Source organism: Microbacterium hydrothermale (assembly GCF_004854025.1).
GTDB lineage: Bacteria > Actinomycetota > Actinomycetes > Actinomycetales > Microbacteriaceae > Microbacterium > Microbacterium hydrothermale.
In genome coordinates this window covers 54,111-111,781 of sequence record NZ_STGM01000007.1, presented here as the reverse complement: position 1 = coordinate 111,781, position 57,671 = coordinate 54,111, and the positions used below count along the sequence as shown (strand labels likewise).

The following is a 57,671-nucleotide window of genomic DNA, read 5'->3' as shown; positions in this document are numbered from 1 at the left end:
CGGTCTTGGTCACCTCGATGGTGTGGTCGTCGGCGAAGTATCCGCGGCCCTCGTACTCGGTGACCTTGTTCTTCTTCATCAGGTAGTGGATGCCCTTGACGTGCCCGGCCGCCACCGACCGCGAGCGGTCGAAGGCCTTGCCGAAGTCGAAGGAGACCTCACCGGAGATGCCGAACAGGTCGGCCTTGGCGTGGAAGGTGTGCGCGAGGTCGGCGTTGCGCAGGAGGGCCTTGGAGGGGATGCAGCCGACGTTGAGGCAGACACCGCCCCAGTACTTCTCTTCGACGATCGCGACCGACAGTCCGAGCTGTGCGCCGCGGACGGCGGCGACGTACCCGCCGGGACCCGCACCAAGAATGACCAGATCGTAATGAGGCATGGTTCCAGCCTATCGCCCGGTGGTGCCGCCACCGGCGGTGTTCCGGCGTCCGCGCGCGGCGAACACGTAGACGAGCACCCCGGCCACGATCACGAGGGCGACCGCCAGCAGGATCCACGGCAGCGGGGACGCGTTCGACGCCTCCTCGACGGGGGTGGGGGAGGGCGCAGCCGTCTCGACGGGTGCCGCCGGCGCGGAGGCGGACGCGGAGGGGGATGCCGCTGCCGATGACGTCGTCGATGGCGCGGAGGTCGGCGTCGGGGCCGCCTCGGGAACGGTGAAGGCGAAGGAGCCGTCGATGGGGTGCCCGTCGCTGGAGACCACGCGCCACTTCACGGTGACGGCACCGGATGCCGGCCCCGCCAGCGCCTGGATGACCTCGGTGCCGGACGGCTCGGGGGCGCCGTTCGTCAGCGACGCCCCGGTCGCGTCGGTGACCTCGACGACGGTGGCGCCCGGGTCGGTGAGCACGTCGGCGCTGAAGGTGAGGGTGATCTGCGAGGGGAGCGCCTCCAGGACCGCGTCGGCGGTCGGGTCGGTCGCGACCAGTTCGTCGTGGGCCGAGGCCGGGGCCGCGGGCACGAGGAGCACGACGGCGGCCAGGAGCGCGGCGGCCAGGGCGGCGGGGAGGGTGCGCCGGCGCGGCGCCAGGAGGGACGTCATGCTCCGACCCTAATCAGCGGCGCTGACAGGGAGCCTCGGGTGGGCGTCCGAGACGGTCCGCGCCCGTCGGATCGTGTTCCGCGGCTCGTGAGCGCGCTTCACCCGCGCCTTCCGGCGTCACCGGACTCGACACGACGGACCCCGGGTCGATAGGTTCGAGTGTCTCGTCGGCCGCCCCGCGCCCCGAACCGCGGTGTCCGGTGTCGACGAAATCAGACACATCACGCATCACCATGGCCCGCGCGCGGTCGGCCTCCGTTCGTTCTGGACCGATCGGTTATGGTGAATATGAAGGAGAAGCCGTGGACGAGACCAGCCGATTCGATCGAGACGAGATCAGACGCGCGGCCGACGCCGCCGCCCGCGACCGCTCGCACGACACGACCCAGACCCACGACGCCGACCTGTCGTTCGTCCCCTTCGGAGCCGACCTCACCGAGGCGGAGCTCGAGGCGATCGACGCCCTCCCCTCGGGAGCCGCTCTGCTCATCGTGCGCTCCGGCCCCACGACGGGTGCCCGCTACCTGCTCGATACCGACGTCACCACCGTCGGTCGTCACCCCGAGGCCGACCTCTTCTTCGACGACGTGACGGTGTCGCGTCGTCACGCCGAGATCATCCGCACCGGAACGGCGTTCGAGATCGTCGACCAGCGCTCGCTCAACGGCAGCTACGTCAACGGCGAGCGGGTCGACCGCTCCGCCCTCGTCAACGGCTCCGAGGTGCGCATCGGAAAGTTCCGCCTCAACTTCTTCGGTTCGCCGGTCGACCTGCCCGCGGCAGAGCACTGATGGCGGCAGCCCCCTCCCGTGGTCGTCAGACGGCTGCGGGGCTGCTCAGCATCGGACAGGTGCTCGCGCGTCTGACCCCCGACTTCCCGGCGCTGACCTCGAGCAAGCTGCGGTTCCTCGAGGTGCAGGGGATCGTTTCCCCCACCCGCACGGAGTCGGGCTATCGCAAGTTCTCGCCCGCGGACCTCGAGCGCCTCCGCCTCGCCCTGACCCTCCAGCGCGACCACTACCTCCCCCTCGTCGTCATCCGGGACTACCTCGAAGACCTCGACGCCGGGCGCAACCCCGCTCCGCCCACGTCGATCCCGTCGATGACGACCGCTCCGCGCCGTTACCGCCGCGACGAGCTGCTCGCGGCGGCCGGCGCCGGCCCGCAGCTGCTCAACGACGCGGTGAGCACCGGGGTGATCGCGGGCGCGGAGACCTACTCCGAGCAGACGGTCGCCCTGCTCCGCACCCTCGTCGCCCTTGATCGGCACGGCATCGAACCGCGCCACGTGCGAGGCCTCCGCCAGAGCGCGGAGCGCGAGGTCGCGCTCGTCGAGTCCGCCCTCTCGGCGCTCCTGCGCCGTCCCGATGCGGCCTCGCGCGCGCGGGCGAGCGAGCTGGCGCCCGAGCTGGCGAGCCGTCTCGAAGAGGTGCGTTCGCTGTTCGTGCGCGACGCGATCGAGCGAATGCTGTCCTGACCGCGACACGCCGCGGCCCTCGGAGCGGATGTCATTGCCGGGGGACCCTCGCTGATCTAGCGTGGAGGAAACGAGCAGAAAAGGAGGGCGCGAGCATGAACGCTGGCGACGCAGTCGGCGAACCCCGGTTCGCCACCGACCTCCTCTTCACCGACGGTCTGCCCGAGATGGACGACGACACGGGCTACCGCGGCGCCGTCGCGGCGCGCGCCGCCGGCATCACGTACCGTCAGCTCGACTACTGGGCTCGTACCGAGCTCGTCGTCCCGACGGTCCGCGGGGCGAGCGGCTCGGGGTCGCAGCGTCTCTACGGCTTCCGCGACATCCTCGTGCTCAAGCTCGTGAAGCGCCTCCTCGACACCGGCATCTCGCTCCAGCAGATCCGCACGGCCGTCGACCAGCTCCGGGCCGCGGGCATCCGCGACCTCGCGGGCACCACGCTCATGAGCGATGGAGCCTCCGTCTACCTCTGCACCTCGAACGACGAGGTCATCGACCTCGTCAGCCGCGGCCAGGGCGTCTTCGGCATCGCGGTGGGCAAGGTCCTGCGCGAGGTCGAGTCCACGCTGGTCGACTTCGAGAAAGCGACCCCCGACGCGGTCGACGAGCTCGCCGCGCGTCGCGCCGCCCGCACCGCGTAAAGGGCCTCACTCTCCTCTGATCCCGGATGCCATGGCATCCGGAATTCTGCTTCCCCCCGCGCGAGTCGCCAGGTTTCGTCGCTCCGTGGCCGCTGGAAGCGACAGATCTTGGCGAGTCAGGCGCGAGGCGCGGCCCGACGACAGACGCCGCCCCGGCTGCGAGGCAGCGGGACGGCGTCGTCGCGAGCGCGGGGTCAGGCCTGCGGGGCCTCGTTCTCGACGGGGATGCGGCCGGTGCGGACGATCCGGTCGAGCAGGGCGTCGAAGTCGGCCGCCAGCTCCTGCGCCGAGTCTCCGGGCCACACGTGCAGCGGCTTCGCGGCGCCCTGCGCCTGCTGGAGCGAGGTGCGCTCGGGCAGTTGCGGGTTGAGCACGAGGGGGCCGAACATGTCGCGCAGCTCCTTGATGCGGAACTGGTGCTCGATCGACTGCGGGCGCACGCGGTTGACCACGACGCCGAGCGGCTGCAGACGGGGGGAGAGACCGCGGCGGATCTCCTCGATCGCGCGGAGAGCGCGGTCGGCGGCGGCGACGGAGAACAGTCCCGGCTCGGTCACGACGACCACGCGGTCGCTCGCGGCCCACGCGGTGCGCGTGAGGGCGTTGAGCGAGGGGGCGCAGTCGATGAGCACGAGGTCGTACTCGCTCTCGATGGTCGCGAGGGCCTCTTCGAGCTTCCAGACGTCGCGCACGCTCGGGTGCGGACCGTCGAAGTTGATGGCCGACGGGCTGCCGATGAGCACGTCGATGGTGCCCGGATGCACCTTCGCCCACCCGCTCGAGGTGATCGCCTGGCGGACGACCTTCTCTTTCGGGTTCGCCAGGACATCGGCGATGTTGAGCCGACCGGCGACCTGGATGTCCATCCCGGTCGACACGTCGGACTGGGGGTCGAGGTCGACGACGAGAGTGCGAACGCCACGTGCGAAGGCGGCCGAAGCCAGCCCGAGTGTCACGGTCGTCTTGCCGACCCCGCCTTTGAGAGAGCTGACGGAGAGTACGTGCACGAGAGTCCACGTTACCGTCCCCTAGGCTGTGAGCACATTCAGCCCCGCCAGCTTGACGTGAGGTGCGCATGTTCTCGAAAATCCTGGTCGCCAATCGTGGCGAGATCGCCATCCGTGCGTTCCGCGCCGCCTACGAGGTCGGAGCGCGCACCGTCGCGGTCTATCCGTACGAGGATCGCGCGTCCCTGCATCGGCTGAAGGCCGACGAGGCCTATCAGATCGGCGAACGCGGCCACCCCGTACGCGCCTACCTCGACGTCGACGAGATCATCCGCGTCGCCCGCGAGTGCGGAGCGGATGCCATCTACCCCGGCTACGGCTTCCTCTCCGAGAACCCGGAGCTCGCCGAGAAGGCCGCGGCCCACGGCATCACCTTCATCGGTCCGCCCGCCGAGGTGCTGTCGATGGCGGGCAACAAGGTCACCGCGAAGGAGCACGCGATCTCGGCCGGTGTGCCGGTCCTGCGCTCCACGCCGGCATCCGACGACATCGACGAACTGCTCGCGCAGGCCGACGAGATCGGGTTCCCCGTGTTCGCCAAGGCCGTCGCCGGCGGTGGCGGGCGGGGAATGCGCCGCGTCGAGTCGAAGGGCGAGCTCGCCCCCGCCCTGGCCGAGGCGATGCGCGAAGCGCAGAGCGCCTTCGGCGACCCGCGCATGTTCCTCGAGCAGGCCGTGCAGCGTCCGCGTCACGTCGAGGTGCAGATCCTCGCGGATGCCACGGGCGAGACCGTCCACCTCTTCGAGCGCGACTGCTCGGTGCAGCGTCGGCACCAGAAGGTCATCGAGATCGCGCCCGCGCCGAACCTCGACGACGCGGTGCGACAGGACCTGCACCGCTACGCGGTCGCCTTCGCCCGCTCCATCGGCTACCAGAACGCCGGCACCGTGGAGTTCCTCCTCGAGACGGCGGGCCCGCGCGCGGGCGAGGTCGTCTTCATCGAGATGAACCCCCGCATCCAGGTCGAGCACACCGTGACCGAGGAGGTCACCGACGTCGACCTCGTGCAGTCGCAGATGCGCATCGCCGCGGGACAGACCCTCGCCGACCTGCACCTGCAGCAGGGCGACATCCACCTGCGCGGCGCGGCCCTGCAGTGCCGCATCACGACGGAGGACCCCACGCAGGGCTTCCGCCCCGACACCGGCAAGATCACCACGTACCGCTCGCCGGGCGGCGCGGGCATCCGCCTCGACGGCGGCACGACCGCCGCGGGTTCGCAGGTGAGCCCGCACTTCGACTCGATGCTGTCGAAGCTGTCGTGCCGGGGCCGTGATTTCCCGGCCGCCGTGGCGCGCGCCCGCCGCGCCCTCGCGGAGTTCCGCATCCGCGGCGTCTCGACGAACATCCCCTTCCTGCAGGCGGTGCTCGACGACCCCGCGTTCCTCGCCGGCGACCTCAGCACGTCGTTCATCGACGAGCGCCCCGAGCTGCTGAAGGGCCGCGAGTCGAAGGACCGCGGCACGAAGATCCTCTCGTGGCTCGTCGACACCACGGTCAACCGCCCCCACGGCGAGAACCCGCTCTCGATCGACCCGGGCGCGAAGCTGCCGAAGCTCGACCTGGCCGAGGCGGCCCCCGATGGTTCGCGCCAGCGCCTGCAGCAGCTCGGCCCGGCCGGCTTCGCCGCGGCCCTGCGCGCGCAGACCGCCCTCGCCGTCACCGAGACGACGTTCCGCGACGCGCATCAGTCGCTCCTCGCCACCCGCGTGCGCACGCGCGATCTCGTTCGCGTCGCCCCCTCCGTCGCGCGGCTGACGCCCGGTCTGCTCTCGGTCGAGGCCTGGGGAGGCGCGACGTACGACGTCGCGCTGCGCTTCCTCGGCGAAGACCCCTGGGAGCGCCTCGACGCCCTCCGCCAGGCCCTGCCGAACATCGCGATCCAGATGCTGCTGCGCGGCCGCAACACGGTGGGCTACACCCCCTACCCGACGGAGGTCACCGATGCCTTCGTCGCCGAGGCGGCGGCATCCGGGGTCGACATCTTCCGGATCTTCGACGCGCTCAACGACGTCTCGCAGATGCGGCCCGCGATCGACGCGGTGCTCGCGACCGGGACCTCGATCGCCGAGGTGGCCGTCTGCTACACCGGAGACCTGCTCGATCCGTCCGAGCGGCTGTACACGCTCGACTACTACCTGCGCCTCGCGGAGCAGATCGTCGACGCCGGCGCGCACATCCTCGCCATCAAGGACATGGCGGGCCTGCTGCGTCCGGCCGCCGCGGCGAAGCTCGTCACGGCGCTGCGCGAGCGCTTCGACCTCCCGGTCCACGTGCACACCCACGACACCGCGGGCGGGCAGCTCGCCACGCTGCTCGCCGCCTCGGCGGCGGGGGCGGATGCCGTCGACGCGGCCGCCGCACCCATGGCGGGCACGACGAGCCAGCCGTCGCTGTCGGCGCTGGTCGCCGCCCTCGCCCACACCGAGCGCGACACGGGACTCGACCTCGCGGCCGTGAGCGACCTCGAGCCGTACTGGGAGGCGGTGCGACACCTGTACCGGCCGTTCGAGTCGGGTCTCGCCGGACCCACCGGTCGCGTCTACCGTCACGAGATCCCGGGCGGGCAGCTGTCCAACCTGCGCCAGCAGGCGATCGCCCTGGGGCTGGCCGACGACTTCGAGCTCATCGAGGACATGTACGCCGCCGCGGATCGCATCCTCGGACGCGTGCCGAAGGTGACCCCCTCGTCGAAGGTCGTGGGCGATCTGGCCCTGCACCTCGCCGCGGTCAAGGCCGATCCGGCGGACTTCGAGCGCAACCCCGAGAAGTACGACGTGCCCGACTCGGTCGTGTCGTTCATGGCCGGGGAGCTGGGCGATCTGCCGGGCGGCTGGCCCGAGCCGTTCCGGTCGAAGGTACTCGCGGGGCGCGATGCCAAGGCCGGAGTCACCCCGCTGACCGCGGAGGACGCCGCGGCGCTGGCGGGCGAGTCCGCCGAGCGTCGCGCCCGCCTGAACCACCTGCTGTTCCCCGCTCCGACGCGCACGTTCCTCGAGACGCGCGAGCGGTTCGGCGACCTCAGCGTGCTCGACACGGCCGACTACCTCTACGGTCTGCGCCCGGGAGGAGAGCACACCGTCGAGATCGAGCGCGGCGTGCAGTTATTCGTCGGTCTCGAGGCGGTGGGCGACGCCGACGACAAGGGCATGCGCACGGTGATGACGACGCTGAACGGTCAGCTGCGTCCGGTGTTCGTCCGCGACCGCTCGATCGACGTCGAGGCGCGCCAGGCCGAGAAGGCCGATACCTCCAAGCCGGGTCAGGTCGCCGCCCCCTTCTCGGGCGTGGTGACCATGAAGGCCGCTCCGGGCGACCGGGTGAAGGCGGGACAGGCGGTGGCCTCGATCGAAGCGATGAAGATGGAGGCCGCCATCACCACGCCGGTCGAGGGAGTGATCGAGCGGGTCGCGATCGGGGCCACGCAGCAGGTCGAGGCCGGAGATCTTTTGCTCGTGATCCGCCCCGCGCAGTAGCCTGGGAGGGGGCGCTTTCGCGCCCTCTTCCCGTTTGGAGACTGCAGTGACCCCCGACCGCACCGACGCGAACCCCGACGAGAACGCCGAGCACGGCGTGCTCGACGAGAGCGGGAACCTCGACACGGCCAGCATCACCATCCTCGGCGGACACATCGCGCAGGTCAGTGTCGACCTGCCGGTGGCCGACGACGACGACCTCGACGACGACGTGATCGAGGACGAGATCCCCTTCGACGACGCCGACATCGCCGCCCTCGACGCTCCGTACCCGCACCGGGACCCGGCCGAGGTCAAGGCGGCCGAGATCGAGGCCGGCGAGGTCGACGTGCTCGACACCGACGAGATCATCCTCGAACCCCACCCCGAGGCGCCGTCCGCCGACGTCCGCGACGACCACGAGGTGCACGACGCCGACGTTCTCGACGACACCGAGACCGGCGACCCCGATACCGGCGACGCCGAGACCGACGGCGCCGGCGCGGGTGTCGCGGAGGCCGGTGTCGCGGACGCCCATACCGACGCGGACCTCGAGACGGATGCGGACGCCGAGACGCCCGTGCCGGAGCACGACGACGCCGAGAGCGACGGGGTCGACTCCGCACGCAGTGAAGACGCGGACGTGCACGACGCTCCGGCGCCCGCAGCGGACGACGAGCCGCAGTCCGTCGGCGACACGCACGCCGATGACGAGCCTCACGCGCCCGTCGAAGACGCTCCGACGGAAGGTGCCTCGGTGGAGGAGGCTTCCTCGGAGGGTGCTCCCGCTGAGGAGGGCGCGGCGACGGGCCACGTGTCCGCGGGCGGTTATTCCGAGGGGGACGGTTCGGCCGAGCACGACGCTTCCGAGTGGGACGGGGCGGCGGATGATCACGCCGCCGCCGACGACGCCCCCGAGGTCACCGCCTCCGCGGTCGACGCTCCGGAGGCGGGGGATGACGTCGCAGACAGCGACGTTTCCGACGACGGCAGGGCCGACGACCATGTCGCCGAGGATCTGCACGACGCCGAGATCGTGGACGACGTCGAGCTGTTCGAGGCGGACGCCGCCGCTCCGCTCGACGACGAGGGGTCTTCTGCCTCCGCCGAGCCGCTCACGCACGCCCCGTGGGTGCCCGCGGAGACGGCTGGAGCCGTTCCGCCCGCGACCTCGGACCAGCACGCCGATGACCAGCACGCGGACGACGAGCCCGCTGACGACGCGCCCGCCGGCGACGCCCCCGCTGACGACGCACCCGCTGACGACGCCCCCGCTGACGACGCACCCGCTGACGACGCACCCGCTGACGACGCACCCGCTGACGACGAGGTCGTCGTGGCGGCCATCGACGCCGACGACGCGCACGCCGCGCATCGTGCCACCGCCCCCGCGCCCGCCCCCGAGCCGGCCGGAGCGGACGCGGCCGACGCGCCCACGCCCGTCGACGAGATGGTGCTCACCGCGCGGGTGGCCGAGCCCGCGGCATCCTCCGCCGACGACGCCCGCCCCGCGACGGACACCGAGGGGGACGCTCCCGTCGTGTCGCCCCCGGCGCAGCCCGCCGCGACGGCGACCGGAAGCGTGCCCACCACACGGGCCGAGCGCGCCGCGACCGGCGTGATCGGCACCGTCCCCCTGACCCGCCGCCGCGCGCACCAGGCCGAGGACGCCGCTCGTGCGACCGAGGAGGCCGCGCGCGTCGACCGCGCCCACGCCATGGAGCGCGTGCGCACGCCCGCGCCCGAGGTCACTCTCACCTCGAAGCGCATCGGGCAGATCGACGACACCCGGGAGAGCTCCGACCTGCTCACCGCGGATCGCCTGCTCGATCCGCGTCAGATCGCCCGCCCCGAGCCGGAGGGGCTGTTCCAGCAGCTCGTCTACTCGGTGTCGCGTCACCGCATCAACCTCGGCGACGGCCGCCGCGCCCGCGAGCGCAAAGACCTCGATCGCCGCATCGCCGCCCCTCTGAGCGGCGGCGCGCGCTTCGTCCCCGTGCTCTCGCGCAAGGGCGGCGTCGGCAAGACCACCGTCACGTCGCTGCTGGGCATGGCCCTCGCCGACGCGCGCGACGATCGCATCATCGCCGTCGATGCGAACCCCGACCGCGGCACGCTCGCCGACCGCGTCGGACGGCCCAACGGGCGCACGGTGCGCGACCTCGTGCGCGCGCACGACGAGATGGCCGGCTACAACGACGTGTCCTCGATCGTCGCCCGGGATGCCACCCGCCTCGACGTGCTGGCATCCGATGCCGATCCGCGGGTGTCCGAGGCCTTCAGCGACGACGACTACCGCCAGGTCGCCGACGTCGCCGCGCACTACTACTCGATCGTGCTCACCGACACCGGGACCGGGATCGTCCACTCGGTCATGGGTGCCACCCTCGAGCTCGCCGACACCCTGGTCATCGTGGCGGGACTGTCCGTCGACGAGGCGCGCCTCGCGTCCGAGACCCTCACGTGGTTGGAGACGAACGGGTACGCGGCACGCGTCCGCGACGCCGTCGTGGTGCTCAACAACTCCCGACCGGGCACGCCGCTCGTGCGCGAGAGCGAGTTGGAGGCGCACTTCCGTTCGCGCGTGCGCACCGTCATCCGCATGCCGTACGACGCGCGCATCGCGGCGGGCAGCGCCATCACGTTCCGCGACCTGCAGCCCAGCACCCGGCAGGCGGCGCGCGAGCTCGCAGCCGCGGTCGTCGAGGGCCTGCGCACGCCGGTGGCCGCCGCATGAGCGTGCGTCCGATCCGCCTGTTCGGCGACCCCGTCCTGCGCGCGAAGAGCGCCCCCATCGAGACGATCGACGACGGCATCCGTGCTCTCGTCCGCGACCTGCTCGACACCGTCGAGCTGCCCGGGCGGGCGGGCGTCGCCGCCCCGCAGATCGGCGTCGGGCTGCGGGCCTTCAGCTACAACATCGACGGCGACATCGGGTACGTGCTCAACCCTGTGTTGGTCGAGACCCGCGGCGAGCCCGAGGCGGTGGGGGAGGGCTGCCTGTCCGTCCCCGGTCTGTGGCACGACGCGATCCGGTACCCGTGGGCCAAGGTCGTGGGCATCGACCTCGATGGCCGCGAGGTCGTGCTCGAGGGCGAGGGACTCCTCGCCCAGGCGCTGCAGCATGAGACGGACCACCTCGACGGGATGCTGTACCTGTCGCGGCTGCCCGCCGAGACCCGTCGCGAGGCGATGCGCCAGGTGCGCGAGAGCGACTGGTTCTGACCCGCGTCGCGCGAGCCGGCGCCTCCGTCGCGCGTCGCGCGGAAGGCCTGCGACCGCGCGGGTGAGCGGACGGCTCGCGTGCGCGGGTTCTCGCGCGCCGGGCGGGGCGTCGGCGTGTGCGCAAGCTCTGTGATCTGAATGACCTCCGTCGTGCGGCGGGGGTTCGGGCTGAGGGTGTGCGAATCGCGGAGGTTATGCGCGGGTTCTCGCGCGCCGAGCGGGGCGTCGGCGTGTGCGCAAGCTCTGTGATCTGCATAACCTCCGTTGTGGGGCAGGGGTTCGGGCTGAGGGTGTGCGAATCGCGGAGGTTATGCGCGGGGTACCCGGCGGGGCGTCGGCGTGCGCGCAAGCTCCGTGATCTGCACAACCTCCGTTGCGGGGCAGGGCGTCAGGCTGAGGATGTGCGAATCGCAGAGGTTATGCGCGGGCGTCGACGTGGGCGCGCCGCGACCCCGCGACGCCGCCGGCCGGCGCGCGGGCGCGAAGGCGCGCGCAGACGAAACGGCCCGGCCCCCGAAGGCGGGGAACCGGGCCGTTCCGTGCGGCGGCTCAGGGGAGCGACACGTTGGTGGTGTTCACCGGGACCGCGTAGATGTCCTCGATCGCGTCGGCGAAGTCCTTCACGATGACGTTGCGCTTGATGCTCATCTTGGGCGTGAGGTGGCCGCTCGCCTCGGTCCACTCGGTCGCCAGAATCGTGAACTTGCGGATCGACTCCGCGCGCGAGACGCGCGTGTTGGCGCGGTCGATCGCCCCCTGCACCTCGGCGCGCACCTTCTCGTTCGTGCTCGCCTGCTCGAGCGTCATGTCGGCGGGCAGGCCGTTGTTGGCCAGCCACGTCGGCAGCATCTCCGGGTCGAGGGTGACCAGGGCCGCGATGAACGGCTTGTGGTCGCCGACGACGACCACCTGTCCGACGATCGGGTTGGCGCGGATGGGGTCCTCGAGGGCGGCCGGGGCGACGTTCTTGCCGCCCGCGGTGACGATGATCTCCTTCTTGCGACCGGTGATCGCGAGGAAGCCGTCGCTGTCGAAGGCGCCGATGTCGCCCGTCTTGAACCACTCGCCGTCGAAGGCCTCGGCCGTGGCCTCGGGGTTCTGCCAGTACTCGCGGAAGACGTTGATGCCGCGCACCTGGATCTCGCCGTCGTCGGCCAGTCGCACGCCGACGCCGGGGAGCACCGGCCCGACCGTGCCGATCTTCGACTTCGTGGCGAGGTTGACCGTGGCCGGCGCCGTCGTCTCGGTCAGCCCGTAGCCCTCGAGGATGACGACGCCGAGGCTGCGGAAGAAGTGACCCAGGCGCGGGCCGAGCGGGGCCGAACCCGACACGGCGTAGACGACCCGACCGCCCATCGCCTCGCGCAGCTTCGAGTAGACGAGCTTGTCGAACAGGGCGAACTTCAGCTTCAGGCCGAGGGGGATCTTCTTGCCCTCCTGCAGGCGCTGCGAGTGCTCGATCGCGGCGTCGGCGGCGGCGCGGAAGATCTTGCCCTTGCCGCCCGCCTCGGCCTTCTGCTCGGCCGAGTTGTAGACCTTCTCGAACACGCGAGGCACCGCGAGCAGGAAGGTGGGGCGGAAGGTGCCGAGGGCGGGCAGCAGCTGCTTGGTGTCGGGCTGATGACCGGTCTTGACGCCGGCGTGCACGTTCAGCAGCGAGATGAACCGGGCGAACACGTGCGCGGTGGTGATGAACAGCAGCGTCGAGGCTCCGGGCGTCTCGACCACCTCGTGCAGGGCTTTGGCGGAGTTGCGCGCGAGCTCGACGAAGTTGCTGTGCACGAGGACGCAGCCCTTGGGGCGGCCCGTCGACCCGGAGGTGTAGATGAGGGTCGCGACATCGCCGGCCTTCGCCAGGTGGCGGCGGCGCTCGATCTCTTCGTCGGTGATGTGCGTCCCGTTCGCGACGAGCGCATCGAGGGCGCCGGAGTGCATCGCCCACACGTCGCGGACGAGGGGGAGGTCGCTGCGCACCTCGTCGAGGCGCGCGCCGTGCTCGGCGGATTCGAGGACGACGGCGATGGCGCCCGAGTCCGACAGGATCCACGAGATCTGCGAGGGCGAGCTGGTCTCGTACACCGGCACCATCACGGCGCCCGCGTAGAAGAGCGCGAAGTCGACCAGGGTCCAGTCGTAGGTGGTGCGGGCGATGAAGCCCACCTTCTCGCCCGGTTGGATGCCGGCGGCGACGAAGCCCTTCGCGAGGGCGATCACCTGACGCTCGAACTCGGCGGCCGACACGTCGCGCCACCCGCCGGCCTCGGGGACGGCGAACAGCGGCCGGTCGGGCGTCGCGCGCACGCGGTCGGCGAGGAGGTCGGACGCGTTGGCGTCGGGGTCGGCGGGGACGACAGGGGGGAGGTCGAACTGGATCACGGTAACTCCTTTGGCACCGGAAAGAACGTCGAGCGGTCCATCAGTCTATCGGCACGGCTCCCGCGGCCTCGGAGCCGCCCGTCGTTCGCGCGCCGCGCGGCATGGCTAGACTTCTCCGGGCCACCCTCTCGGTCGGCCCGGAAGGGAGCACGGTGCGCAACGTCGGCATCGACATCGGGGGAACGAAGATCGCGGGCGGCGTCGTCGACGACGACGGCACCATCATCGAGAAGCTCCGGGTCGACACCCCCATCGATCCCGCGGCCCTGGTGGATGCGGTGGTCGACATGGCCGACCACCTGCGCCGCGCGCACGAGGTGCACGCCATCGGCGTCGCCGCGGCCGGCTTCATCAGCCGCGACCGCAGCACGGTGATCTACGCGCCCAACATCGACTGGCGCGACGAGCCGCTTCGCGCGCGCCTCGAGCAGCGCCTCGACGCCCCTGTCACGATCGAGAACGACGCGAACGCCGCCGGGTGGGGCGAGTACCGCTTCGGTGCCGGCCGGGGCGTGCGCGACATGGTCATGCTGACGATGGGCACCGGCGTCGGCGGCGCCGTCGTCACCGACGGCGAGCTGTTCCGCGGGGGTCACGGCATCGGCGCCGAGCTCGGGCACATGCGCTTCGTGCGCGGCGGCCACCCCTGCGGGTGCGGTCAGAACGGATGCCTCGAGCAGTACGCCTCGGGACGCGCGCTGCAGCGCGAGGCGAACACGATCGCCGACGAGGGCGGCATCGGCGCGGCGCTGGCGGCGGTGCGCGCCGAGAAGGGCGCCATCCCCGGGCCCGCGGTGTCGCGGCTCGTGCTCGCCGGCGACCCCGGCGCGATCGAGGCCCTGCGCCGCGTCGCGACTGCTCTCGGCGAGGCGTGCGGCGGGTTCCAGGCCGTGCTCGACCCCGAGGTCTTCGTGATCGGCGGGGGAGTGGCGCAACTGGGCGCCGATCTGCTCGAGCCGGTGAAGCTCGCGTACGAGACCTCGCTGCCGGGGTACGGTGAACGTCCGGTCGCGGACTTCGCGATCGCGCGCCTGGGCAACGACGCCGGTCTCATCGGGGTCGCCGACCTCGCCGGGAAGGAGCGCTGACGATGTTCTACTGGCTCATGAAATACGTGGTCATCGGACCGGTCATCAAGGCCGTGTTCCGCCCGTGGATGGTGGGCCGGCGCAACATCCCCGCGGAGGGGGCGGCGATCCTCGCCAGCAACCACCTCTCGTTCTCGGACTCGATCTTCCTCCCACTCATGATCGATCGCCGCATGGCGTTCCTCGCCAAGAGCGACTACTTCACCGGCAAGGGTCTCAAGGGCTGGGCCACCCGGATGTTCTTCCAGGCGACCGGCCAGCTGCCGATCGACCGCTCCGGGGGCAAGGCCTCGGAGGCGTCGCTGAACACGGGGCTGGGCGTGCTCGGTCGCGGCGAACTGCTCGGGATCTACCCCGAGGGCACCCGCAGCCCCGACGGCACCCTGTACCGCGGGCGCACCGGCATCGCCCGCATGGCGCTCGAGGCCCGTGTTCCGGTCGTCCCCGTCGTCATGGTCGACACCGGCGCCGTGATGCCGATCGGCCAGCGCCTCCCGCGCGTGGGTCGGGTGGGCATCGTCATCGGCGAGCCGCTGGACTTCTCGCGGTTCGAGGGCATGGAGGGCGATCGATACGTCCTGCGCTCGGTCACCGACGAGATCATGGTCGCTCTGCAGCGCCTCGGCGAGCAGCGCTACGAGGACGTCTACGCCTCCACCGTGAAGGACCGTCTGGCCACCGCGCAGGCGGCGAAGGCGCCGTCGTCGCGCCACTAGACTTCAGGGGTGAATCAGCAGCTCCACGACCTCGACCACTGGCGTTCCCTGCCCATCAAGCAGCAGCCGCAGTGGTATGACGAGGGCGCGGTGGCCGCGGCATCCGCAGAGCTGGCGACCCTCCCGCCGCTGGTCTTCGCCGGCGAGGTCGACATCCTGCGCGATCGTCTCGCTCGTGCCGCCGCCGGCCAGGCGTTCCTGCTCCAGGGCGGTGACTGCGCCGAGACGTTCGCCGGTGCGACCGCCGAGCAGATCCGCAACCGCATCAAGACCGTGCTCCAGATGGCCGTCGTCCTCACCTACGGCGCGTCGATGCCGGTGGTGAAGATGGGCCGCATGGCGGGGCAGTTCGCCAAGCCGCGCTCGAGCGACACCGAGACCCGCGGCGACGTGACGCTTCCCGCCTACCGCGGCGACATCGTCAACGGGTACGACTTCACCGAGGAGTCGCGCAAGGCCGACCCGGCGCGTCTGCTGAAGGGCTACCACACGGCCGCCTCGACGCTGAACCTCATCCGCGCGTTCACGCAGGGCGGCTTCGCCGACCTGCGCGAGGTGCACAGCTGGAACAAGGGCTTCGCCTCGACCCCCGCGAACCAGGCCTACGAGAGCATGGCGACCGAGATCGACCGCGCGATCAAGTTCATGGAGGCCGCGGGCGCCGACTTCGACGAGCTCACGCGCGTGGAGTTCTACACCGGTCACGAGGGTCTGCTCATGGACTACGAGCGCCCCATGACCCGCATCGACTCGCGCACGGGTCTGCCCTACAACACCTCGTCGCACTTCCAGTGGATCGGTGAGCGCACGCGCGAGCTCGACGGCGCGCACGTCGACTACTTCTCGAAGATCCGCAACCCCATCGGCGTCAAGCTCGGTCCCACGACGACGCCCGAGACGGCTCTCGCGCTCATCGACAAGCTCGACCCCGAGCGCGAGCCCGGCCGTTTGACGTTCATCACGCGCATGGGCGCGGGCAAGATCCGCGACGCCCTGCCGCCGCTGCTCGAGGCCGTGCGCGACTCCGGCGCCACCCCGCTGTGGGTCACCGATCCGATGCACGGCAACGGCATCACCACGCCCACGGGGTACAAGACGCGCCGTTTCGACGACGTGGTCGACGAGGTGCGCGGGTTCTTCGAGGCTCACCGTTCGGTGGGCACGCACCCCGGCGGCATCCACGTCGAGCTCACCGGCGACGACGTCACCGAGTGCCTGGGCGGCTCGGAGCAGATCGACGAGGCGACCCTCGCGACGCGCTACGAGAGCCTGTGCGACCCGCGCCTGAACCACCGGCAGAGCCTGGAGCTGGCGTTCCTCGTGGCCGAGGAGCTCGAGAAGCGCTGACCCGCGTCCCGCCTGCGAGATGCCCCCGACCCGTGCGGTCGGGGGCATCGTCGTCTCCGGATGCCGGATACGGGGGCGGATGCCGCGGCCCCGGCGTAAGCGGGGGCACAGGTGCCGCAAGGCGCTGCCGGCTCCGTGGGCCGCCGGCCGCGCCCCCGTCGCAAACGTCGCCGGCCGGTCTACAGCGTCGGCGTCAGCGTGATCGTCGAGCCCTGCGGGGCGGTCGTCCCGGCCTTGGGGTTGGTCGCGCGGACCTTGTAGATGTCCCAGTACTTGAAGCCGAGGGGCAGCGTGCCGTCGTCGATGCCGGCGTTGACCTCGAAGCCCAGGGCGTCGAGGGCCGCGACCGCGTCGCGGATCGACATGCCGATGATGTTGCCGGGGATCTCGACGGGCTTGGGGCCGATCGACACGCGCAGGGGGACCGTGTCGCCGGGGCGCCAGTTGCCGCCTCCGTCGCGGTCGCCGATGCCGATCACGACACCGGATGCCACGCTGTTGCTGTACTCCTCGGACACGGAGGTCTTCAGGCCCGCGCCGTCGAGGGCGCGCTCGGCGGCCGACTGCGACTCTCCCGTGACGTCGGGGATCGGGCCGAGGGAGACGACGAGCGTCGCCGCATCGCCCTCGTAGACGGTGCACCCGTCGGTGCAGGCGAAGGCGTCGCCGCCCGCGCGCGGGATGATCGAGGCGGCCAGGACCGTGCCGTCGGCGGCGTCGGTGAACTGCCGCTCGGGGTCGTCGCCGACGCCGACGTACGCGGCCTGCAGGACGTTGCGGACATCGTCGGCGGAGCGCCCGCCGAGGGCCGGGATGTCGTGGGTGGCCGGTCCGACCGAGACCAGCACGGTCACCACCGTGTTCTTGTCGAGGCGTTCGCCGGGTGCGGGGTCGGAACCCACCGTCGTCCCCGCGGGGATGTCGCGGTCGGTGACGTCCTGGCGCTGGGCCTGCAGCTGCTCCTGCACGAGGAGCGCCTGCGCCTCGTCGAAGCTGCGGTTCGAGACGTCGGGGACGGCCACGAGCGAGCCCGGTCCCGATCCGAAATACCATCCGGTGAATCCGGCGCCGCCGGCCAGCAGCAGCACGATGACGAGGATCCATGCGCCGCGCGCCGTCCGGCGGCGGGTGCGGGCGCGCAGGCGCGCGGCGTTGTCGGGTTCGTCGACCGTCGCCGACGGCACCGCCGCGGTCTGCGGGAGGACCTTCGTGAGCTCGCGCGACTCCGCGGGGGAGGCGGAGCCCGCCGTGCCCACCGACACCGCGCGGGCGACCTGGGGGGCGAGACCGAGGTCCTTCTCGACGGCGCGGAGGCGCTCGAGCATCGCGGCCGCGTCGACCGGCCGGTCATCGGGCTCGCGCTCGGTGGCCCACAGCACCAGCTCGTCGAGCTGCTCGGGGACCGACGGGTTCTTCGCGCTCGGGCGCGGGACGGAGTCGGTGGCGTGCTGGTAGGCGATCTGCATCGGCTGCTCGCCCTTGTAGGGCTGCTCTCCCGCGAGCATCTCGTAGAGCATGATGCCGAGCGAGTAGATGTCGCTGCGGGCATCGGCGGTGCCGCGCGTGACCAGCTCGGGTGCGAGGTAGGCGATGGTGCCCATGAGCTGGGCGCCGCTGGCGGTGTTGGCGGTCGTCGCGCGGGCGAGGCCGAAGTCGCCGATCTTGATGCGGCCGTCTTCCGCGAGCAGGACGTTCTCGGGCTTGACGTCGCGGTGGACGATGCCCGCCCGGTGGGCCGCGGCGAGGCCCGAGAGGATGGCATCCATGATCGTCAGCGTCTGGTCGACGGTGAGCCGCCGGTGTTCGCGGAGCAGCTCGCGCAGCGTGATCCCGGGGAGGTACTCCATCACCAGGTAGGCCATCTCGCCGTCCTGGCCCTGGTCGAACACGTTGACCACGTGCGGGTCGCTCAGACGGGCGGCCGAGCGGGCCTCCTGGATGAACCGGCTCTGGAACACGGTGTCGTCGCTGAGGTGGCCGTGCATGACCTTGAGCGCGACACGACGCTCGAGGCGCAGGTCGGTCGCGACGTACACGGTCGCCATGCCGCCGCGCGCGATGCGCGCGCGCACCCGGTACCGGCCGTCGACGAGACGGCCGATCAGCGGGTCTGCCTGCTGACTCGTGCTCACGTGTCGAGTCTACGGACGGCCCCCTGTGAGCCCGGGCAACGGCTCACCGCCAACCGGGCTTCAGCCGAGAACCGCGAGCCACGTGGTCGCCGGCTGCTCCCACTGCGCGTAGCGGTCGGGATAGGCGGAGATCTGCACCGCCTGCGCCGCGTCGGCGTAGGCCAGCGTCTCCCAGCCGGGGATGTCGAGCAGGCCGCGGGTCGCGGCTCCGTTGGGGTCGCCCGCTCCGCCGTAGAACACCCGGGTGGAGCGTTCGGGGTCGCGGATCTGCTCGGGCGTGCCCCATCCGGCGCTCGGGCGCTGCTGGAAGAGCCCGAGCGAGTCGCGATCGCCCCAGTCGAGGTTGCGCAGCCACGATTCCTGCATCGCGGTGCCGAGGGCGATCAGGATGCCGCGATCGGAGACGCCGAGCTCTCGTCCGACGCGGATGATCAGGCGCGCGTTCTCGCTCTGCTCGGCATCGAGACCGGGGGCGGTGGGCGCCGGGAGGGCAGCGGGCGCGGGCGCGCCCGAGTCGGTGCCGGAGGGGATCCGCAGGATGTCGCCGGGGTAGATGATCGACGCGCGCGTGAGGCCGTTGGCCGAGAGCACCGCGTCGAGCGACACCCCGTTCGCCCGCGCGATCGCCGAGACGGTGTCTCCGGGTCGCACCTCGTGCGTCGTCGTCGCGGGGGCCGGGGCGGGTGCCGGCGCCGGGGCGGTCGGGGCGGCGGCCGCGGCGGTGAGGGCGAGCACCTGCCCGGGGCGGATCATCGCGTCGGCGCCGAGGCCGTTCGCCGCGGCGACGGCGGCGGGATCGAGCCCGCGCGCGCGGGCGATGGCCCACACCGTGTCTCCCGGCTGCACGGTGTAGGTCGAGGCGGTCACCGCGGTCGCGACGGCCTTCGTGACCGCGATCGGAGCGCCGACCGTGCGCGGCACGGGCGGGGTCACCGTCAGGGCGGGGGCGGGGGGAGCGGCGTGCGCGGCGCTCTCGCCCGTCAGCGACAGGGCGATGGTGCCGGCGACGGCGGCCGGCCAGACCGCCGCGGCGGGCCAGGCGCTCGAGCGGCGCGCGGGCAGGGGGGACAGCGTGAGTCGTCTCATGGTGGGGGATTCCGTTCTTCCGACTGCCCGACACCGTGACACGCGGGGTGACGGATGTCAACGTATGAGGCGGATGTGACGGATGTGAAAACGCGAGTGAAACCCTTCCGCGGCGAGGGCGGCGGGCCGGCGGATGAGATCATGGCTTCGTGACCGACACGACCCGTTACGAGACCGACTGGCTGACGATCCCCGATCTGGTGGAGCTCCTCGACGAGCCCCTCGGGCGCGTGCGCCGCCTCATCGACGAGAACTACCTCGTGGGCTCGCGCCGCGACGGCGTGTTCAAGGTCCCCGCGGTCTTCCTCGCCGAGGGGCGGCCGCTGCCGGCGCTGCGCGGCACGATCATCGTGCTGCACGACGCGGGCTTCGACCCCGACGAGACGATCGACTGGCTCCTCACCCCCGAGGACACCATCGGCGTCGCTCCGATCGAGGCGCTCCTTGCCGGCCGCAAGAGCGAGGTGCGCCGCGTCGCGGCGACCCTGGCCTGAGCCCTCGCGGCGTCAGCGCACCGCCGCTTCCCGTGACCGGGAGGCCGGGCGGGCGGTCGCTCAGGCGGTGCGCTGCGTCGCGGCCCGCGCGAGCTCGCGCAGCTCGGCGACCGCCGAGGCTCCGAGGGGAGCGTCCGCGAGCGCCTCGTCGGCACGGCGGGCGTAGTCCGCGATCAGCTCCTCCGTGCGCCGGAGGGCGCCGGTGTCGACGATGGTGCGCTGCAGGATGCCGATCTGCTCCGTGTCCAGCGCCGGATCGCCGAGTCGTTCGTCGACGCGTCGACGGTCCTCCGGCGACAGCTGCTCGCGCGCGTAGGCGACGAGCACGGTGCGCTTGCCCTCGCGCAGGTCGTCGCCGACGGGCTTCCCGGTCTCGGCGGTGTCGCCGAACACCCCGAGCACGTCGTCGCGGAGCTGGAACGCCATCCCCACATCGTGGCCGAAGCGCCCGAGGGCGTCGAGCTGCGCGGCATCCGCTCCCGCGAGAGCCGCGCCGATCTGCAGGGGCTGCTGGATGCTGTAGCGCGCCGACTTGTAGGAGGCCACCCGCAGGGCGCGGTCGGCGTGCGTCTCGTCGGGGTAGACGGTGTAGGCCGACTCCTCGGCCACGTCGAGGAACTGCCCGATCGTGACGTCGCGACGCATCTGCGCGTACGCGCGTCGCGTCGCGGCGGCGGTGGGGGAGTCGGTGAGACCCTCCTCGAGGAGATCGTCGCTCCAGGCGACGAGCAGGTCTCCGAGCAGGATCGCGCCCGAGCGTCCGAACGCGTCGGAGTCGCCGGTCCATCCGGCGTCGCGGTGGCTGCTCTGCAGCGCCCGGTGGGCGGACGGCTGCCCGCGCCGGGTGTCGGAATTGTCCACGAGATCGTCGTGGACGAGAGCGGCGGCGTGGAAGACCTCGAGCGCCGTCGCCACCGTCAGCGCCGCGTCGTCGAAGCGGGTCTCACCGCCCGCGACGGCGTGCCATCCGGTGAGGCAGAACCGCGCGCGGAGGCGCTTGCCGCCCCGGAGGGCGGAGGCTCCGGCGCGGGTGAATTCTTCGGCCTCGGGACCCAGCGCGGAGGCGTACGATAGCTGTTCGGAGAGGAACTTGTCGAGTCGCTGGGAAACAGCTTCGATCGGTTCCGGGGAGGTCGTCACGGGCCTAGCCTAGTGATCCACGCCGCACGTAGAATCGTCCGCACCACACCATAGAGGGGGATGCATGCCACTCTCCGAACAGGAGCAGCGCCTGCTTGATGAGATGGAACGCCATCTCATGAGTAACGACACCGATGTCGTCTCCGCTCCCAGTCGCGCCCTCAGCTACCGCAACATCGTCCTCGGCTCGATCCTCGTGCTCGCCGGTCTCGGCGCGCTCGTGGTGGGTGTGTCGATCGGGTTCACCACGGGTGTCCTCGGCATCGCGGTCGGTGTGCTCGGCTTCCTCCTCATGGTCGGCGGCGTCGTCTTCGCCGTGACGCCGACGCGCGGGTCCGCTCCCGCGGCGCCGCGCGCGGCCAAGCCCCGCACCGGTCGCGCCTCGGGCTCGTCCTTCATGGATCGCATGAACGACCGCTGGGATCGCCGCAACGACCAGCGCTGACCCGCACTCGGCTTCTTCAGAACACCGGCTCCTCGGAGCCGGTGTTTTTTTTGTGCCCGGATGCCGCCGACCGGCGGGGACACCGGCCGGGAGGCGTCGGGGCCCGCGCGTTCCCGACCCCGCGCGTCCCGCTGTCTCGGACACGCCCCCGCGACCCGGTCGGTGATCTGAGCCACACCGCCCCTCCGCCCCGCTCGGGCGCGGCGGCATCCCTCCCTTTTCCTCCACCGACGGCGTCGCTCGGGGGTCGCGGCGCCCGGCGGGCCCGGAATTCCGCGGTGGTCGGGGGGGTGCGGAATCTGCCGGGCGCACAGTACACGGGGGAGCCCCCGCCCAGAAGTCCCCTGTTTTCGATAGCGAAGTGGAGGGTGGTGGAGTAAAGTGGGGAAAACTTCGCAGGCCGGACGAAGGGGGTGGACGCCCGAATGCTGCTCGGCACGCACACTCCCAAGCTCGACGACAAGGGCCGCGTCATCCTGCCCGCGAAGTTCCGTGACGACCTCGGCGCCGGAGTGGTGATCACCCGGGGGCAGGACCGCTGCCTCTACGTGTTCAGCACCGAGGAGTTCGAGCGCGTGCACGAGCGGATCCGCGAGGCGCCGCTCAGCAACAAGCAGGCCCGCGACTTCCTGCGCATGTTCCTCTCGGGGGCCAGCGCCGAGAAGCCCGACAGCCAGAACCGCATCACCGTTCCGCCCGCGCTGCGCTCCTACGCCGGTCTCGGCCGGGAGCTCGTGGTCACCGGCGTGGGAGCCCACGCGGAGATCTGGGACGCCGATGCGTGGAACGCCTACGCAGAGAGCAACGAAGAGACGTACGCCGAGATGGAGCAGGAGGTGATCCCGGGACTGTTCTGACCCTCCGGCTGTGATGCCCAGCCGCACGCCCTGTCACACTTCCCCGGTGCCAGGTCGATGCGGGTGGGGATCAGAGCCGAAGGATCGGCCCCGATCATCATGGACATCCGCGACATCCACACCCCCGTCCTCCTCGAGCGCTGCGCCGAGCTGCTCGGGCCCGCTCTGCAGAAGCCCGGCTCCGTCTTCGTCGACGGGACGCTCGGCATGGGCGGGCACTCCGAGGCCTTCCTCGAGCGCTTCCCGAATACCCGTCTGATCGGTCTCGACCGCGACACCGACGCCCTGCGCATCGCGGGGGAGCGGCTCGCGCGCTTCGGCGATCGCGTCACCCTCGTGCACACCGTCTACGACGGCATCGCCGAGGCCGTGGCCTCCGCCGGCGTCGACACGGTCGACGGCATCCTGTTCGACCTCGGCGTCTCGTCGCTGCAGCTCGACGTGGCGGACCGCGGGTTCGCCTACGCCCAGGACGCACCCCTCGACATGCGCATGGATCAGACGACCGGGATCACCGCCGCCGAGGTGCTCGCCACCTACGGCGAAGGCGACCTGCGCCGCATCTTCGAGCGGTACGGCGAAGAGAAGCTCGCCGGCCGCTACGCACGGGCGATCATCGCGGCACGCCAGAACGCGCCCCTCGAGCGCTCCGGTCAGCTCGTCGACGTGCTGCAGGCCGCGACCCCGGCCGCGGTGCTGCGCGAGCGGCATCCCGCCAAGCGCGTGTTCCAGGCGCTGCGCATCGAGGTCAACGCCGAACTGTCGGTGCTCGAGCGCACCATCCCGGCCGCCCTCGGCGTGCTCGGCGTCGGCGGGCGCATCGTCGTGCTGTCGTACCAGTCGCTCGAAGACCGCCTGGTCAAGCGCGTGTTCGCCGAGGCCTCGACCTCCACCGCCCCGCGCGGACTGCCCGTCGAACTGCCCGAGCACGCCCCGACCTTCCGACTGCTCGTGCGCGGGGCCGAACTGGCCAGCGACGACGAACGAGCGGCCAACCCCCGCGCCACCCCCGTGCGCCTGCGCGCGGCCGAGAGGATCAAGGAGGACGCATGAGCGCATCCCCGGCCATCGACCCCCGGATCACCGCCCCCGACCGGTCGACGCCCGCGCGTGAGCGTCGCCTCACCGCCGTGCCCGCGACGGCCCGTCGCCGCGCACCGCGCCGGCTGTTCGGCGTCATCGCCGTCGCCGGGGCACTGACGATCGTGCTCGTGCAGATGGGGCTCGGCATCCTCACCACCCAGAGCTCCTTCGAGATCGCCGCGCTCACGCAGCAGCAGCGCGACCTGACGTACCAGAAGCAGATCCTGAACGACGAGAGCGCGGGCCTCAGCTCGCCGCAGTACCTGGCGGCGAACGCGGCCGCGCTCGGCATGGTCATCGACGAGTCGCCCACCTACCTGCGGCTGAGCGACGGGGCCGTGATCGGCTCGGGCAAGCCGGCCGACACGACCTCGTCGGTGGATGCCATGGGCCGCGGCTCCGTGCGCAACGCCCTCATCGCGGGGGTCCCCCTGGTGACCGACCCGTCCGCGGCGACCACCGAAACGGGGGCGGCGGCGACGTCCGCGCCCGCGGCTCCCGCGCCGGACGCGGCGACCGGAACCGCCGAATCGACGACACCCCCGTCGATCAGCGACGGTCTGCCGACTCCCGCGACACGATGAGAGCCATGACGACGACCACCTCCTCCCGGTCCCCGCGGCGTCGCACCGTCGTCGCACTGTCGATCGTGCTGATCGTGCTCATCGCGTTCGTCGTCCGCCTCGTCGACATCCAGGTCGTCAACGCGCGGACCCACGTGGACGACTCCCTCGCGATGGGACTGGAGAACTCGCGCGTCGAGTACGCCTCGCGCGGTTCGATCGTCGACGAGAACGGCGTCGTCCTCGCCTCCGCCGTCAACCGCTACGACGTCCAGGTCGACCCGATGCTCGCGGCGAAGGGCATCACCACCGTCGACTCCGGCGACGACGACGATTCCGGCACCACGACCGGCTGGCCCGAGCTCGCGGCGCAGATCGCGGCCATCACCGGTCAGGACGCCGCGGAGGTGCAGAGGATCGTCACCGACGCGGTCGCCGACAACCCCGACTCGCGCTACGCGATGATCGCCAAGAACGTCTCGACCGAGCAGTACCGGGCCCTCGCCGACCTGAAGCTGCCGTTCCTGAGCTTCCCGCCGCAGTCCGGCCGCGTGTACCCGGACGGCGCCGTGGGGGGAAACCTCCTCGGCTTCGTCGGCAGCGACGGGCAGCCGCTCGCGGGTCTCGAGAACGCCGACAACGCCTGCCTCGCCTCCACCAACGGCAAGGTCGTCTTCCAGCAGAGCCGCGACGGCGTCGTGCTGCCCGGAACCGAGGTCGTCACCCAGCCCGCCGTCGACGGCGGCACGCTGAAGCTCACGATCGACCGCGACCTGCAGTGGTACCTCGGCCAACTGATCGCCGAGCAGGTGCAGAACACCGGATCGCTGCGCGGAACGATCACCGTGGTCGAAGCCAAGACGGGCAAGATCCGGGCCCTGGCCGAGTACCCCTCGGTCGACCCCAACGACCCCACCGCGACGCCCGCCGACGATCGGGGCAGTCGCGCGTTCTCGAGCCCCTTCGAACCGGGATCGACCTTCAAGGCGCTGACCACGGCGATCGGTCTCGACAGCGGTTCGTACACCCCCGAGACCACCGTCACCGCGTCATCGCGCGAGGTGCTGGGCGGGGACGCGCGCGTGTCCGACGCCTTCTCGCACGGCCCCAACACCTACACGCCCACCGGCGTGCTCATCGACTCCTCGAACGTCGGCATCTCGAAGTTCGCCGAGATGATCCCGAAGCAGACCCGCTACGACTACCTGCAGAAATTCGGCATGGGCTCGCTCAGCGCGATCGACTTCCCCGGGGAGTCCGTCGGCATCCTGCATCCCGTCGGCGACTGGGACACCCAGACCTTCTACAACACGGCCTTCGGCCAGGGCCTGTCGGTCACCGTGCCGCAGCTCGTCGGGGCCTACCAGACCATCGCGAACGGCGGACTGAAGATCCCGCTCTCGCTCGTGGAGGGCTGCACCGCGGCCGACGGCACGGTCACCGACACCCCGTCGACCGAGGGGACCCAGGTCATCTCGCCCGACACCGCCCACGAGGTCGGCCTGATGCTCGAGAACGTCGCCACCCAGGGCGAGCTCGCCGACAAGATCGCCATCCCCGGATACCGCCTCGCGATCAAGACCGGTACCGGCGAGAAGGTCGACGAGAACACCGGCGCCTACAAGCCCGACGCCTACTTCACCACGATGATCGGTTTCGCCCCCGCCGACGACCCGCAGTACGTCGTCGCGGTCAACCTGGACGAACCGCGGACGGTAAAATCGTCCGCGGCCACCGCCCCCGCGTTCCAGAAGGCGATGACGCAGGTTCTCAAGACCTACCGCGTCATCCCGTCCGGGACCACGACCCCCGAACTGCCCAAGTTCGGCTGAGACACCGCCGACGCCGGTCTCGTCTCGGTAACGAATGCGACACGGAAAGGGCGTCCGCACAGCAATGATCTCCACCAGCCTCTCCCACATCGCCGCCGTGCTCGGCGGGCGCCTCGTCGTCCGTCGCGACGACACCCCCGACACCACGGTCGAGGGTCTGGTCGACACCGACTCGCGCCTCATCGAGCCCGGCGGCGTCTTCGTCGCCAAGCCCGGCGAGACCACCGACGGCCACCTCTTCGTCGGGACCGCCGTCGAGCGCGGAGCGGCGCTGGCGATCGTGGAGCGCGAGCTCGACGACGAGGTGAGCCAGATCGTCGTCCCCGACGTGATCGAGGCCCTCGCAGCCCTGGCTCGCGACAACGTCGCCCGCGTCCGGGCGGCGGGGGCACTGAAGGTCGTCGGCATCACCGGCTCGAACGGCAAGACGACGACGAAGAACATGCTGGCGCGCATCCTCGAGGGCGAGGGACCCACGGTCGCGCCGCGCGCCTCGTTCAACAACGAGGTCGGCGCCCCGCTGACGATGCTGCGCGTCGCCGAGGACACGCGGTTCCTCGTGAGCGAGTTCGGTGCGAGCGCCCCGGGTGCGATCGCGCGCCTCGCCGGCCTCGTGACCCCCGACGTCGGGGTCGTGCTGATGGTGGGCATGGCCCACGCGGGCGGGTTCGGCGGCATCGAGTCCACGTTCCACGCGAAGAGCGAGCTGGTGAAGGCCACCCGCGAGGGCGGCCTCGCCGTGCTCAACGCCGACGACCCGCGGGTCGCCGCGATGGAACCGATCGCGCGCGAGCGCGGACAGGACGTGCGCTGGTTCGGCCGCGGCGAACGGGCGGAGGTGCGGGCCGTCGACGTCGAGGTCTCGGCATCCGGCACCCGCGCCGATCTGCTCGTCGACGGCGAGGCGCACACCCTGACCCTGCGCGTGCTGGGCGAGCACCACATCATGAACGCCCTCGCGGCGATCGCCGCGGCGACCGCTCTGGGCGTGTCCGCCGCCGACGCGATCGCCCGCGTCGAGACGCTCGAGATCGCCGAGCGGTGGCGGATGCAGCCGATGGGCTCCGAGCGCGTGCGCATCATCAACGACGCCTACAACGCCAGCCCCGACTCGATGGCCGCCGCGCTGCGCACCCTCGCGCAGATCACCGGGCCCGAGGAGCGCACCGTCGCCGTGCTCGGTGCGATGAGCGAGCTGGGGGAGTACGCCGACGAGGAGCACGACCGCGTGGGCCTGCTGGCCGTGCGGCTGCGCATCCAGCGCATCGTCGTGATCGGCCCGGAGGCGCGCCGCATGTACCTCGAGGCGATCGCCCAGGGCTCGTGGGACGGCGAGGCGGTGTTCTTCGCCGACGCCGACGCCGCGTACGACTACCTCTCGACCGAACTGCGCGACGGCGACCGCGTGCTGGTGAAGTCGTCCAACTCGGCGGGGCTGCGTCACCTCGGCGATCGACTCGGGGAGCTGTTCGCGTGAGATCTCTTCTGACGTCGGCGGCGATCTCGCTCGCCTTCACGCTCTTCCTCACGCCGGTCTTCCTGCGGTGGTTCCGCAAGTGGGGCTGGGGTCAGGTCATCCGCACGCCCGAGAACGTGCACAACCCCTCGCACGGCGCCAAGCGCGGAACGCCCACCATGGGCGGCACGATCTTCATCGCGGGCACGATCGTCGGGTACTTCATCGGCTCCTACGCCGGCAACAACCCCCCGACCGTGTCGGGACTGCTCGTGCTGTGGCTCATGCTCGGCTTCGGCGTGGTCGGCTTCATCGACGACTACATGAAGGTGCGTCACCAGAACAGCCTCGGCCTGTCGGGGTGGCGCAAGATCCTCGGCCAGGTCCTCGTCGTCGTGCCCTTCGCGGTCGTGGCGCTGAACTTCCCCAACGCCTTCGGGCAGACCGCCGCCTCGGAGTACATCTCCGTCTTCCGCGACATCCAGGTGCTCTCGCTCTTCGCCCTCGGGCCGATCCTCGGCTGGCTGCTGTACCTCGCGTGGATCTCGCTCATCGGCACCGCGGCATCCAACTCCGTCAACGTCGCCGACGGTCTCGACGGCCTCGCCGCCGGTTCGGGCATCTTCGTCGTGGGGGCGTACAGCCTCATGGCCTTCTGGCAGAACAAGCAGATGTGCGCCGACGTGCTCGACCCCACCGTGCAGGCGGGGTGCTACGCGGTGCGCGACCCGTTCGACCTCGCGATCGTCTCGGCCTCGTTCGTGGGAGCCCTCGTCGGCTTCCTGTGGTGGAACGCGCCGAAGGCGAAGGTCTTCATGGGCGACTGCGGTTCGATGGCCATCGGCGGTGTCATCGCGGCGCTGGCCATCTTCACCCGCACCGAACTGCTGCTCGTGCTCATCGCCGGCGTCTACGTGATCGCGTCGGGCTCGGTGATCCTGCAGCGCGCGTACTTCAAGATCACCAAGGGCAAGAGGCTCTTCCTCATGAGCCCCCTTCACCACCACCTCGAGATGCGGGGGTGGCCCGAGGTCACCATCGTCGTGCGAATGTGGATCATCGCCGGACTCCTCGCCGTCTCGGGCATCGGATTCTTCTACGTCGAATGGCTCTCACGCGTATGACCGACCTCTCCACCCTCACCAGCTGGCACGCCGACTGGAAGGGCCTGCGCGTCGCCGTGCTGGGCCTGTCGGTGACGGGCTTCTCGGTCGCCGACACGCTCTCGGAGCTGGGCGCCGAGGTGCTCGTGGTCACCGAGCGGGCGGATGCCGAGTACGGTCGCCTCCTGCCGTTGCTGGGCGTGCGCCTGCACGAGGGACCGCTCGACGCGGTCCCGGCGGAGCTCTCCGCGTTCGCCCCCGAGGTCGTCATCGCCTCCCCGGGCTTCCCGCCGCACCATCCCCTCATCCGCTGGACGCAGGAGCAGCGGATCGCCCTCTGGGGCGACGTCGAGCTGGCGTGGCGCGTGCGCGACAAGGTCGTGCGGGCGGACGGGCGACCGGCCGACTGGGTGCTCATCACCGGCACGAACGGCAAGACCACCACCACGCGCCTCACCGCGGAGATGCTCGTGACCGCGGGCCTGCGGGCCGCGCCGGTCGGCAACATCGGTACCCCCGTGCTCGACGCGGTGCGCGACCCCGGCGGCTTCGACGCCCTCGTCGTCGAACTGTCCAGCCACCAGCTCTGGTACCTCAACCTGCAGAGCGGCCCCGAGGCCCTGTCGCCGCACGCGGCGGTGTGCCTCAACCTCGCGGACGACCACCTCGAGTGGCACGGCGGCGCCGACGCCTACCGCGATGCCAAGGCGGGTGTCTACGCGCGCACCCGCGTCGCGTGCGTTTACAACAAGGCCGACGCGGCGACGCGCGAGATGGTCGAAGACGCCGAGGTGATCGAGGGCGCCCGCGCGATCGGCTTCGACCTCGGCGTGCCGGGGCCCAGCGACCTCGGCGTCGTCGACGGCATCCTCGTCGACCGGGCCTTCCTCGAGGAGCGCGCGACCTCGGCCCTGGAGCTGACCACCGTCGCCGACCTCGCGGCCCGCGGGCTCGCCGCTCCCCACATGGTCGCCAACATCCTCGCGGCCTCCGCCCTCGCCCGCTCGCTGGGGGCGACGCCCGAGCACATCTTCGACACGCTCGAGCGGTTCCGCCTCGACCCGCACCGCATCCAGGTGGTTGCCGCGCACGCGGGCGTGACGTGGGTGGACGACTCGAAGGCGACCAACCCGCACGCGGCCTCGTCGTCTCTCGCGGCGTACCCCGGCGCGGTGTGGGTGGTCGGGGGTCTGCTCAAGGGCGTCGACCTCTCCGACCTCGTGCGCGCGCGCGGTGCGGGCGTCCGCGCCGCCATCGTGATCGGCACGGAGCGCGCCGACATCGTCGCGGCGTTCGCGCGACACGCCCCCGCGGTGCCGCTGTTCGAGGTCGACCACGCCGAGACTGAAGACGTCATGGCACGGGTCGTCGAACTGGCGGCGGATGCGGCTCAGGACGGGGACACGGTTCTCCTGGCTCCCGCAGCGGCATCCTTCGATCAGTTCGCGTCCTACTCCGACCGCGGCGACCGCTTCGCCGACGCGGTGCGGGCGTGGATCGAGGGCCAGGGCGACGGAGCATCTCGACCGACCGACTGAGGGGATCACGCGTGACCACGACGGCACCCCCTCCTCGGCAGACGCCCGACGAGCAGCCCGAGCGCGGCGGCCTCATCGCCCGGGTCTCGCTCGGACGCGCCTTCCGGCCGGTCGCGAGCGAGTTCCTCCTCGTCGCCTCCGCGGCCCTGCTGCTCACCGGCTTCGGGCTCGTGATGGTGCTCTCGGCCACCTCCGCCCTCGACGGGGGGCAGAGCCCCTTCGATCACGTGATCAAGCAGGGCATCTTCGCGGTCGTCGGCATCCCCCTGATGTTCGTGCTGAGTCGCGCGCGCATGAGCTTCTGGAAGAAGGTCGCGTGGCCGGCGCTCATCCTGGCGACGATGTTCCAGATGCTCGTCTACGTGCCGGGCCTCGGCATCGCCTCGTACGGCAACCGCAACTGGGTGCAGATCGCCGGGTTCCAGTTCCAGCCCGCCGAGTTCCTCAAGCTCACCCTCGCCCTGTGGATGGGCGCGGTGCTGTACCGCAAGCGCCGGCTGCTGAGCTCGTGGAAGCACGTATTCATCCCCGTCGTGCCCGTCTCGGTGCTGGTCATCGGCACCGTGCTCGGCGGGAAAGACCTCGGCACCGTGATGATCCTCGTGCTCGTCGTGCTCGGTGCGCTGTTCTTCGCCGGGATCAAGCTGCGCATGTTCATCGTTCCCGCGGTGCTCGCGCTCGTGGTCGTGCTGCTGTCGGCGGTGGGCAGCGAGAACCGCATGGCCCGCATCATGAGCCTGTTCCAGCCTGACGACGCCTCGTGCTACTACACGACGTGCTACCAGTCGATGCACGGCATCTGGGGCCTCGCGAGCGGGGGTCTGCTGGGGCTGGGACTGGGCAACTCGAAAGAGAAGTACGACTGGCTGCCCGCGGCGGCCAACGACTACATCTTCGCCATCATCGGCGAGGAGCTCGGGCTCATCGGGTGCATCGTCGTGCTCGTGCTCTTCGCCGTCTTCGCCGTCGGCGCCTTCCGCATCATCCGCCGCACCGACGACAGCTTCGTGCGCATCGTCGCGGGCGCCATCACCCTCTGGATCGTCGGTCAGGCGCTGGTGAACATCGGCGTCGTGCTGCGCATCTTCCCCGTGCTGGGCGTGCCCCTGCCGTTCATGTCGCAGGGCGGCACCTCGCTGCTGTCGGTGCTCATCGCGTGCGGGGTGCTGCTCTCGTGCGCGCGCACGCTGCCCGACCAGCGCGAGGCCACCGCGCAGCGGCCGCCGCGGCGCTCCGCGTCGCCGCGGCCGGGGCGACGGGGCTGATCGCGCCCCGCGACCTGGCTAGGGTCGTACGGTGACGACTTACCTCCTCGCCGGCGGCGGCACCGCCGGGCACGTGAACCCCCTGCTCGCGGTCGCCGACGGCCTGCGCGCACGCGACGCCGACGCCGAGGTGCTGGTGCTCGGCACCCGCGAGGGCCTCGAGGCGCGGCTCGTGCCGCTGCGCGGCTACGAGCTGCTCACGATCGCGAAGGTGCCCTTCCCCCGCCGACCCGACCGGGCGGCCGCGGTCTTCCCCGCCCGCTTCCTGCGCGCCGTCGCCGACGTGCGCCGCCTCATCCGCGAGCGCGGGGTCGACGCCGTCGTCGGCTTCGGCGGGTACGCGGCCGCGCCCGCGTACATCGCCGCGCGACGCGAGCGCGTGCCGTTCGTCGTGCACGAGGCCAACGCGAAGCCGGGACTCGCGAACGTCCTGGGCGCCCGCACCGCGGCCGGGGTCGGGGTCGCCTTCGCCGGAACGCCCCTGCGCGGCGCGCGCGAGGTCGGGATGCCGTTGCGCCGCGAGGTCGTCGAGCTCGACGCCGCCGCGCGGCGCGAGGAGGCGGCGACCCACTTCGGCCTGGATGCCGCCCGCCCCACCCTCCTCGTCTTCGGCGGATCGCTGGGCGCGCTCCGGCTGAACACGGCGTTCGGCGGCGCGTGGCAGGACGTGCTCGACGCGGGCTGGCAGTTGCTGCACGTCACGGGGCAGAACTCCGACCTGCCCGACCCCGGCGCCCCCGGCTACGCCGTCGTCCGCTACGTCGACCGCATGGACCTCGCCTTCGCCCTGGCCGACCTGGTCGTCTCGCGCTCGGGGGCGGCGACGGTCAGCGAGATCAACGCCCTCGGCATCCCGGCCGTGTACGTCCCCTACGCCGTGGGCAACGGCGAGCAGAGCCTGAACGCGGCCGCCTCCGTGCGCGCCGGGGCGGCGCTGCTCATCGCCGACGCGGAGTTCACCCCCGAGCGCGTGCGCACCGACATCGTCCCCCTGCTCACCGACGACGGGCGCCGCACCGCGATGCGCGACGCGGCCGCGCGCACCGGCATCCGCACGGGCACCGAGAACGTCATCGCGATGATCGACGAGGCCCTCTCGCGGTGACGCCCGACAGCCCCGCGGCGGCGGACGGACCGGGATGCCGCGCGCCGGGGCTCGCGCGCAGGATCCGCGACGTAAACTCGCTCACGCCATGATCAGACCCGACCTGAGCCTCCCCATCCCCGAGACCATCACCTCCGCGCACTTCATCGGCGTGGGGGGATCGGGCATGTCCGGGCTCGCCCGCATGTTCCTCGACCGCGGTATCCGCGTGTCCGGCTCCGACCGCGCCGACAGCGCGGCGCTGCGCGACCTGGCCGCCCGCGGGGCCACCGTGCACGTCGGGCACGACGCCGCGCACCTCGGCGACGCCGACACGGTCGTGCACACGGGCGCGATCTGGCCCGAGAACCCCGAGTTCGTCACCGCGAAGCAGCGCGGACTGCACGTGATCCACCGGTCGCAGGCGCTGCACTGGCTCATCGGCGGGCGTCGGCTCGTCTCGGTCGCCGGCGCGCACGGCAAGACCACCTCGACGGGCATGATCGTCACGGCCCTGCGCGCCCTCGACGTCGATCCGACGTTCGTCAACGGCGGCGTGATCGCCGACCTCGGCGCCTCCAGCGGCACGGGGGGAGACGACCTCGTGGTGATCGAGGCCGACGAGTCCGACGGCACCTTCGAGCTCTACGACACCTCGGTCGCCCTCATCACCAACGTCGACCCCGACCACCTCGACCACTACGGTTCGCGCGACGCGTTCGACGCCGCGTTCGCCCGGTTCGCGGATGCCGCGGCCGAGGCCGTCGTGATCTCGGCCGACGACGCCGGTGCGCGGGCCGTGCGCGAGCGCATCACGCACGACACCGTCGTGACCTTCGGCGAGGACGCGTCCGCCGACGTCCGGCTCAGCGGCATCCGCACCGACGGTCCCGTCGCTTTCACCCTGACCGCCGGCGGCGAGAGCGTCGACGTGCGGCTGCGCGTGCCGGGGGCGCACAACGCCGTCAACGCCGCGGGCGCCGTCGCCGTCCTGCGCGTGCTCGGCCACTCGCTCGCCGACGCCGCGCGCGCCGTCGAGGGCTTCGGCGGCACGGTGCGGCGGTTCGAGCTGCACGGCGTCGAGCAGGGCGTGAGCGTCTACGACGACTACGCCCACCACCCGACCGAGGTCGCGGCCGCCCTGTCGGCGGCGCGCACCGTCGTGGGGGACGGGCGTCTGATCGCGATCCAGCAGCCGCACACGTACTCGCGCACGCAGGAGATGTTCCGCGAGTTCGCCGAGGTGCTCGAGTCGCACGCCGACCACACGGTCATGCTCGACGTCTACGGCGCGCGCGAGGATCCCGTGCCGGGGGTGACGGGCGAGCTCGTCAGCGGAGCGTTCGCCGATCCCTCCCACGTGCACTACGTGCCCGACTGGCAGGCCGCGGCCGATTACACCGCCGAGATCGCCCGCCCCGGCGATTACGTCATCACCCTCGGGTGCGGCAACGTGTACCAGATCATCCCGCAGGTGCTCGAGGCCCTGTCGCGCACGGCCACGACGGAGCCGGCGGTCTGAGCGTGCGCCGGCCCTCGCCCCTGCCTCCGCCCCCGGAGTCCGAGCGCGCCGCGACGAAGGCGCCGAGTGGCGGAGCGGGTCCGTCGACCGTGCGCTCGGAGCGCCCCGTTCCCGTCGTCCGCCAGGCCGACCTCGAGACCGCCCCGGTGCTCCCGCTCGTGCGGCCGGGTGCGCGTCCCGCCGACGACCTCGCGCGCGGCGACGAGAATGCGGCGCCGGATGCCGAGGGCCCCAGCCTGCGCGACGTCTGGCGCGCCTCCCGCGCCCGCCGGCGCGCGCTGTCCGCCGAGGTCAAGCGGTTCACCGTGCGCCAGCGTCGTCGACGCCGCGTGTGGATCGGGGTCGGCGCGGCGTTCCTCGTGATGGTCCTCGGCACCGCGGGGGCCGCTTACAGCCCCCTGTTCGCCGTGGAGCGCATCGACGTCGTGGGCACGTCGCAGCTCGACGCGTCCGCGGTGGGCGAGGCGCTCAGCGGTCAGATCGGCACGCCCCTGGCGATGGTCGACGACAGCGCCGTCAAAGCGGCTCTGGTGCGGTTCCCGCTCGTCGAGTCGTACACGCTCGAGGCGCGTCCGCCCCACGACCTCGTCGTGAACATCGTCGAACGCACGCCGATCGGCGTGCTGCAGACCCCGGCCGGATTCACGGTGGTGGATGCCGCGGGCGTCGCCCTGTCGACCACGCCCGACGCCCCCGCGGGTCAACCCCTGCTGGAGATCACCGGCGGCACCGACTCGGCCGCGTTCCACGCGGCGGGGCGGGTCATGCGCGCGCTCCCGGATGCGGTGCGCTCGCAGGTCACCGGGGTCTCGGCATCCACCCCCGACGACGTGACCTTGACGCTCGGTGCGACGGGCTCGCGTGTGGTGTGGGGAAGTGCCGACAGGTCGGCCGAGAAGGCGATCGTGCTGGGCCGGTTGATGGAGAAGAGCCCCCCGGATCGTGCGAAGGAGTACGACGTCACCTCGCCCGAGGCCGGCGTCGTCCGCTGATATCCGAGGCGAAAACAGAACACGCCGCGTGTCGGGCGTGCGCCGCCCGATCCGCCACCTACCTTCGAGCTAAGGAATTGCATACCGGGCAATTCTTTAACCCTCAACATGAGGTTTAGAGTTTCGGGTTCGGGGACAAACGGAGGCCGGCATGAGCCACAACCAGAACTACCTCGCCGTGATCAAGGTCGTCGGTGTGGGCGGGGGCGGCGTCAACGCCGTCAACCGCATGATCGAGCTCGGCCTGCGCGGCGTGGAGTTCATCGCGATCAACACCGACGCGCAGGCGCTGCTCATGAGCGACGCCGACGTCAAGCTCGACGTGGGCCGCGAGCTCACGCGCGGCCTGGGCGCCGGTGCGGATCCCGAGGTCGGCCGACGCGCCGCCGAGGACCACGCCGAAGAGATCGAGGAGGCCCTGCGCGGGGCCGACATGGTCTTCGTCACCGCGGGCGAGGGCGGTGGAACGGGCACCGGCGGCGCCCCCGTCGTCGCCAAGATCGCGAAGTCGATCGGCGCCCTGACCATCGGTGTCGTCACCAAGCCCTTCTCGTTCGAGGGGCGTCGTCGCCAGAGCCAGGCCGAGGGCGGCGTCCAGCGCCTGAAAGAAGAGGTCGACACCCTCATCGTCGTCCCCAACGACCGCCTCCTCGAGATCAGCGACCGCGGCATCTCCATGATCGAGGCCTTCGCCACGGCCGATCAGGTGCTCCTCGCGGGTGTCCAGGGCATCACCGACCTCATCACCACCCCGGGTCTGATCAACCTCGACTTCGCCGACGTCAAGAGCGTGATGCAGGGGGCGGGGTCGGCCCTCATGGGCATCGGCTCCTCGCGCGGTGCCGACCGGGCCATCAAGGCCGCCGAACTCGCCGTCGAGTCCCCGCTGCTCGAGGCCTCGATCGAGGGTGCGCACGGCGTGCTGCTGTCGATCCAGGGCGGGTCGAACCTCGGCATCTTCGAGATCAACGACGCCGCGCAGCTGGTGAAGGAGGCCGCGCACCCCGAGGCCAACATCATCTTCGGAACGGTCATCGACGACACCCTCGGCGACGAGGTGCGCGTCACCGTCATCGCGGCCGGCTTCGACGGCGGCGAGCCCTCGCTGCGCATCGACGCCGTCGGCGCCCAGCGCCCGGCCTCGGCCCCCGTCGTCCCCGTCATCCCGGCCGACGACGTCGCCCGCGACCTCGACGCCGCCGAGGAGCAGAAGGCCGCGACCGAGCGCGCCCCCGAGCGCCGCCCGGAGCCCGCGCCCGTCACCGCGCGCGTCCCCGAGACCTCGTACGACAACGGCTACGCCGAGGACGACCTCGACGTCCCCGACTTCCTGAAGTAAGAGACAGTCCCCGAACGCGAGCGGGTCCGGTTGCCACCGGGCCCGCTCGCGTCGTCGAAGGAGCAGCATGGACACCGCCCTCGCCGACCGGCTCGCCGCCGTCGACGCGCGCATCCAGGATGCCGCCCGCGCCGCGCATCGCGATCCCGCCGGCATCACGCGCATCGTGGTCACGAAATTCCACCCGGCATCCCTGGTCGTCGACCTGCACGCCCTGGGCGTGCGCGACGTGGGGGAGAACCGCCAGCAGGAGCTCACCGCCAAGCGGGCCGAACTCGGCGGCATCCCCGATCTGCGCTGGCACTTCATCGGGCAGGCGCAGACCAACAAGGCCCGCGCCGTGCGGGCGGCGGCGGATGCCGTGCACTCGGTCGATCGCGAGAGGATCGCCGACGCCCTCGACGCGGCCGGCGACGACACGCCGCTCGACGTCCTGCTGCAGGTGAACCTCACCGACGACACCGGTCGCGGCGGCGTCGAGCCCGACGGCGTGGAGGCCCTGGCGACGCACGTGGCGGGGCTTCGGACCCTGCGGCTGCGCGGGGTCATGGCCGTCGCCCCGCTCGACGAGGAGCCCGCCCGCGCGTTCGAGAGGCTGCGCCGGTCGGCCGACGCGGTGCGCACCGTCGTCGCCGACGCCGAGTGGATCTCCGCCGGCATGACGGGCGACTTCCCCGAAGCGATCGCGATGGGCGCGACACACCTGCGGATCGGCTCCGCAATCACGGGCCCGAGGCCCCCGCGCGACTAGCCTCGGACCAGACGAGCGAACGGAGGATGCGATGTCGAACCCCCTGAAGAAGACGATGGTGTACCTGGGCCTCGCCGACGAGGAGGAGACCTATGAGGAGACGGCGCCGCAGCCCATCGCGCGCAAGCAGACGGCACCTGCCGCTGCTCCCGTCGAGAAGGCCGCACCGGTGACCCCGCTGCACCGTCCCGCCGTGGTGCGTCAGCCCTCGGCCGGCCCGGTGAGCGAGATCCTCACGGTGCACCCCAAGCAGTACCGCGACGCCCAGACGATCGCGGAGAACTTCCGCGAGGGCATCCCGGTCATCATCAACCTGTCGCAGATGAGCGACGCCGACGCGCGTCGCCTGATCGACTTCGCGAGCGGACTCTCGCTCGGGCTGTACGGCCGCATCGAGCGGGTGACGAGCAAGGTCTTCCTGCTCTCGCCCGAGAACATCGCCGTGTCCGGCGACGGTGCGATCGCGCAGGCCGACCCCGAGGCTGCCCCGTTCGCCGCCCAGTAAGCGATCGTGGCCGTCCTGAGCCTGGTCGGCTCCATCCTCAGCGCGCTGCTGTTCATCTACATCGTGCTGCTGCTCGCGCGCCTCGTGCTCGAGTACATCCCGATGTTCAACCGCGAATGGCGCCCCCGCGGTGCCACTCTCGTGCTGGCTGAGATCGTCTACACCGTGACGGACCCGCCCATCAAGCTGGTCCGCCGCATCATCCCTCCCCTGCGCATCGGGGGGATCGCGATCGATTTCGGATTCGCGATCGTCATGTTCGTCTGCTTCCTGCTGCTGAGCGTGACGCGGTCCCTCGCGGCCGCGTAACCTCCCGCCGCCGCCCCCTGACAGTGCCCTTCGACACTGACGGAGGGCGGCGGCTATGCTGTTCCGAAGCGGTACGCCCCGGTGCGACACCCCCAACAGTTCCGAATCAGAGCTCTCGAAAGAGGAAACACCATGGCACTGACCCCCGATGACGTCGTCACCAAGCAGTTCCAGCACGTGCGCTTCAAGGAGGGCTTCGACCCCGACGAGGTCGACGACTTCCTCGACGAGATCGTCGTCGAGTGGCGCAAGACCATCGCCGAGAACGAGGAGCTGAAGTCCAAGCTCGCCGCGTTCGAGTCCGGCGAGGCCGCTCCCGCCACGGTCGCGGCGCCCGTCGCCGAAGAGCCCAAGGCCGAAGAGCCCGCTCCCGTCGAGACCCCCGCTCCGGCTCCCGCCGCGGCATCGTCCGACGTCGAGCCCGCCGCCCAGAGCGCCGGCATCATCGAGCTCGCCCAGCGTCTGCACGACGAGCACGTCGCCGAGGGCAAGGCCCAGCGCGACCAGCTCATCGGCGAGGCGCAGGCGCAGGCGGCATCCATCGTCGCCGAGGCCGAGCAGAAGGGCCGCGAAGAGCGCGCCCGCCTCGAGAAGGAGCGTGTCACCCTCGAGGGCCGCATCACCGAGCTGCGCAACTTCGAGCGCGACTACCGCTCGCAGCTGCGTTCCTACATCGAGGGTCAGCTCCGCGACCTCGACACCACTGCGTCGTCGTCGGGCTCCACGCCCGTGTCGGCGATCGGTCTGTAAGTCGACAGACTCTTTGCGCAGTCGAAATCCTCTGCGACCGGCGGCGGCCGGCATCGTCATCGCGATCCTCGCGGTGGTGGTGCTGGCCGCCGACCAGTTGGCCAAGACCGCAGCCATCGACGCCCTTCCCCCGGAGCGCGTGGTCCCGGTCTTCGGCGACGTCCTGCAGTTCTATCTCGTCCGTAACCCCGGCGCCGCGTTCTCGCTCGGCGAGGGGGTCACGTGGCTGTTCACGATCGCCCTGGCGGTCGTCGCGGCCGTCATCGTCTTCCTCGCCGTGCGCCGCGTTCGTTCGCGGCTCTGGGCCGTCGTCCTGGGCCTGCTGCTGGGGGGCGTGCTCGGCAACCTCACCGACCGTCTCCTGCGCGAGCCGGGCTTCCCGGTGGGCCACGTCGTCGACTTCATCTCGACGCCGTGGATGATGCCGGCGATCTACAACGTGGCCGACGTCTTCATCGTCTCCATGATGATCTCCGTCGCCCTGCTGGTGCTGTTCGGGCTCCGTCTCGACGGCACGCGGGAGACGCGCGCGTCCCGGGCGGCCGACGCGCAGGCGGCCGAGGCGCAGGCCTCCGGCGCTGCGTCGGCCGAGGCCTCGACCCGGGTCCGCGCCGAGGGCGACGCCGGTGACGGTGTCGAACCCTCCGGCGACCCGGGCGTCCGCTGACATGGAGTCCCGCAGTCTCCCCGTCCCCGACGGGCTCGACGGAACGCGCATCGACCAGGCGCTGGCGAAGATGCTGGGGTTCTCCCGCACCTTCGCCGCCGAGGTCGCCGACGCCGGGGGAGTGAGCGTCGACGGTCGCACGGTCGGGCGCTCCGACCGCCTCCGCGCGGGGTCGTGGCTCAGCGTGGAGTGGGAGCCCAAGCGCGAGCCCGAGATCGTGCCCGTCGCCGTGCCCGATCTCGGCATCGCCTACGACGACGATGACATCGTCGTCGTCGACAAGCCGGCGGGCGTCGCCGCGCACCCCTCGCTCGGATGGGAGGGGCCGACCGTGCTCGGCGCCCTCGCGGCCGCGGGGTTCCGCATCTCCACGAGCGGTCCGGCCGAACGGCGCGGTGTGGTCCACCGCCTCGACGCCGGGACGAGCGGGCTCATGGTCGTCGCGAAGACCGAACGGGCCTACACGCTGCTCAAGAGCGCGTTCAAGGAGCGCGAGGTCGAGAAGATCTACCACGCCGTCGTGCAAGGGCACCCGGATCCGCTCGCGGGGACGATCGACGCGCCCATCGGCCGTCACCCGCACCACTCGTGGAAGTTCGCCGTCACCCCCGACGGCAAGGACTCGGTCACCCACTACGAGACCCTCGAGGCCTTCCCCCGGGCGTCTCTGCTCGAGATCCACCTCGAGACCGGACGCACGCATCAGATCCGCGTGCACATGGCGGCCCACCGTCACCCGTGCGCCGGTGATCCGCTCTACGGGGCCGATCCGACGCTCTCGGCGCGTCTGGGGCTCACGCGGCAGTGGCTGCACGCTCATCGTCTGGCGTTCACCCATCCCGGAACGGGGGAGTGGGTGGAGTTCGCCTCGCCCTATCCGGCCGATCTCGCGCGGGCGCTGGAGATCCTCGGCGACGGCATCTGATGCGGCCGCCGCCCGCGCGGCGGTCGGTCGCAACGACCGCTACGCCCGCTCGCGGTGACGCGCCCGGGAGGGAGCGGTCGGCTGGGCGTCCGCCCCGAACATCCATGGCCGATGTCGGAGGCCGAACGTAGACTCGACACGTGGCAGCAGACTCCTTCGTTCACCTTCACGTGCACAGCGAGTACTCGATGCTCGACGGCGCGGCGCGCATCGGCCCGATGGTCCAAGAGGCCGTCAAACAGGGCATGCCCGCGATCGCCGTGACCGACCACGGCAACACCTTCGCGGCGTACGAGTTCTACAAGACCGCGAAAGATGCCGGCATCAAGCCGATCATCGGCATCGAGGCCTACGTCACCCCCGGCACCCACCGCTCCGACAAGTCCCGCGTGCGATGGGGCACGCCCGAGCAGCAGAGCGACGACGTCTCCGGTTCGGGTGCGTACACGCACATGACGCTGCTCTCCGAGACCACCGAGGGCATGCACAACCTCTTCCGGCTCTCGTCTCGCGCGAGCATGGAGGGCTACTACTTCAAGCCGCGCATGGACCGCGAGCTCCTGCAGACGTACAGCAAGGGACTCATCGCCACGACCGGCTGCCCCTCGGGCGAGGTGCAGACGCGCCTGCGCCTGGGCCAGTACGACGCGGCGAAGGCCGCGGCGGCGGAGTTCCAAGACATCTTCGGCAAAGACAACTATTTCGCCGAGATCATGGACCACGGCCTCTCGATCGAGCGGCGCATCATGGGCGACCTGCTCAAGATCGCCAAAGAGCTCGACATCCCCCTGGTCGGTACGAACGACCTGCACTACACCCACCAGCACGACGCGACGAGCCACGCGGCGCTGTTGTGCGTGCAGTCCGGTTCGACGCTCGACGATCCCAAGCGCTTCAAGTTCGACGGCGACGGGTACTACGTCAAGTCGGCCGCCGAGATGCGCCAGGTGTTCCGCGACAATCCCGAGGCGTGCGACAACACCCTGCTCATCGCCGAGCGGTGCGAGGTCGCCTTCGACACCTCGGCCAACTACATGCCGCGCTTCCCGGTCCCCGACGGCGAGACCGAGGGCAGCTGGATGATCAAAGAGGTCGAGAACGGCCTCCACGACCGCTATCCCGGCGGCATCCCCGACGCGGTCCGCAAGCAGGCCGAGTACGAGACCGACGTCATCCTGCAGATGGGCTTCCCGGGGTACTTCCTCGTGGTCGCCGACTTCATCAACTGGGCCAAGAACAACGGCATCCGCGTCGGTCCGGGCCGCGGTTCGGGTGCCGGCTCGATGGTCGCCTACGCGATGAAGATCACCGATCTCGATCCGCTCCAGCACGGGCTCATCTTCGAGCGGTTCCTCAATCCCGACCGCGTCTCCATGCCCGACTTCGACGTCGACTTCGACGACCGGCGCCGCGGCGAGGTCATCCAGTACGTCACCGAGAAGTACGGCGACGAGCGCGTGGCGCAGATCGTCACCTACGGCACCATCAAGGCGAAGCAGGCGCTCAAAGACGCCGGGCGCGTGCTGGGCTTCCCCTTCAGCATGGGCGACAAGCTCACCAAGGCCATGCCGCCGGCGGTGATGGGCAAAGACATGCCGCTCGACGGCATGTTCAACCCCGAGCACCCCCGCTACAAAGAGGCGAGCGAGTTCCGCACGCTCATCGAGACCGACGCCGAGGCGAAGACCGTGTTCGACACGGCCCTGGGCCTCGAGAACCTCAAGCGCCAGTGGGGCGTGCACGCGGCCGGCGTGATCATGTCGAGCGAGCCGCTCATCGACATCATCCCGATCATGCGCCGTGAGCAGGACGGCCAGATCGTCACGCAGTTCGACTATCCCGCGTGCGAGTCGCTCGGCCTGATCAAGATGGACTTCCTGGGGTTGCGCAACCTCACGATCATCAACGACGCCCTCGACAACATCGAGGCCAACCGCGGCCACCCGCTCGTGCTCGAAGACCTCGACCTCGACGACGCGGCATCCTACGAGCTCCTCGCCCGTGGCGACACGCTCGGCGTGTTCCAGCTCGACGGCGGTCCCATGCGTTCGCTGCTGCGCCTGATGCGTCCCGACAACTTCGAAGACATCTCGGCCGTGCTCGCGCTGTACCGCCCCGGCCCGATGGGCGTGAACTCGCACATCAACTACGCGCTGCGCAAGAACAAGCAGCAAGAGATCGAGCCGATCCATCCCGAGCTCGAAGAGCCCCTGGCCGACATCCTCGACACCACCTATGGCCTCATCGTCTACCAGGAGCAGGTGATGGCGGTGGCCCAGCGGGTCGCCGGGTACACGCTCGGACAGGCCGACCTGCTGCGTCGCGCGATGGGAAAGAAGAAGAAGAGCGAGCTCGACAAGCAGAAAGAGATCTTCTTCGGCGGCATGACCGAGCGCGGCTTCGGCGACGTCGCGCAGCAGACGCTGTGGAAGGTGCTCGAGTCGTTCGCCGACTACGCCTTCAACAAGGCGCACACCGCCGCCTACGGGCTCGTGTCGTACTGGACGGCGTACCTCAAGGCGCACTATCCCGCCGAGTACATGGCCGCCCTGCTCACGAGCGTCGGCGACTCGAAAGACAAGATGGCGGTGTACCTCAACGAGTGCCGTCGCATGGGCATCAAGGTGCTCCCGCCCGATGTCAACGAGTCGATCCGCTTCTTCGCCGCCGTCGGCGAAGACATCCGCTTCGGCCTGGGCGCCGTCCGCAACGTCGGCACGAACGTCGTCGACGGCATCGTCGCGGCCCGTCAGGATGCCAAGTACACGTCGTTCCACGACTTCCTGTCCAAGGTGCCGATGCACGTGGCGAACAAGCGCACCGTCGAGTCGCTGATCAAGGCGGGCGCGTTCGATTCGCTGGGCTCGACCAGGCGTGCCCTCGTCGAGGTGCACGAGGACGCGTGCGAGGGCGCGGTGCTCGACAAGCGGCGCGAGGCGAACGGCGAGGTGGGGTTCGACTTCGACTCCCTCTGGGACGAGCCGCAGCAGGTCGTGAAGGTGCCCGAGCGGCCCGAGTGGACGAAGAAGGACAAGCTCGCCTTCGAGCGCGAGATGCTCGGGCTCTACGTGTCCGATCATCCCCTCGCGGGTCTCGAGGTGCCGCTCGCCAAGCACGCGTCGACCTCGATCCACGACCTCCTGGCGTCGGAAGACGTGCAGGACGGCGACCAGGTGACGGTGGCCGGCCTCCTGACGAGCGTCCAGCACCGCGTGGCGAAGCAGAGCGGAAACCCGTACGGCATGGTCACCGTCGAGGACTTCAACGGCGAGGTGACCGTGATGTTCATGGGCAAGACCTACGCCGAGTTCGCCCCGGTGCTGCAGGCCGATTCGATCCTCGTGGTGCGCGGTCGGGTCTCCCGTCGCGACGACGGTCTGAACCTGCACGCGCAGAGCGCGTTCGCCCCCGATCTCGAGGGGCTCGACGAGTCGGGCGGTCTCACCCTGGTCGTTCCCGAACAGCGCGCCAACGAGGCCCTCGTCGGCGAGCTGGCGCAGATGCTCCGTCGGCACTCCGGTTCGACCGAGGTGCTGCTGAAGCTCCACAAGGGGGGAACGGCCAAGGTGTTCGAGGTGCCGATGCCGGTGCGCGTGACGGCCGACCTGTTCGGCGAGCTCAAGGGTCTGCTCGGCCCCAACTGCCTGGGCTGATCCGATCGGCGGACGCCCCGCCGATCCCTGAGAGAACCCCAGCGGATGCTGAAGACCCGCCGGTTACGATGACCGGGCGCTCCGGCGCCCTGGGTGAAAGGACCCCCGTGAACGATCAGTACCCCCACGACGCGGCCGATCCCGACCGCGCCCACGTCGACGACCGCGCCCACGACCATGACCAGATCGCCCCGACGGCCGCTCCCGCCGCCTCGCGCGACGACGAGACGGCGTCGGAGCACGCCGGCGAGACCGGCGCCCCCTCGGCGCACGGTGCAGATGCACCCGTCGTCCCGCCGAAGCCCGAGGCCGAAGCGCCGCACGACGCCCCGCACGAGGCGCACGCCGTCGCGCCGGCCTCCGGCCGCGCCTCCGGACCGGCGTACGGCGTCGGCCCCTTCTCGGTGCGCGAGGTCGCCCTCCTCGGCGTCTGGATCGTCGCCTTCTTCGTCTCGTTCTTCCGCACCAACATCCTCGACTCCCCGTCGGGAGTGCTCGTCGGCGGAGGGAACGTCTGGCTCTCGGGCCTGTGGTGGATCCCCGCCGTCGCCCTGCCCACCGCGGCGATGGGCCTGATCGTGCTCCGCCGGCTCTCCCCGCAGGGCATCCGTCGCGTCGGGTCGCTCGGGATCGACCAGTTCGCCTCGGTGGCCTTCTCGGTGTCCGCGCTCGTGTGGCTGTCCTGGGTGTGGGACACCGTCGCCGTCTTCGATCAGACCGGCATCTGGACCCGCTCCTGGGTGATCTGGGTCGAGACCGTCGTCCTGCTGGCGGGCGTCGTCCTCACGGTGTTCGCGCCGATCATCCCTCCGTTCTCGGCCGACTTCCGCGACCGCGAAGAGATCCCCGCCCACCGCAACGCGCGTCCGATCCGTCCGGTCGTCCCGCGTCCGCGCACCCCTCGCGCACCCCGCCCCGCCCCGGTGTCCGACGCGAGCGCCGTCGACGCCGACGCGCCCACCCCGGGCAGTTACACCGGCTCGACCGATCTCCCGCACGACGGATCCGCTCCCGCGACCACGGTGCTGCCGGCCCAGCGCGGCGACGACACGGCGACCGACATCTTCGCCCCGCTCCACGCCGACACCGGCGCCCAGCCGCACCTCGGATCGGGTTCCACGGAGGGTCGTGACGGCGCCGCCGCCGACCATGGCCGCCACGGCGACGACCTGCACGACCACGGGGCTCACGACCACGGAGCCCACGACCGTCACGATCACGCCCACGCGCAGGCGTTCTGGGCACTCGCTCCGGAGGAGCGCGAGATCGTCGACGACTACGGCACGCCGATCTTCCGCATCGGCCCGACGGCCTGGGCGCTCGTGATCGAAGACCGCGGAGAGACCTTCGTCGTGCGCCACGACGACGGTCGCATCGGCTATCTGCACGACGTCTCCGGAGTCACCCGCGGCTGACGCGCGATCGGGGCGGGAGGTCCGACGGCCTTCCGCCCCGTCGTCGTCACCCCGGCGTGCGAGTCGGGCCGTCCGTCCTCAACGTCGTCTGCTCGCGGGCGCCGGGCCGTCGATCGCCGGCCGCACCCGCTCCCGCCCCGTCGTGTCACCGCCTCCGAGCGCGTCCCTCGGCCCCTCCCGCGGCGGCTGAGCACAGGCTGCGAGCCCGGGAGATCGCGCCGGGGCGTCGCTGAGCGGCCGGTAGCCTGGACGCATGCTCCGCACGATCGATCTCCGCGGCCGCGTGCTCTCGCCGGCCGAGCTGCTCGCCGTCGTCCCGCGCGCCGACGCCGCGCGCGACGAGGCCCTCGCCACCGCCGCCCGACTGGTCGCCGACGTGGCCCATCGGGGCGAAGAGGCGCTCCGCGAGCAGGCGGCCCGTTTCGACCGCGTGACCGACCACGCCATCCGCGTTCCCGCCGACCACCTCGACGAGGCGCTGCGCGATCTCGATCCCTCGATCCGCGCCGCGCTGGACGCGGCGATCTCGCGCGTGCGCACGGCATCCGCGGCCCAGGTGCCCGCCCCCGTCGTCACCGAGCTCGGCGAGGGCGCGCGGGTGACGCAGCGCTGGCAGCCCGTGCGTCGCGTGGGCCTCTACGTTCCCGGCGGCAAGGCCGTTTACCCGTCCAGCGTCGTGATGAACGCCGTGCCGGCTCAGGTCGCCGGCGTCCGCGAGGTCGCCCTCGCCTCGCCCCCGCAGGCCGAGTTCGGCGGGCGCGTCCACCCCGTGATCCTCGCCGCGGCGCGTCTTCTCGGCGTGACCGAGGTCTACGCGATGGGGGGAGCGGGCGCGATCGGGGCCTTCGCTCACGGGGTGGCCGAGATCAGACTCGACCCCGTCGACGTCGTCACGGGCCCGGGCAACAACTTCGTCGCCTCCGCCAAGCGCGCGGTCGCGGGGCGCGTCGGCACCGACTCCGAAGCCGGCGCCACCGAGATCCTCGTCGTCGCCGACGACACCGCGGTGCCGAACCTCGTGGCCGCCGACCTCGTCAGCCAGGCCGAGCACGACGAGCAGGCCTCGGCCGTGCTCGTGACCGACTCGCCGGCGCTGGCCGACGCGGTCCGCGATGCGCTCCCGGCGCGCGTCGCCGCGACCCGGCACACCGAGCGCGTCACGGCGGCGTTCCACGGGCCGCAATCGGCCGTCGTGCTCGTCGACGACATCGCGCAGGCGACCGCGTTCAGCAACGCCTACGCCCCCGAGCACCTCGAGCTGCACCTGGCCGATCCGCGGCCGGAGGACTTCGTCAACGCGGGGGCCGTGTTCGTGGGCCCGTACACCCCGGTGAGTCTCGGCGACTACCTCGCCGGAAGCAACCACGTCCTGCCGACCGGGGGACAGGCGCGGTACAGCGCGGGTCTGTCCGCCGCGACGTTCCTGCGCCCGCAGCAGGTGGTCGAGTACGACCGTGCGGCGCTGTCGGTCGTGCGCGACGCGATCGTGACCCTCGCCGACGCCGAGGCTCTGCCCGCGCACGGCGAGGCCGTGACCGCGCGGTTCGACAGCTGAGGGAGAACCGATGCACTGCCCGTTCTGCCGCAACCCCGACTCCCGCGTCATCGACTCGCGCACGAGCGACGACGGACTCAGCATCCGCCGTCGGCGCCAGTGCCCGAAGTGCGGGGGCCGGTTCTCGACGGTCGAGACCGCGAGTCTCAACGTGATCAAGCGGTCGGGAGTGGTGGAGCCCTTCAGCCGCGAGAAGGTCATGTCGGGCGTCCGCAAGGCCTGTCAGGGCCGACCGGTGACCGATGCCGATCTCGCGGTGCTCGCGCAGCAGGTCGAAGAGGCCATCCGGCAGACGGGCTCCTCCCAGATCGAGGCGAACGAGATCGGCCTGTCGATCCTCGGGCCGCTGCGCGAGCTCGACGAGGTGGCCTACCTGCGCTTCGCGAGCGTCTACCAGGCGTTCGACTCCCTCGACGACTTCGACTCCGCGATCGCTCAGCTGCGGGCAGATCACGCCGCTCGCCCCGCGCACGACGACCGCGACGCGGTCCAGTAGCCTGGCGGGGATGTATCCCCTTCTCTTCCGCACGGTCCTCTCGCGCCTCGACCCCGAGTTCGCCCACCACCTGGGCGCGCTCGTCATCCGTGGCGCCGGTGTCGAGCCCGTGGCATCCGTGGTCCGTCGATTCACCGCGCCGCGCGCGGATCAGCGCGTCGACGCTCTCGGACTGACCTTCGCGTCGCCGTTCGGCGTCGCCGCGGGCTTCGACAAGAACGTCACGATGGGGCGGGGCCTCGGCGCGCTCGGCTTCGGCCACGTCGAGGTCGGCACGGTCACCGCGCTGCCCCAGCCGGGCAACCCGAAGCCGCGCCTGTTCCGTCTGATCGCGGATCGCGCCGTGATCAACCGCATGGGCTTCAACAACGACGGGGCGGCCGCCGCCGCAACACGCCTGCGTCGTCTTCGCCGTGCCCGTCGACGTCCGGTCATCGGGGTGAACATCGGCAAGAGCCGCGTCGTCGCGGTCGAGGACGCCACCACCGACTACGTGCGCAGCGCGCGCCTGCTCGCGCCCCTCGCCGACTACCTCGTCGTCAACGTCTCGTCGCCGAACACGCCCGGGCTCCGCGGTCTGCAGGCCGTCGAGACGCTCCGGCCGCTCCTCACCGCCGTGCGCGACGCCGCCGGGCGCACGCCTCTGCTGGTCAAGATCGCGCCCGACCTCGATGACGACGAGGTGCGCGACATCGCCCGACTGGCGGTCGATGCGGGACTCGCCGGCATCATCGCGACCAACACGACCATCGCCCGGACGGATCTCGAAACGGATGCCGCCACGGTCGAGGCCGCGGGCGCGGGTGGCCTCTCCGGAGCGCCGCTGAAGAAGCGGGCCCTCGAGGTGCTGCGTCTGGTGCGCGAGGTCGTCCCGCCCGCGTTCGTGGTGATCTCCGCCGGGGGAGTGGACACCGCCGACGACGTGCGCGAGCGTCTGTCCGCGGGCGCCACGCTCGTGCAGGGGTACACCGCGTTCCTGTACCGCGGTCCGCTGTGGGCGCGTCAGATCAACCGGGGTCTCGCCCGCGCGAGCTGACCTCCCCGGTCGCCTCGCCCCGGTGCGGATGCCGCACCCCGGCGCCGCGCACGGACGTGCGCCGACCCCGCCCGGGGGAAACGAGAACGGCGCACCGCGTGAGGCGGTGCGCCGTTCTCGTGAAGCCGATGATCAGGCGGGGTACTGACCGCGCTTGACCTGCGCCTTCGGCAGGCGCATGAAGCGCATCTGCACGGTGCGCATGGCCGCGTACCAGCCGAGCCCCTTCTCGAGGCGGCTCTCGCCGAACTTCTCCTTCGCGGCGCGCTTGACGCGGATCGAGGTGATGATCATGTCGCCCACGACGAAGAGGATGAAGATCCACAGCGCGACGAACGACCAGTACTGGAAGAACTGCACGGGGATGAGCGTCGCGACGATCACGAGCACCATGAAGGGCATGACGCCCTCGCCCAGGTGCCAGCCGGCGTCGACGAAGTCGCGCGCGAAACGACGCTGCGGTCCGCGGTCGCGCACCGGCAGGTAGCGCTCTTCTCCGGCGGCCATGCCGATGCGGGCCTTCTCGCGCTGGGCGGCGAGCTCGGCGCGGGCGCGGGCCTTCGCCTCCTTGGTGTCGGGCACGAGGGGCCGCTTGCGTGCGGCCTCCTGTTCGGCGCGCGAGGGCGTCGCGCGGCCCTTGCCCGATCCGAGCGCCGTCGAGTCGACGGGGGTGTCGTTGGGGGCGGGGGCGGGGGACTTGGCCACGGGAAACCTCGGTGATTCGCTGGTCGGGAGACTTAAGATTACCCGCATGACCCTCGACCTGTCCCGGCAGGAGGCTGTGCAAAAAGCAGCCGACGCCGGCATCCCCGCCGCCCTGGCCGATCTCGGCTCCCTCGTCCGCATCCCGTCCATCGCCTGGCCGGCCTTCGACCAGACGGCTCTCGTCCGCAGCGCCGACGCGGTCGCCGCCCTCCTCGAGAAGACCGGCGTCTTCGATTCCGTCGCGGTCACGCGCGCGGCGATCCCCGGTACCGACGAGATGGGGCAGCCCGCCGTCCTGGCCTCGCGCGCCGCGCGTAACGGCCGTCCCACCGTGCTGCTGTACGCGCACCACGACGTGCAGCCCCCGGGCGACGAGGCGCTGTGGGACTCCCCGCCCTTCGAGCCCACGCTGCGCGACGGCCGCCTGTACGGGCGTGGCGCCGCCGACGACAAGGCCGGGGTCATGGCGCACGTGGGTGCCATTCGCGCCGTCGCCGAGGTGCTCGGAGACGATCTCGACCTCGGCATCGCCGTCTTCATCGAGGGCGAGGAGGAGTACGGATCGCGCTCGTTCGGCCAGTTCCTCGCCGACAACGCCGACGCCCTTCGCTCCGACGTCATCGTCGTCGCCGACTCCGGCAACTGGGACGAGCGCACGCCGGGCCTGACCGTGTCGCTGCGCGGGAACGCGCGCTTCACGCTCACCGTGCGCACGCTCGAGCACGCCTCGCACTCCGGCATGATGGGCGGCGCGGTCCCCGACGCGATGCTCGCCACCGTCAAGCTGCTCGCGACCCTGTGGGACGACGACGGAGCCGTCGCCGTCGAGGGCCTCGCCACGCGCGACGCCGAGACGCCGGCCTACGACGAGGCGACGCTGCGCGCGGAGTCCGGCCTGCTCGAGGGCGTCAGCCCGATCGGGCGCGACTCGATCCTCAGCCGCATCTGGAACAAGCCCTCCATCACCATCACCGGTTGGGATGCCACCCCGGTCGAGGCCGCGTCCAACACCCTGGCACCGCAGACGAGCGTCGTCATCAGCGCGCGCGTCGCCCCGGGCCAGGATGCCGAAGAGGCCTTCGCCGCGGTGCAGGCGCACCTCCGCGCGCACGCGCCCTTCGGCGCGCAGCTGGAGTTCAGCGACGTCGACTGCGGCGACTCCTTCCTCGTCGACACCGGGGGATGGGCCGTCGAGGAGGCGCGCCAGGCGTTCGCCGACGGATACGGCGTGGAGTCGGTCGACGTCGGCATCGGAGGCTCGATCCCCTTCATCTCCGACCTCGTCCGCGAGTTCCCGACCGCGCAGATCCTCGTCACCGGCGTCGAAGACCCCCACGCGCGCGCGCACAGCCCGAACGAGTCCCTGCACCTCGACACGTTCCGCAACGCGCTGGTCTCCGAGGCGCTGCTGCTGGCGCGGCTGAACGAACGCACCGTCTGATCGAGGCCGCCGGGGCGGGACGGGCGTAGACTCGTCTCGTCCCCGCGACCGATCAACCCGAAGGGCATCGCCATGACCGACACCACACTGTCGACATCCGCCGAGACCCGCGAGCACGGCGTCGGCCTGACCGCGGCCGCCTCCGACAAGGTGAAGAGCCTGCTGTCGCAGGAGGGTCGCGACGACCTGCGCCTGCGCGTCGCCGTCCAGCCCGGCGGCTGCTCCGGCCTCATCTACCAGCTGTACTTCGACGAGCGCTACCTCGACGGCGACAAGGTCGTCGATTTCGACGGCGTCGAGGTCATCGTCGACGACATGAGCGTGCCGTACCTCGACGGCGCGAGCATCGACTTCAAGGACACGATCTCGGAGCAGGGCTTCACGATCGACAACCCCAACGCGCAGGGCTCCTGCGCCTGCGGCGACAGCTTCCACTGAGCTCGGTCGGCGTCCTCGAACGCCGACGTCACGGACCCCCGGGGGCCACGGATCGCACCGTGGAACCCGGGGGTTTCCGATGTCTCGGCACTGGACGAATGGCCAGAGAACGGTGAGAGGTTGCCGTAGACTGTCAAAGCTTCATCCACGACCCGGAAAGGTGCATTGTGCCCTCCAAACGTCGCCTTCGCTGGGCCGCGCTCCCTCTCGGGATCGCGTCCGTCGCACTCCTCTCGGGCTGCACCACGACCCAGCTGCACGGATTCCTGCCCGGCTTCGTCGATGACGGTACGCCTGCCACGAACCACACCGACATGGTCGCCGGTCTGTGGGTCAACTCGTGGATCGTCCTTCTCGCCGTGGGTGTCATCACCTGGGGACTGATGCTGTGGTCGGTCATCGCATACCGCCGCCGTCGCGGCCAGTCGGGCCTTCCCGTCCAGCTGCGCTACAACATGCCGGTCGAGATCTTCTACACGATCGTCCCGCTGATCCTCGTCGTCGGTTTCTTCGCCTTCACGGCGCGCGACCAGAACACGCTCGAGACGCAGTACGACAACCCCGACGTGTCGATCACCGCCTACGGCAAGCAGTGGGCGTGGGACTTCCAGTACAACGGCCAGAAGGAAGACAACTCCGACGCCGTGTACTCGATGGGCGTCCAGGCGAAGGCCACGTCCGACGGCTACGACCTCCAGGACGTGCCGACGCTGTACCTGCCGGTGAACAAGACGGTGAAGATCGACCTGCGCTCGCGCGACGTCATCCACTCGTTCTGGATCATCGACTTCCTCTACAAGAAAGACATGTACATCGGTCGCGACAACGAGTGGTCGTTCACGCCCACCCGTGAGGGCACCTACGAAGGCAAGTGCGCGGAGCTCTGCGGTGAGTACCACTCCGCGATGCTCTTCAACGTCAAGGTCGTCAGCGAGACCGAGTACAACGACTACCTCGAGTCCCTCCGCCGTGCCGGCGACGTGGGCGACATCAGCGACCTGTCGCGTCTGCAGAACCTGACCACCGGCGTCGAAGGGAACGAGTGATCATGGCCACGACGCTTCCGCTCCAGGGGACGGGCCCTTCGCGCCCGACGACTCTCCCGCCGCGTCAAGCCGCACTGCTCAGCACCACGCGTGTGGAGCAGAAGGGCAACCTGGTCGTCAAGTGGATCACCTCCACCGACCACAAGACCATCGGATACATGTACCTGATCGCCTCGGTGATCTTCTTCATGCTCGGTGGTGTCATGGCGCTCATCATCCGCGCCGAGCTGTTCGAGCCCGGGATGCAGATCATCCCGACCAAAGAGCAGTACAACCAGCTGTTCACCATGCACGGCACGATCATGCTGCTCATGTTCGCGACCCCGCTGTTCGCGGGCTTCGCGAACGCGCTGCTGCCGCTGCAGATCGGCGCCCCCGACGTGGCGTTCCCGCGCCTGAACGCCTTCGCCTTCTGGCTGTTCCTCTTCGGCTCGACCATCGCCGTCTCCGGCTTCCTCACCCCCCAGGGTGCGGCCGGCTTCGGATGGTTCGCGTATCAGCCGCTCGCCAACGCCAGCTTCTCGCCCGGCGTGGGCGGAAACCTCTGGATGCTCGGTCTCGGCATCAGCGGTTTCGGCACGATCCTCGGTGCCGTGAACTTCATCACGACGGTCCTGACCATGCGTGCGCCCGGTATGACGATGTGGCGCATGCCGATCTTCTCGTGGAACACGCTGATCACAAGCATCCTGATCCTGCTCGCGTTCCCGGTGCTCGCCGCGGCGATCTTCGCCGCCGCCGCCGACCGCGTGCTCGGTGCGCACATCTACAGCCCCGAGAACGGCGGCGTCCTGCTCTGGCAGCACCTGTTCTGGTTCTTCGGCCACCCCGAGGTGTACATCATCGCCCTGCCGTTCTTCGGCATCGTCTCGGAGATCTTCCCGGTGTTCAGCCGCAAGCCGATCTTCGGGTACAAGACTCTCGTGTACGCGACCATCGCGATCGCCGCCCTGTCGGTGGCCGTGTGGGCGCACCACATGTACGTCACCGGCGGTGTGCTGCTGCCGTTCTTCGCCCTGATGACGATGCTCATCGCCGTTCCGACCGGCGTGAAGATCTTCAACTGGATCGGAACCCTGTGGCGCGGCTCGGTCACGTTCGAGACGCCGATGGTCTTCGCCCTGGGCTTCCTCGTGTCCTTCGTCTTCGGTGGTCTGACGGGCGTCATCCTGGCGTCGCCGCCCCTGGACTTCCACCTGTCCGACTCGTACTTCGTGGTCGCGCACTTCCACTACGTCGTCTTCGGCACGGTCGTGTTCGCCATGTTCGCCGGCTTTTACTTCTGGTGGCCTAAGTGGACGGGCAAGATGCTCAACGAGCGTCTCGGCATGGTTCACTTCTGGATGCTGTTTATCGGCTTCCACATGACCTTCCTCATTCAGCACTGGCTGGGCGTCGACGGCATGGTCCGCCGCTATGCGGACTACGCCGCGGCCGACGGGTGGACGTGGGAGAACCAGCTCTCCACCGTGGGATCGATGATCCTCGGCGCCTCGATGATCCCCTTCCTTCTGAACGTGTGGATCACCGCCCGCAAGGCGCCGCGCGTCACGGTCGACGACCCCTGGGGCTACGGTGCGTCGCTCGAGTGGGCCACCTCGTGCCCGCCGCCGCGTCACAACTTCACCTCGATCCCGCGCATCCGCAGCGAGCGTCCGGCGTTCGACCTGAACCACCCCGAGGCCGGTATCCCGGTCGGTGTGGGACCGGTCAAGGATGCGCCCGACACCCCCGTCGTCGATGCCGCAGCCGGAGAGGTCAAGTAAGACATGCGTACCAACGTCAACCTCTGGTGGATCATCGCGGTGTTCTCGTTCGGCATCGCGGCCGTCTACACGGTCTGGAGCCTGCTTCAGCACGGCGGTGTCGAGTGGGTGGGAACCGTGGCCCTCGCGTTCCTCGGTCTCATGTCGTCGATGATCGCGTTCTACATCGGTCGCGTCCTCAAGGCGCAGCGCGGTGACCTGCCCGAAGACACCCTCACGGCCGACATCGATGACGGCGACCCCGAGATGGGCGAGTTCAGCCCGTGGTCGTGGTGGCCCATCGTGCTCGCGGCATCCGCGGCGATCGCCGTGATCGGCCTCGCCGTCGGCAGCTGGCTCGTGCCCGTCGGCTTCGCGGTGTTCGTCGTCGCGATCGTCGGCTGGGTCTACGAGTACTACCGCGGGTACTTCGCGCGCTGATCCCGTGCCCGTTCGTCTGAGAGCGGCTGCCGTCTCCGACGCCGGCGCCCACCGTGCCACCAACCAGGATGCCGCCTTCGCGGCATCCTGGGGGGCGGCGGTGGCCGACGGCGTCGGCGGTGGTCCGTCCGGAGACCTGGCATCCGCTGCCCTCGTGCACCGGCTCGTCGCGACGAGCGGCGGGGGGCTCGACGCGGACGGCCTGCTCGTCCGCATCCGCGAGGCCAACTGGGACATCCGCGCCCACGTCGAGCGCGACCCCGCCCTCGAGGGCATGGCCACGACGTTCACGGGGATCTTCCTCAGCGTCAGCGGGGAACTCCTCCTCGCGCACACCGGCGATTCGCGGGCTTACCTGCTGCGAGACGGGGAGTTCACGCGCGAGACGCGCGACGACTCCTACGTGCAGGCGCTCGTCGATCACGGCATCATCCCGCCGGAGGCGGCGCAGGCGCATCCGCGCCGCAACATCATCACGGCATCCCTCGGCGGCGCGGAAGGAGACGTCGTCTCCGTCGCGGAACGCCCGCCGCTCGTCGGCGATCGATGGATGCTCTGCAGCGACGGACTGACGGACTACGTTCCCGAAGCCGATGTGGCGCGTCTGATCGCCGAGGCGCCCGACGCGCACTCTGCCGCGGCATCGGCGGTGGCGCTCGCGCTCGAGGCGGGGACGCGCGACAACGTCACCGTGGTCGTGTGCGACGTCGTCGACGAGGATGCCGAGGGGCGCGAGCCGGTCTTCTTCGGCTCCGCGGCGCGGTGGTTCGCCGAAGACGTCGAGACCGCCTGATACGCGCCCGCGGAGCCTCGCCCGCGGGCGAGAACCGTCAGTCGTTGCTCGGCAGCTCTTCTTCGAGGGCGAAGCCGTCGATGGCATCCTGTGCGATCTGAGCACTTCGTGGGCCCCCGTGTCCGTCCTCCTCGACGATCTCGAGGCGGCTGCCGGGCCACGCGCGGTGCAGCTCCCAGGCAGTGCGCGCGGGGCCGCTGATGTCGCGACGCCCGTGGACGAGCACGCCCGGGATGCCGGCGAGCTCGCCGATCCTCGCGAGGACGGCGCGGTCGCCGGGGAGGAAGCAGTCCCGCGCCCAGTAGTGCGTCACGAGGGTCGCGAAGTTGAGGCGGTGGCGCGGTTCCTCGTGCAGGAACCGTGACGTGCCCGCCATCGGACCGAGGGACAGGTGCGTCGCCTCCCACGCGTCCCACCGGTCGCCGGCGTCTCTCCGCACCGCGGGGTCGGGATCGCGCAGCAGACGCGCGTATCCCTCGATCGTGCGCTCAGCGGGCGCGAGGGGCTCGCGCAGAGTCGTGAAGGCCTCCGGGAAGACCGCGGCGATCCCGTCGGTGATCCAGTCGATCTCCCAGCGTCCTCCGCTCGTGACGGCGAGGTTGACGATCTCGCTGACGCGGTCGGGCACTTCGAGGGCGTACGCCAGGGCGAGAGTGGATCCCCACGAGACGCCGTGCAGGAGCCACCGCCGGATGCCGAGGTGCGCGCGCAGGGCCTCGAGATCGGCGATGAGCTGGTCCATGGTCTGGTTCTCGAGGCCCGCCAGATCGTCGGATGCCCAGGGCGTGCTCTGCCCGCAGCCGCGCTGGTCGAGACCGACGATCAGGTACCGCTGCGGGTCGAAACGCCGGCGGTAGCCGCCCTTGCCCAGTCCGCCCCCGGGTCCGCCGTGCAGGTAGAGGGCGGGGCGGCCGGAGGGGTTGCCCGAGGTCTCCCAGTACAGCCGGGCGCCATCGGGCCGATCCAGGTATCCGGATGCGAACGGTTCGATCGGGGGATGCTGCATGGCCGCAGCCTACGACAGGCCCGCGGGCTTCCGTGCAACCGGACGAGGCGACCTTGAGAGGCAATCCGGGAACGGCGACCCGGAACGGACGACGGGGGAGCGCCGAATGGGCTCGGCCGCCGTCGGCGGAAGAATGGGCCGCCGAGCCCTGAGCCCACTCAGGGGCGGACGACCATGACGGTGGGATCGAACACGCGGTCGAGCGGGCCCTCGTCGTTCTCGGCGGGCTGGCCTTCGCGCACCCAGTACTCGTAGCCGCCGATCATCTCGCGCACCCGGTAGCCGAGCTCGGCGAAAGCCAGAGCGCCCTTCTGGCCGGCATTGCAGCCCGGGCTCCAGCAGTACACGACGACGTCGACGTCGCGGTCGATCTCTCGCGGGGCGCGCTCCGCGATCTCGCGGTAGGGCATGTGGACGGCCCCGGAGATACGGCCCTGGGCCCAGGCCTCGTCGCCGCGCACGTCGACGAGGACGAATCGATCGCCGGACTTCTGCGCGGCGTACACGTCGGACGGGTCCGTTTCGTGGGCGAGACGGGTACGGAAGTAGTCGAGAGCCTCGGTCATGACTCCACCGTAGGAGCGGTGCGTCGCGCGGGGGAGGGCAGCGGATGCCATCCATCGTCGGGTTCCGGACAGCGGCTGCGGCCGCCCGGAGCCGCCGGCCTCGTGCCGCTCGCCGGTCGCGGAGGACGTCGGAGCCGATCGACGTCCGCGCCCGCGTCACGGACCGTGCTCCGCGCGGGCCGGGGAGGGACGCCTCCGGTGCTGGCACGCGCCTTCCTCCTCCCGGTACGACAGAACCCCCGGCGCGGAAGCGCCGGGGGTTCTGTACGGGAGGTGTTACTCGCCCTTGTCGTCCGAGGAGCGGTTGCGCTCCTCGAGACCCTTGGGAGCCGGGATCTCGACCTCGACCCGCTCGCCGACCGCGTTGCGGGGGCGGCCGTCCTCATCGGCACGGGCGTTGGCGCCGGCGATCTCGTCGGCCTCCTCGTGGTCGATGTGGTCGAGCTCGTGGTGCTGGTGGGCGACCGCGGCGTCGAGTTCGGCCTGGGTGAGGGGAGCGAGGCGGTCCTCGAAGAACCACCGCGAGATCGACGCGCGGAAGTTCTCGTGCCAGGGGATCTGACCGTTCGCGTTGGGGCGCACGACCAGGGGCTCGTAGGTCTCGTTGTCGACCAGCTTCCACCGCTCGTACTCGTCGACGGGCTGGTGGACCTCGATGTACTCGCCGCCGGGAAGGCGCACGATGCGACCGGACTCGTAGCCGTGCAGGGCGATCTCACGGTCCTTCTTCTGGAGCGCGATGCAGATGCGCTTCGTGACGAAGTAGGCGAGGATCGGGCCCAGGATGAGCAGAGCCTGCAGGACGTGGATGACGCCTTCCATCGTGAGGTGGAAGTGGGTCGCGACGATGTCGGACGAGGCGGCCGCCCACATCACGGCGTAGAAGGTCACTCCGGCCGCGCCGATGGCCGTACGGGTGGCCGCGTTGCGGGGACGCTGCGCGATGTGGTGCTCGCGCTTGTCGCCGGTCACCCACGCCTCGATGAAGGGGTACACGAGCACCAGGACGATGAACAGACCCAGGACACCGACGGGGATGATGATGTTCCACGAGAACGTGTGACCCCAGAGGACGAACTCGAGGTGCGGCGGGATCAGACGGAGCATGCCGTCGGCGAAGCCG

At 70.9% G+C, this 57,671-nt stretch carries 51 protein-coding genes (2 of these 51 cut by a window edge); 40 read left to right on the top strand and 11 right to left on the bottom strand.

Translation table 11 applies throughout. The annotated features are described in order from the left end of the window. Both lpdA and FB047_RS13675 read right to left on the bottom strand, forming a co-directional pair. Positions 1–379, bottom strand: partial view of a dihydrolipoyl dehydrogenase gene (gene lpdA, locus FB047_RS13680; protein WP_136587762.1) — the 5' end (the start) only. The gene continues 1,019 nt to the left of window position 1, outside the view; the window shows 379 of its 1,398 coding nt (coding positions 1–379); the start codon lies at positions 377–379; the stop codon falls past the left edge of the window. A gap of 9 nt (positions 380–388) precedes the next feature. Next, positions 389–1,042 carry a copper resistance CopC family protein gene (locus FB047_RS13675; RefSeq protein WP_136587761.1) on the bottom strand — a complete coding sequence of 218 codons (654 nt, stop codon included), beginning with the start codon at positions 1,040–1,042 and terminating at the stop codon, positions 389–391. A gap of 302 nt (positions 1,043–1,344) precedes the next feature. Between FB047_RS13675 and FB047_RS13670 the strand changes: the two genes are divergently transcribed. From FB047_RS13670 to FB047_RS13660, 3 genes are all read left to right on the top strand, one after another. Further along, positions 1,345–1,833 carry an FHA domain-containing protein gene (locus FB047_RS13670; protein ID WP_420812656.1) on the top strand — a complete coding sequence of 163 codons (489 nt, stop codon included), beginning with the start codon at positions 1,345–1,347 and terminating at the stop codon, positions 1,831–1,833. Beyond that, complete coding sequence (ftsR, locus tag FB047_RS13665; RefSeq protein ID WP_136587759.1) at positions 1,833–2,519, top strand: transcriptional regulator FtsR; 687 nt, start codon at positions 1,833–1,835, stop codon at positions 2,517–2,519. The genes FB047_RS13670 and ftsR overlap by 1 nt, the downstream gene beginning before the upstream one ends. Before the next feature lie 95 nt (positions 2,520–2,614). Continuing rightward, complete coding sequence (locus FB047_RS13660) at positions 2,615–3,160, top strand: MerR family transcriptional regulator (protein WP_136587758.1); 546 nt, start codon at positions 2,615–2,617, stop codon at positions 3,158–3,160. 194 nt (positions 3,161–3,354) lie between these two features. Here the strand turns inward: FB047_RS13660 and FB047_RS13655 are convergent, their stop codons facing one another. Next, positions 3,355–4,167, bottom strand: a complete 813-nt coding sequence (locus tag FB047_RS13655) for a ParA family protein (RefSeq protein WP_136587757.1) — start codon at positions 4,165–4,167, stop codon at positions 3,355–3,357. A gap of 68 nt (positions 4,168–4,235) precedes the next feature. On the opposite strand from FB047_RS13655, the gene FB047_RS13650 reads away from it, so the two are divergent. The 3 genes from FB047_RS13650 to def are packed head-to-tail and all read left to right on the top strand — an operon-like array spanning position 4,236 to position 10,847. Beyond that, positions 4,236–7,643 carry a pyruvate carboxylase gene (locus FB047_RS13650; RefSeq protein ID WP_136587756.1) on the top strand — a complete coding sequence of 1,136 codons (3,408 nt, stop codon included), beginning with the start codon at positions 4,236–4,238 and terminating at the stop codon, positions 7,641–7,643. A gap of 46 nt (positions 7,644–7,689) precedes the next feature. Beyond that, entirely contained in the window at positions 7,690–10,359 is a 2,670-nt protein-coding gene (locus FB047_RS17420; protein WP_338095144.1) for a nucleotide-binding protein, read from the top strand. After that, positions 10,356–10,847: a peptide deformylase gene (gene def / locus FB047_RS13640; protein WP_136587755.1), complete on the top strand. Its 492-nt coding sequence runs from the start codon at positions 10,356–10,358 to the stop codon at positions 10,845–10,847. Before FB047_RS17420 ends, def begins: the two co-directional genes overlap by 4 nt. A gap of 549 nt (positions 10,848–11,396) precedes the next feature. Here the strand turns inward: def and FB047_RS13635 are convergent. Further along, positions 11,397–13,223, bottom strand: a complete 1,827-nt coding sequence (locus FB047_RS13635) for an AMP-dependent synthetase/ligase (protein WP_136587754.1) — start codon at positions 13,221–13,223, stop codon at positions 11,397–11,399. Between the two features lie 152 nt (positions 13,224–13,375). Between FB047_RS13635 and FB047_RS13630 the strand changes: the two genes are divergently transcribed. From FB047_RS13630 to FB047_RS13620, 3 genes are read left to right on the top strand one after another with little or no spacing between them, the layout of a single operon-like run. Beyond that, positions 13,376–14,311: an ROK family glucokinase gene (locus FB047_RS13630; protein ID WP_136587827.1), complete on the top strand. Its 936-nt coding sequence runs from the start codon at positions 13,376–13,378 to the stop codon at positions 14,309–14,311. Between the two features lie 2 nt (positions 14,312–14,313). Continuing rightward, positions 14,314–15,027 carry a lysophospholipid acyltransferase family protein gene (locus FB047_RS13625; protein ID WP_136587753.1) on the top strand — a complete coding sequence of 238 codons (714 nt, stop codon included), beginning with the start codon at positions 14,314–14,316 and terminating at the stop codon, positions 15,025–15,027. Between the two features lie 9 nt (positions 15,028–15,036). Continuing rightward, complete coding sequence (locus tag FB047_RS13620; protein WP_136587752.1) at positions 15,037–16,374, top strand: class II 3-deoxy-7-phosphoheptulonate synthase; 1,338 nt, start codon at positions 15,037–15,039, stop codon at positions 16,372–16,374. Between the two features lie 179 nt (positions 16,375–16,553). Here FB047_RS13620 and pknB read toward each other — a convergent pair whose 3' ends face one another. Together pknB and FB047_RS13610 are read right to left on the bottom strand one after the other, a co-directional pair. Further along, positions 16,554–18,506, bottom strand: a complete 1,953-nt coding sequence (pknB, locus tag FB047_RS13615) for a Stk1 family PASTA domain-containing Ser/Thr kinase (protein WP_136587751.1) — start codon at positions 18,504–18,506, stop codon at positions 16,554–16,556. Positions 18,507–18,566: 60 nt separating this feature from the next. Then, a complete protein-coding gene (locus tag FB047_RS13610; protein WP_136587750.1) occupies positions 18,567–19,592 on the bottom strand; it encodes a LysM peptidoglycan-binding domain-containing protein in 1,026 nt (341 codons plus the stop codon). 149 nt (positions 19,593–19,741) lie between these two features. On the opposite strand from FB047_RS13610, the gene FB047_RS13605 reads away from it, so the two are divergent. Further along, positions 19,742–20,086: an Rv2175c family DNA-binding protein gene (locus FB047_RS13605; RefSeq protein WP_136587749.1), complete on the top strand. Its 345-nt coding sequence runs from the start codon at positions 19,742–19,744 to the stop codon at positions 20,084–20,086. Positions 20,087–20,146: 60 nt separating this feature from the next. On the opposite strand, the gene FB047_RS13600 is transcribed toward FB047_RS13605, so the two are convergent. Continuing rightward, positions 20,147–21,226, bottom strand: coding sequence for a polyprenyl synthetase family protein (locus FB047_RS13600; RefSeq protein ID WP_136587748.1), 1,080 nt, complete (start codon positions 21,224–21,226; stop codon positions 20,147–20,149). Positions 21,227–21,290: 64 nt separating this feature from the next. Here FB047_RS13600 and FB047_RS13595 point away from each other — a divergent pair, with 64 nt between their 5' ends. The 24 genes from FB047_RS13595 (at position 21,291) to FB047_RS13480 (ending at position 48,367) form a co-directional block, all read left to right on the top strand. Further along, on the top strand, positions 21,291–21,671 hold the full coding sequence (locus tag FB047_RS13595) for a DUF3040 domain-containing protein (RefSeq protein WP_136587747.1): 381 nt from the start codon (positions 21,291–21,293) through the stop codon (positions 21,669–21,671). 425 nt (positions 21,672–22,096) lie between these two features. Further along, complete coding sequence (mraZ, locus tag FB047_RS13590) at positions 22,097–22,528, top strand: division/cell wall cluster transcriptional repressor MraZ (RefSeq protein ID WP_136587826.1); 432 nt, start codon at positions 22,097–22,099, stop codon at positions 22,526–22,528. A 99-nt stretch (positions 22,529–22,627) separates the two neighbouring features. Then, on the top strand, positions 22,628–23,581 hold the full coding sequence (rsmH, locus tag FB047_RS13585) for a 16S rRNA (cytosine(1402)-N(4))-methyltransferase RsmH (RefSeq protein ID WP_205823015.1): 954 nt from the start codon (positions 22,628–22,630) through the stop codon (positions 23,579–23,581). Continuing rightward, positions 23,578–24,195, top strand: a complete 618-nt coding sequence (gene ftsL / locus FB047_RS13580; protein ID WP_136587745.1) for a cell division protein FtsL — start codon at positions 23,578–23,580, stop codon at positions 24,193–24,195. Before rsmH ends, ftsL begins: the two co-directional genes overlap by 4 nt. 5 nt (positions 24,196–24,200) lie before the next feature. Next, positions 24,201–26,006, top strand: coding sequence for a peptidoglycan D,D-transpeptidase FtsI family protein (locus tag FB047_RS13575; RefSeq protein ID WP_136587744.1), 1,806 nt, complete (start codon positions 24,201–24,203; stop codon positions 26,004–26,006). 64 nt (positions 26,007–26,070) lie between these two features. Continuing rightward, on the top strand, positions 26,071–27,483 hold the full coding sequence (locus FB047_RS13570; protein WP_136587743.1) for a UDP-N-acetylmuramoyl-tripeptide--D-alanyl-D-alanine ligase: 1,413 nt from the start codon (positions 26,071–26,073) through the stop codon (positions 27,481–27,483). Then, a complete protein-coding gene (gene mraY, locus FB047_RS13565) occupies positions 27,480–28,586 on the top strand; it encodes a phospho-N-acetylmuramoyl-pentapeptide-transferase (RefSeq protein ID WP_136587742.1) in 1,107 nt (368 codons plus the stop codon). The genes FB047_RS13570 and mraY overlap by 4 nt, the downstream gene beginning before the upstream one ends. After that, positions 28,568–30,103, top strand: a complete 1,536-nt coding sequence (gene murD, locus FB047_RS13560; RefSeq protein WP_420812655.1) for a UDP-N-acetylmuramoyl-L-alanine--D-glutamate ligase — start codon at positions 28,568–28,570, stop codon at positions 30,101–30,103. The genes mraY and murD overlap by 19 nt, the downstream gene beginning before the upstream one ends. An 11-nt stretch (positions 30,104–30,114) precedes the next feature. Then, complete coding sequence (ftsW, locus tag FB047_RS13555; protein ID WP_136587741.1) at positions 30,115–31,368, top strand: putative lipid II flippase FtsW; 1,254 nt, start codon at positions 30,115–30,117, stop codon at positions 31,366–31,368. Positions 31,369–31,399: 31 nt separating this feature from the next. Beyond that, a complete protein-coding gene (locus FB047_RS13550; protein WP_136587740.1) occupies positions 31,400–32,473 on the top strand; it encodes a UDP-N-acetylglucosamine--N-acetylmuramyl-(pentapeptide) pyrophosphoryl-undecaprenol N-acetylglucosamine transferase in 1,074 nt (357 codons plus the stop codon). Between the two features lie 88 nt (positions 32,474–32,561). Beyond that, on the top strand, positions 32,562–33,974 hold the full coding sequence (gene murC / locus FB047_RS13545) for a UDP-N-acetylmuramate--L-alanine ligase (protein ID WP_136587739.1): 1,413 nt from the start codon (positions 32,562–32,564) through the stop codon (positions 33,972–33,974). An 89-nt stretch (positions 33,975–34,063) separates the two neighbouring features. Beyond that, on the top strand, positions 34,064–34,966 hold the full coding sequence (locus FB047_RS13540) for an FtsQ-type POTRA domain-containing protein (protein ID WP_240752814.1): 903 nt from the start codon (positions 34,064–34,066) through the stop codon (positions 34,964–34,966). Positions 34,967–35,117: 151 nt separating this feature from the next. After that, on the top strand, positions 35,118–36,305 hold the full coding sequence (ftsZ, locus tag FB047_RS13535) for a cell division protein FtsZ (protein ID WP_136587737.1): 1,188 nt from the start codon (positions 35,118–35,120) through the stop codon (positions 36,303–36,305). A gap of 67 nt (positions 36,306–36,372) precedes the next feature. Continuing rightward, positions 36,373–37,056, top strand: a complete 684-nt coding sequence (locus FB047_RS13530; RefSeq protein WP_136587736.1) for a YggS family pyridoxal phosphate-dependent enzyme — start codon at positions 36,373–36,375, stop codon at positions 37,054–37,056. Between the two features lie 31 nt (positions 37,057–37,087). Continuing rightward, entirely contained in the window at positions 37,088–37,561 is a 474-nt protein-coding gene (locus tag FB047_RS13525; protein ID WP_136587735.1) for a cell division protein SepF, read from the top strand. Between the two features lie 6 nt (positions 37,562–37,567). Then, a complete protein-coding gene (locus FB047_RS13520; protein ID WP_136587734.1) occupies positions 37,568–37,870 on the top strand; it encodes a YggT family protein in 303 nt (100 codons plus the stop codon). Positions 37,871–38,002: 132 nt separating this feature from the next. Beyond that, positions 38,003–38,620 (top strand): DivIVA domain-containing protein, encoded by a 618-nt coding sequence (locus FB047_RS13515; RefSeq protein WP_136587733.1) that lies wholly within the window; start codon positions 38,003–38,005, stop codon positions 38,618–38,620. A gap of 13 nt (positions 38,621–38,633) precedes the next feature. Beyond that, a complete protein-coding gene (gene lspA, locus FB047_RS13510; protein ID WP_136587732.1) occupies positions 38,634–39,287 on the top strand; it encodes a signal peptidase II in 654 nt (217 codons plus the stop codon). A 1-nt stretch (position 39,288) separates the two neighbouring features. After that, on the top strand, positions 39,289–40,212 hold the full coding sequence (locus FB047_RS13505) for an RluA family pseudouridine synthase (RefSeq protein WP_136587731.1): 924 nt from the start codon (positions 39,289–39,291) through the stop codon (positions 40,210–40,212). Positions 40,213–40,400: 188 nt separating this feature from the next. Then, the gene (dnaE, locus tag FB047_RS13500) at positions 40,401–43,865 is read left to right on the top strand and encodes a DNA polymerase III subunit alpha (RefSeq protein WP_240752824.1); all 3,465 of its coding nucleotides are present in this window, start codon (positions 40,401–40,403) and stop codon (positions 43,863–43,865) included. A gap of 107 nt (positions 43,866–43,972) precedes the next feature. Then, on the top strand, positions 43,973–45,280 hold the full coding sequence (locus FB047_RS17260) for a hypothetical protein (protein ID WP_240752812.1): 1,308 nt from the start codon (positions 43,973–43,975) through the stop codon (positions 45,278–45,280). A 253-nt stretch (positions 45,281–45,533) separates the two neighbouring features. Beyond that, entirely contained in the window at positions 45,534–46,835 is a 1,302-nt protein-coding gene (gene hisD, locus FB047_RS13490) for a histidinol dehydrogenase (protein ID WP_136587729.1), read from the top strand. A 10-nt stretch (positions 46,836–46,845) separates the two neighbouring features. Next, the gene (gene nrdR / locus FB047_RS13485) at positions 46,846–47,331 is read left to right on the top strand and encodes a transcriptional regulator NrdR (RefSeq protein WP_136587728.1); all 486 of its coding nucleotides are present in this window, start codon (positions 46,846–46,848) and stop codon (positions 47,329–47,331) included. A gap of 10 nt (positions 47,332–47,341) precedes the next feature. Then, positions 47,342–48,367, top strand: coding sequence for a quinone-dependent dihydroorotate dehydrogenase (locus FB047_RS13480; RefSeq protein ID WP_136587727.1), 1,026 nt, complete (start codon positions 47,342–47,344; stop codon positions 48,365–48,367). Between the two features lie 132 nt (positions 48,368–48,499). Here the strand turns inward: FB047_RS13480 and FB047_RS13475 are convergent, their stop codons facing one another. Next, entirely contained in the window at positions 48,500–49,072 is a 573-nt protein-coding gene (locus FB047_RS13475; RefSeq protein WP_136587726.1) for a DUF3043 domain-containing protein, read from the bottom strand. A 46-nt stretch (positions 49,073–49,118) separates the two neighbouring features. Here FB047_RS13475 and FB047_RS13470 point away from each other — a divergent pair, with 46 nt between their 5' ends. The 6 genes from FB047_RS13470 to FB047_RS13445 all read left to right on the top strand — a co-directional run bounded on the left by FB047_RS13470 (position 49,119) and on the right by FB047_RS13445 (position 54,976). Then, on the top strand, positions 49,119–50,513 hold the full coding sequence (locus FB047_RS13470) for a dipeptidase (protein WP_136587725.1): 1,395 nt from the start codon (positions 49,119–49,121) through the stop codon (positions 50,511–50,513). A gap of 72 nt (positions 50,514–50,585) precedes the next feature. After that, entirely contained in the window at positions 50,586–50,951 is a 366-nt protein-coding gene (erpA, locus tag FB047_RS13465; RefSeq protein WP_136587724.1) for an iron-sulfur cluster insertion protein ErpA, read from the top strand. A gap of 167 nt (positions 50,952–51,118) precedes the next feature. Next, positions 51,119–51,997, top strand: coding sequence for an aa3-type cytochrome oxidase subunit II (ctaC, locus tag FB047_RS13460; protein ID WP_136587723.1), 879 nt, complete (start codon positions 51,119–51,121; stop codon positions 51,995–51,997). A gap of 2 nt (positions 51,998–51,999) precedes the next feature. Beyond that, on the top strand, positions 52,000–53,763 hold the full coding sequence (gene ctaD, locus FB047_RS13455; RefSeq protein WP_136587722.1) for an aa3-type cytochrome oxidase subunit I: 1,764 nt from the start codon (positions 52,000–52,002) through the stop codon (positions 53,761–53,763). A gap of 3 nt (positions 53,764–53,766) precedes the next feature. Beyond that, complete coding sequence (locus FB047_RS13450) at positions 53,767–54,183, top strand: cytochrome c oxidase subunit 4 (RefSeq protein ID WP_076674925.1); 417 nt, start codon at positions 53,767–53,769, stop codon at positions 54,181–54,183. 4 nt (positions 54,184–54,187) lie between these two features. Beyond that, positions 54,188–54,976 (top strand): PP2C family protein-serine/threonine phosphatase, encoded by a 789-nt coding sequence (locus FB047_RS13445; protein ID WP_136587721.1) that lies wholly within the window; start codon positions 54,188–54,190, stop codon positions 54,974–54,976. Between the two features lie 37 nt (positions 54,977–55,013). Here FB047_RS13445 and FB047_RS13440 read toward each other — a convergent pair whose 3' ends face one another. The 3 genes from FB047_RS13440 to qcrB form a co-directional block, all read right to left on the bottom strand. After that, a complete protein-coding gene (locus FB047_RS13440) occupies positions 55,014–55,982 on the bottom strand; it encodes an alpha/beta fold hydrolase (protein ID WP_136587720.1) in 969 nt (322 codons plus the stop codon). Positions 55,983–56,140: 158 nt separating this feature from the next. Further along, positions 56,141–56,548, bottom strand: a complete 408-nt coding sequence (locus tag FB047_RS13435; RefSeq protein WP_136587719.1) for a rhodanese-like domain-containing protein — start codon at positions 56,546–56,548, stop codon at positions 56,141–56,143. A 276-nt stretch (positions 56,549–56,824) separates the two neighbouring features. Then, a protein-coding gene (gene qcrB / locus FB047_RS13430; RefSeq protein ID WP_136587718.1) for a cytochrome bc1 complex cytochrome b subunit crosses the window boundary here: on the bottom strand, positions 56,825–57,671 show its 3' end. It continues 998 nt past the right edge of the window; 847 of the gene's 1,845 nt are visible here — the last part of the coding sequence; its start codon lies off the right edge, out of view; it ends in the stop codon at positions 56,825–56,827.

Coding starts and splice junctions, on each gene's coding strand:
- def (WP_136587755.1), top strand. CDS start 10,356: ATGAGCGTGCGTCCGATCCGCCTGTTCGGCGACCCCGTCCTGCGCGCG.
- ftsZ (WP_136587737.1), top strand. CDS start 35,118: ATGAGCCACAACCAGAACTACCTCGCCGTGATCAAGGTCGTCGGTGTG.
- FB047_RS13575 (WP_136587744.1), top strand. CDS start 24,201: ATGACGACGACCACCTCCTCCCGGTCCCCGCGGCGTCGCACCGTCGTC.
- FB047_RS13450 (WP_076674925.1), top strand. CDS start 53,767: ATGCGTACCAACGTCAACCTCTGGTGGATCATCGCGGTGTTCTCGTTC.
- dnaE (WP_240752824.1), top strand. CDS start 40,401: ATGCTCGACGGCGCGGCGCGCATCGGCCCGATGGTCCAAGAGGCCGTC.
- FB047_RS13660 (WP_136587758.1), top strand. CDS start 2,615: ATGAACGCTGGCGACGCAGTCGGCGAACCCCGGTTCGCCACCGACCTC.
- hisD (WP_136587729.1), top strand. CDS start 45,534: ATGCTCCGCACGATCGATCTCCGCGGCCGCGTGCTCTCGCCGGCCGAG.
- FB047_RS13675 (WP_136587761.1), bottom strand. CDS start 1,042: ATGACGTCCCTCCTGGCGCCGCGCCGGCGCACCCTCCCCGCCGCCCTG.
- rsmH (WP_205823015.1), top strand. CDS start 22,628: ATGGACATCCGCGACATCCACACCCCCGTCCTCCTCGAGCGCTGCGCC.
- FB047_RS13515 (WP_136587733.1), top strand. CDS start 38,003: ATGGCACTGACCCCCGATGACGTCGTCACCAAGCAGTTCCAGCACGTG.
- FB047_RS13435 (WP_136587719.1), bottom strand. CDS start 56,548: ATGACCGAGGCTCTCGACTACTTCCGTACCCGTCTCGCCCACGAAACG.
- FB047_RS13525 (WP_136587735.1), top strand. CDS start 37,088: ATGTCGAACCCCCTGAAGAAGACGATGGTGTACCTGGGCCTCGCCGAC.
- FB047_RS13470 (WP_136587725.1), top strand. CDS start 49,119: ATGACCCTCGACCTGTCCCGGCAGGAGGCTGTGCAAAAAGCAGCCGAC.
- FB047_RS13625 (WP_136587753.1), top strand. CDS start 14,314: ATGTTCTACTGGCTCATGAAATACGTGGTCATCGGACCGGTCATCAAG.
- nrdR (WP_136587728.1), top strand. CDS start 46,846: ATGCACTGCCCGTTCTGCCGCAACCCCGACTCCCGCGTCATCGACTCG.
- FB047_RS13570 (WP_136587743.1), top strand. CDS start 26,071: ATGATCTCCACCAGCCTCTCCCACATCGCCGCCGTGCTCGGCGGGCGC.
- FB047_RS13480 (WP_136587727.1), top strand. CDS start 47,342: ATGTATCCCCTTCTCTTCCGCACGGTCCTCTCGCGCCTCGACCCCGAG.
- FB047_RS13440 (WP_136587720.1), bottom strand. CDS start 55,982: ATGCAGCATCCCCCGATCGAACCGTTCGCATCCGGATACCTGGATCGG.
- FB047_RS13505 (WP_136587731.1), top strand. CDS start 39,289: ATGGAGTCCCGCAGTCTCCCCGTCCCCGACGGGCTCGACGGAACGCGC.
- FB047_RS13595 (WP_136587747.1), top strand. CDS start 21,291: ATGCCACTCTCCGAACAGGAGCAGCGCCTGCTTGATGAGATGGAACGC.
- ftsL (WP_136587745.1), top strand. CDS start 23,578: ATGAGCGCATCCCCGGCCATCGACCCCCGGATCACCGCCCCCGACCGG.
- FB047_RS13650 (WP_136587756.1), top strand. CDS start 4,236: ATGTTCTCGAAAATCCTGGTCGCCAATCGTGGCGAGATCGCCATCCGT.
- murC (WP_136587739.1), top strand. CDS start 32,562: ATGATCAGACCCGACCTGAGCCTCCCCATCCCCGAGACCATCACCTCC.
- ftsR (WP_136587759.1), top strand. CDS start 1,833: ATGGCGGCAGCCCCCTCCCGTGGTCGTCAGACGGCTGCGGGGCTGCTC.
- erpA (WP_136587724.1), top strand. CDS start 50,586: ATGACCGACACCACACTGTCGACATCCGCCGAGACCCGCGAGCACGGC.
- ctaD (WP_136587722.1), top strand. CDS start 52,000: ATGGCCACGACGCTTCCGCTCCAGGGGACGGGCCCTTCGCGCCCGACG.
- FB047_RS13530 (WP_136587736.1), top strand. CDS start 36,373: ATGGACACCGCCCTCGCCGACCGGCTCGCCGCCGTCGACGCGCGCATC.
- mraZ (WP_136587826.1), top strand. CDS start 22,097: ATGCTGCTCGGCACGCACACTCCCAAGCTCGACGACAAGGGCCGCGTC.
- FB047_RS13610 (WP_136587750.1), bottom strand. CDS start 19,592: ATGAGACGACTCACGCTGTCCCCCCTGCCCGCGCGCCGCTCGAGCGCC.
- murD (WP_420812655.1), top strand. CDS start 28,568: ATGGCTCTCACGCGTATGACCGACCTCTCCACCCTCACCAGCTGGCAC.